This window comes from Streptosporangium sp. G12 (assembly GCF_052983175.1).
Genome location: NZ_JBRIQO010000009.1, coordinates 1 through 57671, shown reverse-complemented (window position 1 = coordinate 57671; position 57671 = coordinate 1). Strand labels below are relative to the sequence as shown.

The window sequence follows — 57671 nt, the reverse complement described above, 5'->3', positions numbered from 1 at the left end:
AGGATCTCGGTCAGGTCGGCGACCCTCAGGGGGGCGCCGCCCCGCCGGGCGACGGCGGCCGCGGCCAGCTCGGCGCGGGCGACGAGCTCGGGCTCGGTGGTCCGGCTCCACGGGGGAGAGGGCGGATCGGACAGCCACCGCTCCGCCTCGCGGGAGAAGCCCGCGGCCGACAGCAGCGCGGCCAGCTCGACCGCGGCCCGGTGGTGTCCCGCCTGTGCCGCCTGGCGGAACCAGTGCTGCCCGCCCTGCAGGTCGCTGTGCTCGGCGATGAGCAGCAGGCCGAAATTGAAGGCCGCCTCCGGGTCGCCTCCCGCCGCGGCCCGGCTGAACCAGTGGCCGGCCCCCCGCGCGTCGCTCATCTCCACGCACACGAACCCGGCCGTCCGCTGGTCGTCGATCCTGCCGGTGCAGGCCGCCCGCTCGAACCAGGCGCGCGCGGTGCGCAGGTCACCGAGGGACAGCGCGATCCCGCCGAGCTGGGACGCGGCGCCGGGGTGCTCGTTCCTGGCGGCCAGCCGGAAGAACGCCTCCGCCCCCTCGGGGTCGCGGTTGGCCTGCAGGAACAGCCCGAGGTGGTAGGCCGCGTCGGCATGGCCGCTCCGGGCGGCCAGCTCCCACCAGCGCAGCGTCTCGTCCTCCTCGCCGGAGGCGTAGGCGAGGAATCCGAGGTCGTGGGCCGAGGCCAGGTCGCCGTCCGTCGCGGCCCTGCGGTGCCACTCCCCGGCCGCCTTCACCTCGCCGCCGTCCTCGCAGAGCAGCGCGAGCCGCCGGGCCGCCGCGCGGGAGCCCGCCCTGGCCGCCGTCTCGAACCACCGCCGGGCGGCGGGGACGTCGCCGTGCTGCTCCAGCAGGAGGGTCGCCAGGTTCACCGCGGCCTCGACGTCTCCGGCGTTCGCCGCCAGTTCGTACCATCGCGCGGCCTCCGCGGGAGTGCCGTGCTTCTCGTGCCAGATCCCCAGGTTGTAGGCGCTGTCGAGGTTTCCCGCGGCCGCCGCGCGCTCCCACCAGTGCCGTGCCGCCGAGCGGTCGCCCCGCTGCGCGAAGTGGCGGCCCAGCTGGTGGGCGGCCTGCACGTCACCGCCGTGCGCGGCGAGCAACAGCGCCGTCTCGCCGTCCGTGTCGTTCTCGTGCTCGGTGCTCCGGGGGGTGGGTACCAGCCCCGCGGTCGCCTCCGGGTCGTCAGGCCACCACCCCATGTCACCCTCCTCGCCGACGTCGCGCAGCCGACAGGTCACAGGGTGACACGTAACCGATCGGTGGCGGAGGGTAATCGTGACTTCCGTCCACCGGCCCGCCGTCGATCCGATCGTCGCGCCCGGCCCGGTGAACCGGTGCCCGGATCCCGATGCTCAGACGAAGCGCACGAACCCCACGTACATGCCCATCGAGCAGACGTAGCGCAGGGAACCCGCCTCTCGCGCGCCCAGCCGTACCGTGGCGGGCAGTGCCACGTCGCGGCCGTCGATCGTGAGCGTCCGGGTGCAGCCGGGGACGCCCTCGAGACGGAAGACGAGGTCGGTGGGAACTCCCGCACGGACGGTCACCACGCCCGGCCGGTAGCCGTGGCCGGTGGCCCGGACCTCGACCCGCTGGACGCCGCCGGCGCGGACGGCCGCGGTATCGCCTCCCTGGTTGTCCGCCGCCCTCCCCGTCCTTCCCGCCGGGGCGCCCATCGGCCATGCCTGGCCGTCCGCCGCCATCGCCGGGCCGCCGGACCCGGGGAGCCACCCCCCGAGACTCAGTCCCGAGGAGATCGTCCACAGGCCCGCCGCCAGTGCGACGACCCCCGCCAGCGCCGCCAGCCTGGTCGTCGCGGCCCGCCGCAGGACCAGCCCGAGCAGGGCGAACGCGGGAGCCGTCCCCGTCACGAAGCCCGCCATCACCGCGGCCCCGCCCAGCGCCGACCCGCTGGAGACCGCCACCATCTCGGTGCTGAGCGTCACCCCGCACGGCAGCAGGATCGTCGCGGCACCGAGCGCCAGCGCCCTGGGCGCGGGGGCGGCGATCCCGGACACGCCGCCGCGCCGGGACGTACGCCCGCCCTGTGAGGTGTCCGGGCGGCATCCGTCCTGCGGTTCGCGGCCGAACATGCGGATTCCGAAGAACACGACCGCGATCCCGGCCGCGACGAGCAGCGCGGCCCTGGCCTGAGGACCCAGCCGCACCGCGGACCCGGCGAGGCCGAGCAGGGCTCCGGCCGCCGTGTGGGAGCCGAGGCGCCCGGCGAGGAACAGCGCGACGACCGTGGGACCCGAAGGACCCGTGGGATCCGCCCCGGCCCCGCCGCGCCCGCCGGAGCCGGCCGGGCGGCGGGAGGTGAGCCCGGTGAGCAGGCCGCCCTGCACGGCCGCGCACGAGGCCGTACCCGCGACCAGTCCCGCGGCGAGCCCCCCGGCGAACAGCGCGGCCGGTCCCGCGCTCAGCGGACATCCCCGGTGACCATCCAGATCCCCACGGACCAAACGTAATCTCCCCGGAGGGCGACCGACGGTGACATTTCCTTACCGAGCGCGCACGCTGTCCTTACCGGGCGTCCAGGTTTCCGGCCTTCTCATCGGAGGTCCGGTTCCCGGGCTCCTCACCGGGCATCCGGCCTTCCGGCGGCCGGGCGCGCACCCCGGGGCGCGCGCCACTTCGCGCGGCGAATCCCGTCGGCGGCGGGGCTCATCGGCCGGCGGCGTTCAGGTTGACGAGGACCTGCCTGCCCGGTCCCGACCGGAAGCGGAACATGCCCTCGTGCACGTACAGGGTGGGAGCAGCCTTGTCCCCCAGGCGCGTCGGAACCGGGAACAGCAGGCCGGTGCGGCCCGTGGCGACGTCGTGCAGGGAGCTCGCCCCCCCGCCGTCGCGGCCCTTCTGGTGGAGCAGGACGAAGCGGCCCGAGTAGAGAGACCCGCGGGCCGTCCCCGGCAGCCCATGCCGGTCCGTGCCGTCGCGTCGCCACGCCTCGGCGCCGTTGAGGCACCACGTCACCCCGCAGTCGCTCCAGGACGTCAGCCCCGCCGGCGGGGCCGCGTCCCTGGTCTCGCCGGTGAGCACGTTCTTCAGGAACTCCATCGGGCGAACGCTGGGACGCTCCGCCATCATGTCCCGCTCGGGCCGCCCGGCCCACGGCCAGTCGACCAGGTGGAAGCCTCTCGTGCCGTCGACCAGGGACGCCTTCCCGCCCGTCAGCGGAGCCCGGTGGACGCCGCCGCCGTCGAGCGGCGACCACACGGCCATGCCGCCGGCGATGGCCAGGTCGATCCCGCTGTAGGTATTGTCGACGAACACGGCCGTGACCGAGGCGATCCGCCGCGGGACGCCGCCCGTGACCGGCACCGCCCATATCTCCGTCAGACGGTCGCGGAGCGTGGACCACGCCAGGTGACCGTCGCCGAAGACCAGCGGCGCGTTCATCACGTTCAGGTCCTTGAGCGGCGCGATCCGGGTGAACCTCCGCCTGTCGACGTCGTACGACCAGATCCCGTCGAGCCGGTTCTCGGTGAGCCCCCGCCCGACCACGACCCGGTCGGTGACGAACACGTCCGGGGTGAACACCCGGCCGCCGGGCCCCTTCGCCGGGATCTCGTGCACCGCGCCCGGCCACACCTGCCTGAACGGCGGTGCGAGGGAGCCGGCGCGGGGCGTCGGCCGCACCGTCGGAACCGCCGGGACCGCCGGTGCGGGCGGCGTGACCGTACGCGTTCCCACGACGGTCGCGGCCACCACGGTCACGATGGCGGCCGCCACCGCGATCGGGGCCCACCACCTGGCGCCGGACGACGTCCCGCGTGCCACGGGCAGGGTCCGGGGCCGCCCGTCGTCCCGCACGCTCCCGGCCTTGGCGGCCATCGCGTCCCTGAGCCGGTCCTCGATCTCGGTCATGCCTTGCCTCCCAGTTCGCGTTCGAGCCGCTCCAGGGCCCTGAAGGCGGTGGACCGCACGGTGCTCTCCCTGAGGCGCGTCGCCTGGGCGATGTCGGCGTTGGACATATCGAGGTAGTAGCGCAGGACGAGGACCTCGCGCTGCCGCCTGGGCAGCCGGCTGAGCGCGGCCAGCATCTCCTGCCGCGACTCGCCCAGCAGCGCGGCCGTCTCCGCGGAGTCCACCGGCTCTTCCGGCCGTCCCAGCACCGCCCTGGCGGCGACGCCGCGCCTGCGCAGGACCGAGCGCGAGGCGTTCAGCACGCAGACGCGGATGTATGTCAGGGTGAGCGTCTCGGGACCCTTGCCGTGCAGCCTGGAGAAGACGTCCTGTACGACGTCCTCCGCGCACTCCCGGTCGCCGACGAGCAGCACGGCCAGGCGCACCAGGGCGAGCCAGTGCTCGCGGTAGAGGCCGGCCAGTACCGCCTCGGCGTCGGGTGGCACGGCGGGGAGAGCGACTATCTCGCCGTTCATGCCCTAAGAACGCGCACCGGCCCCGATTCGCTGCTTGGGACGGGCGTGAAGTGTTCGTTCGCCCGCCCGACCGGCCGGGGCCGCCGGGGACGCGCGAATCGGCCCGCCGTCCGGCCTCCTGCTTACGGCGTGGTCCGGGTGTCCGCGAAGATCGAGGTGTCGAGGGTGAAGTCGACCGGCTCGGGGAGGTGGAGGCGCGAGCCCATCTCGACCCGGGTGGAGGTCCGGTACTCGCCCTCCTTGGGGTCGCTGAGGACCGTCACGGTGGCGGGCGCGGCCACGGGGTCGACGAGGAGCATCACGGGGACGCCACCGGAGGCGTAAATGGCGGGCTTGCGGTCGCGGTCGTCGACGGTGCTCCCCGGAGACACGATCTCGGCGACCATGAGAAGCCCGGAGGAGAGCAGCTCGCGGGCGCCCCAGCGCGGGCAGTCGGCGGGCGCCAGGACGAAATCTGGCTCAACCGGATCACGTGGTCCTTCTATGCAGACGTCGACGTTCCCGCTGAAGCCGTCCCACTCCTTCTCCTCGATGAGCGGAAGGAGCGCGCGATACAGGCGCATCGCGATCCTGGCGTGTTCGGGGGTGCCCACCGGGCTCACTATCAGTCTCCCGTCGATGATTTCGGTCCGCAGCCCTGGAAGCTGCGGAAGCGCGTCGAAGAGCTCGCGCGCCGTTCCTGGCAAGGGCTGGGACGAGGTCTCGGGGGAGGGGCGCAGATTGGCGTGGCTCCGTCGCGATGTCATGACCATGACGATATGTCCCTTCGTGTTCTGGTGAACACGTTGAGTATCGCAAGTGGAGCGAGCGGGCGCGAGCCTTTACCGGGACGCGGGGCGTCAGATCCAGCCGGGGCGGACGAGGCCGGATTCGTAGGCGATGACGACCAGCTGGGCGCGGTCGCGGGCGTGGAGTTTCATCATGGTCCGGCTGACGTGGGTCTTGGCGGTGGCGGGGCTCATGAAGAGCTCGCCCGCGATCTCGTCGTTGGTCATGCCGGTGCCGACCAGGGCGAGGACCTCGCGCTCGCGGTCGGTGAGCAGGCCGAGGTCGCGGGTGTGGTGCGGCTCCTTGGCGCGGCTCGCGTACTCGGCGATGAGGCGGCGGGTCACGCCGGGGGAGAGCAGGGCGTCGCCTCCGGCCACCACCCGGACGGCCTGGATGAGCTCGGCCGGTTCCGTGTCCTTGACCAGGAAGCCGCTGGCGCCGCCGCGGAGGGCCTCGAAGACGTACTCGTCCAGCTCGAAGGTCGTCAGGATGACGATCCTCGGCCCGGCGGGCATCTCGCGGGTGGCGGTCAGCCCGTCCATGCCGGGCATGCGGATGTCCATCAGGACCACGTCCGGCTCGTGCTCGGCGACCAGCCGCAGGGCCTCCGCCCCGTCGGAGGCCTCGGCCACCACGGTCATCCCCGGCTGCGCGTCCAGCAGGGCACGGAACCCGGCCCTGACGAGGGCCTGGTCGTCGGCGAGCACGATTCTGATCATCGGGGTTCCTTCGGGATCGGCAGCCGGGCCTCGACGCGGAAGCCCCGGCCGTGGTGCGTGGCGGTCAGCGTTCCCCCAAGGGCCGAGGCCCGCTCCCGCATGCCGGGAACGCCGTTCCCGCTGCCCAGGCTCTCCCCGGGCGTGCCGCCGCCCGAGTCGGTGACCTGGACGGTCAGCACGCGGGGGTCGTAGCCGAGCACGACCGTGACCGACGCGCCGGGGGCGTGCCGGGTGACGTTGGTGAGGGCCTCCTGCACGATGCGGTACCCGGCCCGGTCGACGCCGGGAGGCAGCGGCCCGGCCTCGCCGACGATCTTCTTGGTGACCGGCAGCCCGCTGCGCTCGATGAGCTCGTCGAGCCGGTCCAGCCCGGCGGTGGGGGAGCGGGGCGCGCCGTCGCGCAGGACGTTGAGGACCGACCGCATCTCGGTCAGCACGTCCTTGGACGCCTGCTTGATCGTGGTGAGCGCGGTCCGGGCCTGCTCGGGATGCTCCTCGATGAGGTGCAGGGCGGTGGACGCCTGGACGTGGATGAGGGAGATGTTGTGCGCGAGCACGTCGTGCAGCTCCTGCGCCATGGTCAGCCGCTCCTCGCTGGCCCGCCGCCGCAGCTCCTCCTCCTCCACCCGCTCGCGCTCGGCCTGCCGTTCCCTCCTGGCCCGCGAGAACTCCGCCACCACCAGGACCAGGCCCATCAGCGCGCCCACCGTGAGGTCGTGGAACCAGCCGGCCGGGCGGACGGGGGCGAGCCAGGACGTGTAGACCACGAGGAACACGTAGGCCAGGCCCCACATCGACCAGGCCGCCCGGCGGTGACCGCGCGCCACGGCGGTGTGCAGCGCGACGATCGGGCTGAGGAAGACCGGGCCGTAGGGGTGGCCGAGGCCGATGAAGATCGCGGTCGAGCCCACCGCGACCGCCAGGCAGAGCACCGGGTGGCGGCGGCGTACGATCAGGGCCAGGGGTCCGGCCAGCACGAGCGCCCAGCCCAGCGGGTCGAGCGGGACCCTGAGCATGCCGGGGTCGTGGACCTGCCACCACTGCACGCCGCGGGTGGCCATGCCCTGGAAGACCCCCGCGAACAGCGGGAGCAGGAACTCGGCCCAGCGGGGTTTGGCGTGCACGTTCAGCACTGTACGTGCGCCCGCCCGAAGCTCGCGTCCACCTCGTGAGGCATGAGGTACTACATCCCCTGCGGTAGGGAAGGGGCTGACAAGGCTCACGGGCTGAGTCAAGCTGTCTGCGGGAGGTCTCATGATCAATCGTCGATTCGCCACCCCCCTGGCGGGGATCCTGGTGGGAAGTTCCTTACTGCTCGTCCAACCCGCCGCCGCCGCTCCACAGGCGTCGCAGGTGTGGCCGCAGGCGGAGAAGAAACCCGTCGCGGAGGGGTACGGGGGCGCGGTCTCGACCGTCGACCTCGACGCCAGCGAGGTCGCGCTGGGCGTGCTGCGCGGGGGCGGCAACGCCATGGACGCGGCGGTCGCCGCGGCGGCCACCCTGGGCGTGACCGAGCCCTACTCGGCCGGACTGGCCGGGGGCGGGTTCATCGTCTACTACGACGCGCGCCGCAAGAAGATCCACACGATCGACGGCCGGGAGACCGCGCCGAAGGCGATGGGGCCCGCCTCCCTGGAGGGCATCCCGTTCGACGAGGCCGTGACCAGCGGGCTGTCCGCGGGGGTGCCCGGCAGCGTCGCCCAGTGGGAGCTGGCGCTGCGCAGGTTCGGCACGCTCTCACTGCGCCAGGCCCTGAAGCCCGCGATCGAGGTCGCGTCCAAGGGCTTCAAGGTCGACCAGACCTTCTACGACCAGACCGCCGCCAACGCAGCCCGTTTCAAGGACTTCACCTCCACCGCCAAGCTCTACCTGCCGGGCGGTGCCCCGCCGCCGGTCGGCTCCACCTTCCGCAACCCCGAGCTGGCCGACACCTACCGCAGGCTCGGCAGGCAGGGCGGCGAGTGGCTGTACGGCGGCGGCCTGGGCGCCGAGATCGTGGCCACCGTCAAGAAGCCGCCGGTCACCCCGGGCTCCACCCGCAACGTGCGGCCGGGGCTGATGGAGCTGCCCGACCTGAGGGCCTACCGGGCGCTCGAACGGCCGCCCACGAAGGTGACGTACAAGGGCATGGACGTGTACGGCATGGCGCCGCCGTCCTCGGGGGGCTCGACGGTCGGCGAGGCGCTCAACATCCTCGAGGCCCTGCCGGAGGTCGGCGAGCACGAGTACCTGGAGGCGTCCAGGCTCTCCTTCGCCGACCGGGGCAGGTACGTGGGCGACATCCCGGGCGTCCCGCTCGAGGAGCTGCTGTCCGACGGGTTCGCCAAGGAGCGCGCCTGCCTGATCGGCGAGCGGGCCCTGACGAGCCCGGCCGCGCCGGGCAACCCCGACGGGACGTACGGGCCGTGCGCGCCCGCGCCCTCGGCGGAGGCCACCCCGTCGGCTCCCGAGGGGCCGGAGACCACGCACCTGGTGGTCACGGACCGGTGGGGCAACGTGGTCGCCTACAACATCACCATCGAGTCGACCGGCGGCAACGGCATCGTCGTCCCCGGCCGGGGCTTCCTGCTCAACAACGAGCTGACCGACTTCACCTTCGGGCCGGCCCCGGGCGACCCGAACCTGCCCGCGCCGGGCAAGCGGCCCCGTTCCTCGATGGCGCCGACGATCGTCCTGAAGGACGGCAGGCCGCTGATCGCGCTGGGTTCCCCCGGCGGCTCGACGATCATCACCACCGTGCTGCAGATCCTGGTCAACCGCTGGGACTTCGGCATGTCGCTCCCCGAGGCGCTCGCGGCGCCCCGGGCCACCCAGCGCAACACCGCCCAGACCCAGGCCGAGCAGGGCTTCATCGACCGCTACGGCGCCGAGCTCACCGGCCGGGGCCACAGCCTCGTGCTGAACCCCGAGATCGGCGCGGCCACGGCGGTCGAGTTCCTGCGGAACGGGAGGCTCCAGGCGGTGGCGGAGCCGACCCGTCGCGGCGGCGGCAGCGCGCTGGTGGTGAGCGGGCGCAGGTAGGGTTCCCGTCCGCCGCGGCAGGCGCGGCGGCAGGCGCTGACGGTACGAACGGATGCCGACCCCGGCGGCGCGGTCCTGACCGCGCCGTCGGGGCGCCGGGGGGTCAGGGGATCAGCTCGTAGGCCTCGCGTTTCGGCGTCCGGGTGCGCGCCCAGTACTCGAAGGTGAAGCCCGGCCAGAGGGTCCTGTTGACGCCGCGCTCGTCGAGATACCAGCTGTCGCAGCCGCCCCTGTTCCAGACGCGGCGGTTCAGGCGGTCCTGGAGGCGGTCGTTGTGGGCGCGCTGCGCCTCGGGGCGGACGTCGAGCGCCCTGGCCTTCGTCCTGGACAGCAGGCGCAGGCAGCCCAGGACGTACCGGACCTGCGATTCGATCATGAAGACGACCGAGTTGTGGCCCAGGCCGGTGTTGGGGCCGAGCAGGAGGAACAGGTTCGGGAACCCGGCGACGGTGATGCCGTAGTAGGCCTGCACGCCGTCCTGCCAGGCGTCCTGGATCTTCCTGCCGTTCCTGCCGACGATCCGCCGCTCGTTCAGCGCGGAGGTGACCTTGAAGCCGGTGCCGTAGACGAGCACGTCGACCTCGGTCTCCCTGCCGGTGGAGTCGACGATCGAGCCCTCCCTGATCTCCCGCACCTCGTCGGTGATCACCTCGACGTTGTCCCTGCCCAGCGCCGGGTAGTAGTCGCTGGAGATCAGGACGCGCTTGCAGCCGATCGTGTAGCCGGGGGTGAGCCTGGCGCGCAGCGCCGGGTCGGGGACCTGGTCGGCCAGGTGGCGCAGGGCCAGCTTCCGGTGGGCCCCCATCAGGCGCGGGTCGACGGTGAAGCCCAGCGCCCGGCTCTCCAGTGCCCAGTAGATCGCGGCGCGCAGCGCGCGGGCGGCACCGGGCAGGCCGAGGAGCCGTCTCGCCCGGGGGGAGAAGGGGAAGTCGGGCTTGGGGTGGATCCAGGGGGGCGTGCGCTGGAAGACGTGAAGGCGGGAGACCCGCCCGGCGATCCGCGGGACGAACTGGACCGCCGACGCTCCGGTGCCGATGACCGCGACCCGCTTCCCGCTCAGGTCCACCGAGTGGTCCCATTCGGCCGAGTGGAAGGACGGGCCCGCGAAGCTCTCGCGGCCGGGGATCGCGGGCAGCGACGGCACGTGCAGCGCGCCGGTGCCCGAGACCACCGCGTTGGTGGTGAAGGTCTCGCCCCCGGCGACGTCCACCCGCCAGCGGCGCGCCGCGTCGTCGTACTCCAGCCCGACGACCTCCGCGCCGAACCGCAGGTGGGGGCCGAGGCCGTACTTCTCGACGCAGGCCCGCAGGTAATCGCGGATCTCGGCCTGGGGGGAGAACATCCGCGACCAGCCGGGGCCGGGCTCGTACGAGAAGGAGTACAGGGGTGAGGGGACGTCGCAGGCGCAGCCGGGGTAGGTGTTGTCGCGCCAGGTCCCGCCCAGGTCGCCGGCCTTCTCCAGGATGACGAAGTCGTGGTATCCGGCTTCCTTGAGCTTGATCGCCATGCCCAGCCCGGCGAAGCCGGAGCCGATGATCGTGATTCCGGGGCGCGTGCTCATCGGGCCTCCTGGCTCCCCTTCGCTCTCCCCGGCTCCTCGCCGGTGACGGCTCCCGGGCGGCGCCGGCGGTCCGGCCGGTGCCGGCCGTGCGATGAGAGCGGTCCGTGCTCGCTTCTATTGGATTATTCGTCCAATGTAATGAGCGGGGAGCAGGTCGTCCACCCTCGTGGCACGGCGGGTCGTTCCAGACCGCCCGGTCGGTATGCTCCCGTCACCGGGAGCTGCCGGCCGTTCGGTAACACGAAAAGCGCCGAGGGCGATGCCGTCGGCGCTGTGGACCCCCCGGTCGTTAGAGCAGCAGGTACGCGGCCACGGCGACGACGACCAGCACCGCCACCACCACCGCCGCCGTGATCGGCAGGGCGAGCGACCGCTTCTCGGGAGCGGCCTCCGGGTCCTTGCGCTGGGCGAACGCACGGAACGCCTGGGTGTTGCCCGCGGGGTCAATCTGCTGAGGATCAGACATGAGGATGACTTTAGCGATACGGGATACCCTCCAACACGGATTTGTCCACTTTCACGGGAAGGATGTCCCGGCGCCCGGCCAAGGGCGGGTGCTGGGGGCCGGACCGCCGACCGGGGCGGATAGCGTGGTGCCATGCTCCGCATCCTGTTCTCCGCCCGCGTGGTGGCGCTCCACCTGCTCGCGGTCGGAGCCCTCGTCGTGTGCGGTCTGCTGGGCAGGTGGCAGCTCGGCGTCTTCGAGGAGTCCGGCAGGCCCCAGTCGCTGCTCGACCCCGCCCCCGTGGCGGTGGCCACGCTCACCGCGCCCGGAGAGCACCTGACGGCCGACAAGGTCAGCCGCCGGGTGACCGCCGAGGGCACCTTCGACGCCTCGAAGCAGCTCCTGGTGGCCGAGCGCGACGGAGGCCTGTGGCTGCTCGCGCCGCTCGACCTCGGCGACGGCACCTCCATCCCGGTCGTGCGCGGCTGGGTGGCCACGGCCGGGGACCCCGCCGTCACGGCTCCCTCCGAAGGGAGGGTGACCGTCAGCGGGCGCCTGCAGCCCTCGGAGGCCACCGACAGCGTCCAGCGCAGGGTTCGGCAGCTGCCGCCGGGACAGGTGCTGACCGTCTCGTCGGCCGAACTGATCAACGTCTGGCGGGGTACGAAGCTGCGCGACGGGTTCCTGGTCGCCGCCACCCAGTCACCGGCCCCCGAGGTCGCGGCCAGGCCGGTGAGCGTTCCCCCGCCGACCGAGCGGGGCGGGCTCACCTGGCGCAACCTCGCCTACGCCGCCCAGTGGTGGATCTTCGGGCTGTTCGCGGTCTTCATGTGGTGGCACTTCGTCCGCGACGCGCTGCGCGGCCGCACCCGGGAGCGCGACTCCGACGTCCCCTCCGCGTCCGGTTCCGAGCCTGACCCCGGCCCTGACCCCGGTCCCGGAGCCACTCCCGGGGACGCCGGTCCCGGGACCGGCGCCGAGTCCGGGGCCGCTCCGGGGGCCGAGCCGGAAGCCCCCGCCCTACCAGCCCGCACCGCCCCGTGAACCGAACCCCAAGACCGAGGTAACCGACCGTGGAATCCGCTCTCAAGCCCTTTCGCATCCTGGCCTACATCGTCGGCGTGATGCTGCTCGTCCTGGTCACCTGCATCGTGCTCAGGTACGGCTTCGGCATCGAGGAGCCCTCGAAGATCGTCTCTCCGATCCACGGCTTCCTCTACATGCTCTATCTCGTGGCCACGATGAACCTGGGCATGAAGGCGCGCTGGACGTGGCCGTACATCCTCGGGGTGATGCTCGCGGGCACCGTGCCGCTGCTCTCGTTCGTGTTCGAGCGCAAGGTCACCCGCCGGGTGGAATCGGAGCTCGCGGCCGCCGCCGCCTGACCGGCCCGGACCGGCCCGGAGACGCGGGTTCGCGTGGCCGGGCCGTGCCGTGGCGCGGCGGGCGGTCGGACGCCGGGTCAGCGGCCGAGACCCCGGCGGCGCGAGCGCTTGAGGCGCTCGCGCTGTGACGGGTCGAGCATCAGGTAGCCGACGACCGGGGCGGCGACGACGCCCAGGATGATCAGCAGCGTCACGAAACCTGGCAGGGGCAGCAGCCACGCCAGGAACACCACTGCTCCGGCGCCGATCGCGTACTTCTGGACGGGCGACATCCTCAACATCCTCCGAACGCGGGGCGGACGCCCCGTCTGTAGTTCATTGTGCGTCGCCGGTCCAACGTGTGGAGCTATCGAGGTGGTTCCAACCGAGATATATCGTGATTTTGCCCTCGGGTTTCGTTATCGGGCCAGAGCCCTGAGCGCCTTGAGCGTCGCCACGCCGCCGGGGTCGGCGTCCGTGCCGACCGGGACCAGGGCCACCTCGTCCACGCCCGCGTCGGCGTACGCGCGCAGGCGCTCGCGGGCCGCGTCCACGTCGCCGATCATGGCGACCGACTCCAGCAGGCCGTCGGGGACGGCGGCCAGCAGCTCGCGCGGGTGCGGGCGGGTCCTGGCGAACGCGACCACGTCCCCGAATCCGGCCTCGGCGAACATCTCGCCGTACCCGGGCGCGGCGAGATATCCCACGACGGCGCGCCGTATCCGGTCGACCGCCTCGCGCCCGGGGCCGACCGCGGCGGTCACCCAGGCCGCCACCCTCGGCGCCGGGGCCGCATCCTGCCCTCGCCCCTGTGCCGGTGCTGTCCGAACCGCCGCGCGGAGGTCGGCGGTCAGGCGGGCGGCGGAGGCGGGGGTGATCAGGTTGAGCACCATCCGGTCGGCCGTCGCGGCGGTCCGCACGGCGGAGGCGCCGAAGGCGGCCACGGTCAGCTCGGCGCGGGGCGCCGGGAGCCGGAGCCGATAGCCGCGACTCTTCACGCATTCACCTGAAAAATCGGATTTGTCGCCATCGAGCAATGGTCTGAGCGCCCGTACCGCCTCCCGCAGCACGGCGGCCGACCGCGCCCGTGACCTGCCGTGCCACTCCTCGACGACGAGCGGGCTCGACGTGCCGACCGCCACGCTCACCGGCCTCCCGACGAGGTCCGCCACCGACGCCACCCCCATCGCGATCATCATGGGGTCCCGTACGGCCACCGCCAGCGGTCCGACGGTGAGCCCGATCCGGCCGGTGGACAGCCCGATCGCGGTGGTCAGCGCGAAGGCGTCGTAGGTGGCCATCTCGCCCACCCACAGCTCGTCGTAGCCCAGCTCGTCGGCGGCCCTCGCGGTCAGCAGGGCCTCCTCGGCCGGCCGGTCCTGCCAGAGTCCCAGGGAGACGCCCAGCCTCACGCGACACGCTCCAGCAGCACGGCGGAACCGCTGCCCGCGGCCCCGCTGACCGCGGCGACGCCGTACCGGGCCCCGCGGCGTTCGAGCTCGTCCGCGCAGGCGGCGACGAGGATGGCCCCGGTGGCGCCGAAGGCGTGGCCCATCGCGATGGTGCCGCCGTTGACGTTGAAGCGGTCCTCGCCGACCTTCAGGTCCCGCTGGAACTTCAGGCACAGCGCGGCGAACGCCTCGGCGAACTCGTAGACCTCGACGTCGTCGGGGGTGAGCCCGGCCCTGGCGATGACCCGCTCGACCGCGAGCTGGCCCGCGGTGAGCATGGTGACCGGGTCGACGGAGGCGGTCGCGGTGCCCACGATCCTGGCCCTGGGCCGCAGGCCGAGCTCCGCGCCGGCCGTCCCGGAACCGACCAGGAGCAGGCCCGCCGCGTCGCACAGGCCGGGGGAGGTGCCCCGGGTGTGCAGGTGGCGCAGCTCGCCGACCTCGGGGCGGTGCCTGCGGACGAGGGCGTCCTGGTCGTCCTGGCCGGCGAAGGCGGGTTCCATCGCGGCGAGCGCCTCCAGGGTCACGCCCGGCCGCACGTGCTCGTCGCGCCGCAGGTCGTTGACCGGTACCAGGGAGCGGTCGTGGCGCCCGGCGGCCCACGCCTCGGCGGCCAGGGTCTGGGTGCGCAGGCCGTACGCGTCGAGTTCCTCGCGTTCGAAGCCCTCGACCGTCGCGACCAGGTCCGCCGCGACGCCCATGTGGATCGATCCGACCCGGTCCATCACCGCGGGATCGGTCCACAGCGGCCCGCCGTCGGAGAACATCGGCACCTGGGAGACCGACTCGACCCCTCCGGCGACCACGGTGCGGCTCTGCCCGGACTGCACGAGCGCGAAGGCCGTGCGGACCGCGTCGATGCCCGAGGTGCAGTAGCGGTTGACGGTCATGCCGGGCGCGTCGAAGCCCGAGGTCAGCGCCGCGGTCCTGGCCAGGTTGCCGCCCTGGCCGGCGTTCTGCGAGGCGCAGCCGACGATCATGTCGTCCGCCCGCTCGACACCGGTCCGCTCGCGCAGGGCGTCCACGAGCCTCTCCAGCATGGTCAGCGGCGTCACGTCCGCCAGCCCTCCGCCGGGCCTCGCCTTGCCCCGAGGGGTTCTGACGGTCTCGTAGATGTATGTCGCCATCTGTTCCGGCTCCCGTCGGAGGTCGTACGCGGGCTTCACGTGGTCGAGTCCCTCAGCTGGTCGGCGCGTACCCAGGTGGCGTGGAAGCCGAGCGGCACCCGCTGGGGCAGGATGATCCGGGCGATCGGCCCGGCGCCCAGGTTCGCCGCGTGCAGGACCTGCACCTCGGAGGTGCCCTCGCGCTCGTCGGTGACGAAGCTGACGAGGTAGCCGTCCTCCTCGTCCGTCGCGCCGTCGCGCGGCGCGAACGGGGCCTCGCTGCCGTAGCGGTGCTCGCCGTAGTGGTACGTCTCCTTGGCGCCGCTCACGTTGTCGTAGCGGACCAGGCCGTCGAAGAGGTTGGTCGCGGCGTCCTTGACCGACACGTTGTAGGCGTAGCGCGACCGCAGACCCGTCAGCCTGGCGTCCACCGAGGGGAACTCGGTGTTGTGGTCCGGGTCCACGAACCCCTCGGAGGTGCGGCCGGTGCGCAGGTCGAAGCGATAGCGGTACATCCGCGCGTCGAGCTTGAGGTAGGAGATCATGCGGGCCAGCGGGCTGCCGCCCCCGGCGGGCGCGGGCCGGCTCACCCGGCAGACGTCCAGGACGATCTCCCCGTCCTCCTCCCAGGAGTTGACGACGTGGTAGATGTAGCAGGGTTTCGCGTCGAACCAGCGGATCTCGTGCGCCTGCCCGCGCCGGGGGATGACGCCGAAGCGCGAGGGCAGCTCCCGGTCGAACGTCAGCTTGTAGCGGCCCTGGCGGGCGGCGTCCATGTCCTGGTAGAGCGGCAGGTCCATGAGGATCGCGTGGTTCTCGGTGATCGCCATGTCGTGCGGCAGCCGCGCCCCCGGCAGCTCCAGCTCCACGCAGTGCTCGACCTGCCCGCCCGCGCCGACCACCCCGTAGCGCAGATAGGGCCTGCGGGGCCCGTAGTCGAACCAGAACAACTCCCCGGTCCGCTCGTCGACCTTGGGGTGGGCCATGAAGTCGCCGGTGAGCGTGTCGAGGAAGGTCTCGACGCCGAGCGTCTCCAGGCTGAGGGGGTCCATGCCGTACGGGGAGCCGCACAGGTACCAGGTGGTGAGGACCTGGCCGCGATGGAAGATCACGTCGGTGTTGGCGGAGTCCTTGAGGCCGAGCCCGCGGGTGTTGCCGAACGGGTTGCCCTTCGGGTTCTCCATCACGCCGGTCCACAGGGACCGACCGGCCGCCGACTCGGCCTCGAACGCCCTGGTCCTGACGTAGCGGTTGCGGTAACGGGCCCTGCCGTTCTCGAAGTGCATCGCGTGCACCATGCCGTCGCCGTCGAACCAGTGGTAGCGCCCCTTCATCGGGAACCGCGCGTTGGGCCCGTTGCGCAGGTAGACGCCGTTGAGATCCTTCGGGATCTCGCCGATGACCTTGAGGTTCTCGGCCGTGATCTCGTCCTGGACCGGGGCGTAGACGCCCAGCAGGTACGGATTCGGCTCGCCCGACTCGTCCATGACCACCATAGGTTGCGCCATCCTTTGACGCTACGATAAAAGAAGTCAGCTCGTCAATGACCGTTCTCCGCCGACGCGTGGCCAGGAGGGGCACCGAGCCGTCCGGGCGGCGCCGGGTTGGTAGTTTGGCGGTTTCGCCGGAAGCGGGAACGACCGTGCTCGCCGGAAACGGGCACGATCATGCTTGATGACGACGAGCATCACCGTGTTCGTCGAAAACGGGTGGCCCCGTCCCCCGGCGACGGGCACGACCACGACCACGCGACCATCGGGAGGACAGGCTGTGAACGGCACTGAGCGGGAGCCGCGAGCCGAGCTCAGTGCGATCGGGCAGGCGCTGGTGATCCTGGGAGACCGGTGGGTGCTGCTGATCCTGCAACGGGCGTTCCTGCTGCGGATCAGGACCTTCGCCGGCTGGCGCGACGCGCTGGGCATCTCCGAGTCGGTTCTCGCCACCAGGCTCAGGGAGCTGGTCGACCACGGCATCTTCGAGCTGTCGGCGTACCGCGACGGACGCACCCGCTACGAGTACCGGCTGACGGAGCGCGGGCTCCAGCTGTGGGCCCTGCTGGTGGCCATCCAGGCGTGGGAGCGCGACTGGGTCGATCCGGGGCGGCTCCCGCCGCTGCTGCACGAGCAGTGCGGCCAGGACGCCAAACCGTACCTCGGGTGCGGTTCCTGCCTGGAGCCGATGAGCGCGCGCGACACCCGGACCGAGCCCGGCCCGCTGGCCACGTTCTCCAGGATCGGCCCGCCGCGGCGGCACCGCCGCACGGTCCGCTCCGACGCCCCGGCCGACCTGATCGGCTACTGCCCGGCGTCGATGGAGATCCTCGGCGACCGGTGGAGCACCAGCGTGCTGGCCGGGGCGTTCCTGGGCATCCGCCGTTTCGTCGACTTCCAGTCCGGTCTCGGCATCGCGCCCTCGGTGCTCACCGACCGGCTGCGCCGCTTCGTCGAGCTGCGCGTCTTCGACGCCCGGCCCGACGGCTCGTACCGGCTCACCGACAAGGGGCTGGCCTTCTTCGAGGTCTTCGCCTTCCTGGTCGACTGGGCCCAGCGCGAGTTCCCCGCCCCCGAGGGCTCGGCCCTGTCGATCACCCACGCGCTCTGCGGCGCCACCTTCCAGCCGGTCCTGCTGTGCCGGGCGTGCGGCCGGCCGCTCCAGCGGCGCGAGGTCCGTTTCGTCCTACCGGGGTGACGGTGGTCCGGGGCGCGTCCCCGATCGCGCTCATCTTCGGCCGCGCAGCGACTCGACCGCCCAGCGGGCCGCCCGGAGCGCTCCGGCGTATCCCCTGCCGCCGGCGTCCGGAACGGTGAACCGGTGGTACTGCAGGGCCGTCACGACGTTTCCCGCCCGCAGGACGACCACCGAGTTGACGCTCGAATGGCCGTTGCTGAGCTGGTAGACGTAGGCCTCGTCACCGAGACCGGGCACGTCGGCCGGAGCGCTCACGATCCGCGTGTCCTTCACGTCCCTTGAGCGGAGGCGAAGGTAGGTGGCGTGCGCGAGCGCCGCTTTCGGTTCGCGGACGACGGTGATCTCCAGTGTGTTCCGGAGGCTGTCGGGCGCGGTCGGGTCCGCCGCCGTCCAGTGGCACGCCGCGTCCTTTCTCGAGGGGGAGGGCGCGAGGTAGAGACGTCCGGCGTGTTCCCCCGAGATCAGGGAGCACGGGTCCGGAGCCTTCGCGAAGAAGGTGGGCAGCGGCGCCGGAGCCGCGATCCGCGGCTGGGCCGCGGGGCGGGGCCAGAGCCAGAACGCCGTACCGCCGACGGCCAGGAGGGCGAGCGCGGCGGCCACGAGAAGCAGGCGGTCGGGGCGGGACCTCGCGGGGCGGGAGGTGAGTCCCAGCAGGACCGTGCGGGTCGTGGTGGCGTCCGGGCGGTGGGCGGGGTCGGCCGCCAGCAGGCCCTCCAGCAGCGGAGCCAGCGGGCCGGAGTCCGCCGCGCCGGTGTCCCCCGCCGCGGGGCCGGGTCCGCCCCCGAAGGCGGGGGCGGTGCCGTCCGCCGGACGCGGGCCGGTGTGCGGCCCGGTGTGCGGGGCCTGTCCCTCGACCGCGGTGAACAGGACGGCGCCCAGGTCACGCAGCTCGTCGGTGGCATTGAAGATGGCGAAATCGGTGACCACGACCCTGTCGTCCGGGGTGAGAAGCACGTTCTCCGGGCCGGCCAGGAGATGAACGCCTCGCCCGTGAGCGGCGGTCTGCGCGTCCAGTACGCGCAGCCCGACCTCGGCCGCCCGCTCGGAGGTGAGCGGTCCTTCGGCCCGGACGGTCCGCAGCACCGAGCGGCCTTCGACCGACTCCAGGATCAACCACACCTGATCGGGGAAGGAGACGACGTCGTGCAGGGTGATGACGTTCGGATGCCTGAAGTCGGCCGCGGCGCGGATGCGGCCGAGAAGCCGGTCGCGGTGCGGGCCGGGTGGCGGGAGCGATATCCCGGTGATCGTGACGTCGCGCTGGAGCAGTTCGTCGCGGGAGCGCCAGCTGGTCCCGGTCCGGTCGCGGCGCTCCAGCAGCCGGTAGCGACCGGCCAGCAGGTTCGGATCGGTCATGTCGGTCGTCCCGGGGAGGTGGGGGCGAGCGGTGCCTGTCGTTCGGGCGCGGCGCCGAGCCGTGTGGGTCGTTCGGGTGTGGCGGCGCCGAGCGCGGGCCGGGGGTGCTCAGTCACGGCTGTTCAGCCTCTCGGCGACCTGGCGGGCGACGCGGAGGGCCTGCCCGCGCAGCTTGGCGTCCGAACGCTCGCCCTTCCGCGACACGTCGACCTCGACCAGCAGGTTGCTGATCCGGAAACGAACCGTGGAATGGATCCGGTCCAGCGCGATCACGTCGTAGGTGAAGGCTTCCGCGCCGAGCCGGGTGACGTTCCGGAGGGCGCCGGTCGCGCCTAGGAGGCCTTCCCCCCGATCGGCGACGACCCTGGTGCGTTCGGAGGCGAAGAACTCGCGGGCCACCTCCGGGGCGGTCTTCGCCCTCACGGGCGCCTTGTAGGCCAGCGAGAGCTGTAACCAGCGCGCCTCCGACGGATCACCCCAGTCACAGTAGGACTCCCCTTCTTCCAGTTTCATCGAGCTCGGCGCGGGTTCCGGGGTCGAGCCGGGCGCCACGGCCCGGCTCTGGGCGGTGGACAGCAGCGAGCAGGCGTCGGGCACGGTGGCGAACCGCCCGGCAGCGGTCGCGGACGGCGAGGGCCGGGACGACGCCTCGGGGTCGTCCGCGGTCGTCGTCAGCAGTACCGTCCCGGTCGCCAGCACCGCCACCGTGGCCAGTGCGGCCCCGGCGATCAGGCCGGTACGACGGCGCGAGGCCACCCGCCTCCCGGGCACGGTCTCCTGCGTGGAGAGGGGCGGGACGGGCGGGGCGGGCGCGAGCTGGAAGAGCGGCTCCGCGGGCAGTCCCTGGGAGATCTGCCGCAGGGCGGCGCGCAGCCCTGCCTCTCCCGGGCGCTGCCGAGGATCCTTGGCCAGCGCCGCGACGAGCACCGGAGCCAGGTCCCCCGCCCGGCGGGGCGGGGGCGCCTCCTGGGTGAGGATCGCGCCGATGGTCGCGGCCGAGGTGTCGCGACGGAAGGGGCTGCGGCCCTCGACGGCCGTGTACAGGGTCGCTCCCAGGGACCACAGGTCGGTGGCCGGGCCGTCGCCGCCGCGCAGCCGTTCGGGGGCCATGTACGCGGGGGAGCCGACCAGGGCGTCCGGGGAGGTGAGCTGGACGTCCCCCTCCACGGTGGCGATGCCGAAGTCGGTCAGCAGCACCCCGCCGTTCCTGGCGAGCATGATGTTGGCCGGCTTCACGTCGCGGTGCACGATGCCCCGGCTGTGCGCGAGGGCCAGCGCGTCCAGCACGGCCAGGCCGATCATGGCCACCCGCCGGGGCGGTAGCGGTCCCTCGGCCTGGACCGCCTGTTCCAGCGAACGGCCGTCGACCAGGTCCATCACGATCCACGGGCGGCCGTCCTGCGCCACGACGTCGTGTACGGCCACGATGGACGGGTGCCCCAGCCTGGCCGCGGCGCGCGCCTCGCGCAGGGTGCGCTCCCGCGCCTCGGCGCGCTGCGCCTCGGGCAGGTTCGGGTCGAGCTTGACCTCCTTGATCGCCACTTCGCGGTGGAGCAGCTCGTCGCGAGCCCGCCACACCACGCCCATCCCTCCCGCGCCGAGCCTCGCGATCGCCCGGTAGCGGCCCGCCAGCACGGGCAGCGGGCCCGCCATCCGATCAGTCATCGGTCTTCAGGGACTCGGTGAGCCAGCGGGCCACCTTCACCGCGCCTTCGGAGATCTTGCCGTCGGGGTCCTCCTTGACGCCGCCCCGCTCGTACTCGACCTCGGCGATCAGGTTGCTGATCCGGAAGACCACGGTCGTCTTGTAGGAGCCGCCGTACAGGTTGATGGAGTTGGACGTCCCATGGCTGAACGCCTCCTCGCCGATGCCCCGCAGGTCCTTGGGCGGCAGGGGCTTGGGAGTGGTGAACTGGCCCTTGTCGACGAGATCCTTCTTCTTGCCCGCCAGATACTCCCTGGCCCTCGCGACCTCCGACCCGTCCTGCTTCTGGGCGATCAGCCGGACCCGCAGGTCGTACTTCTCCACGTTGGGCTTGCGCCAGTCGTGCTGGTTGAGCCAGTTGCAGACGGAGCGCTCGACCTCGGAGCTCTTGAAGCCCGGCACGACCTCGTTCGCCTGCTTGTCGTCGAGCAGGCTGCAGGCCCGGGGAGCCGTGGCGAAGCGGCCCTTGGCGCCGGAGGGTTCGGCGGCGAAGCTGTCGCCGGGATTCGTGACCACCGAGGTGAGAAGGACGCCGATGGTGACCGCCATGCCGAAGAGCAGCACACCGGTCAGCGCCACGACGGGCCGGGGTACGAGCACCCCCGTCGTCCGCGTCGGAGGTCCGGCGGGCGCGTCCTCCGGTGCCGGGAAGGGGAGGGGGGCCAGTTCGTGTGAGGTGGGGGCGTCCTGCGGGTTCGGGCGAGGCGGCGTGGGGCCGGGAGGGAAGGGCGTGCCGGGGTGGGGCTGTCCTTGCTGGGGCGGTTCCTGCCGGGGAGCGCCGGGGTGGGGCGGGCCCTGGTGGGGGGCGTCCTGCCGTGGCGGGGCCGGGGGCGGGGCCTGCCAGACGATCGACATGCCCGGAGAGGAGGAGAGCGTGGCCTGCAGGGGTACGGGGATGTCCTGCTGGGGGAGTCTCGCCGTGATGTCGGACATGTGGTCGGCCAGGGTCTTCCTGAAGGGCGCGGTCACGTCCCCCTCGGAGGCCGGGGCGACCCCGCCGTCCTCCTGTCCTCCGGAGGTCCCGGCGGCTCCGAGAGCTCCGGCGGTGCCGGGAGCTCCGAGCGGCGGGATCGTGTCGCGACCCTGAGGTCCGGCGGCCGTTCCCGGCCCTGCCGCCCCCGGTCCTGTCGCGGTGGGGCCGGTCGTTCCCGGTCCGGTCGAGGTATGCGGTCCCGGCGTTCCAGGCGCGTCGGCTCCCTGGCCGGCCCCCGGGAAGGGGACCTGCCCGAAGGCCGCCGGGTTCCCGGGCGCGAAGGGAGGAAAGGGAACGGAGGGGGCGGACGCTCCCGGATCGGGGACTCCCGGAACCTGGGGAAGCGAGCCCCCCGGGGGTGGCGGGAACGCACCCGAGAGGGGTGGCGCGGCCGGAGGTTCGGGACGGTACTGGGAGACGTCGATCAGGGCGCCGCGCAGGACGCCCGGGTCGGGCCGCTGGGCGGGGTCGCCCGCGAGCAGGTGGAACAGGACGGGCGCGATCGGGCCCGCGTTGTCCAGGGAGCCGCCGGGCGACGGCGGACGGCCCTCGACGGCGGTGTAGAGGGTCGCGCCGAGCGACCACAGGTCGGCGGCCGGGCTGGTCACCCCCTCGGGAGAGGTGAAGAGCGAGGAGGGCAGGGACGGCGCGGCGAGGACGATCTGCTCGTACGGGCCGAGCAGCACCGAACTCGGCCGCACGTCGCCGTGCAGCATGCCCTGCCTGTGCATCGCCACGAGCTGGTCCAGCACGGCCACCCCGACCACCGCGGCCTGCTGCGGGGACATCGGCCCGAACCGGGCGATCACCTGTTCCAGGGAGCTCTGCTCAAGCATCGGCGGGCCCTCGGCTCCGGCGATCCCGGGCCCCGGCGCGGGGGGAGCGGTGTGCCCGCCCGCGTGCCTGCCCTGCGATCGAGGGACGTCTGGATGGTTCATCCGCTCGCTTTCTGCTTGTTCAACGCGTTCGCGATCCACGTCGCGGTGGTGTGGGCGCCCGCCTGGATCGCCGGGCCGTCCTTGCTGCCGTCCACCACGGTGTAACCGACGTCGAGGACGAGGTTGTCCACGCGTACGACCACGTAGCTCTGCTCCAGCCTGCCGGTCTTGCGGTTCTCGTAGACGTCGTAGCCGAACGCCTCGTCCCCGACGGGTTTCACCGTCGTCGGCGCCGTGGAGCGGGAGGAGCGGATACCGGCCTGGATCTCCGGCCAGCTCCAGGCGTTCTCCCCGCTCGGTATGACGCTCTGGCGCCGATTCACGAACAGCTCGTGGGCCTGCTGGGGGCTCTTGCCCCACTGGTCGGGGCCGGAGAGACGCACCTCCAGCCCCATGCCCGGTGCCGGCCACTGGCAGCCGCCGTCGTTGGTCGGCTTGCCCTCGCCCGCCAGCGCGGGCAGCAGCTGCCTGGCCATGGCGCCGGGAACGAGCTTGCACACGTCCACCGGCGTGGCGAAGGCGCCGGGACTCTCGCTGAGCCTGACCCGCTTCTCGGCGGCCGTGGGGTTCGAGGTCAGCAGGAACGTCACCCCGAAGGTGACCCCGATGACCACCGCGATCCCGGCCGTCTCGGCGGCGGCCCACAGCGCCGTGCGGCTCCGGCGCGGCTCGGGGGGCCGGGCGGAGACGGGGGCCGGGGACGGCGAGGGGACGGAAGGCGCGGCCGGGATCCCGGTGACCGTACGACCGGCGGCCAGCTCTCCCAGCGAGCGGGCGACGGCCTCGAAGGACGGCCGGGCCTCGGGGACCGGGTCGAGCATGCGCGTCAGCAGCGGGCCCAGCTCGCCGGCGCGCTCCGGCGGCCTCGGCGGCTCGGTGAGCACCCGGCTGATCGCCGCGATGGGGGTCTCCGCCGGGTGCGGGGGCACCCCCTCGACGGCGAAGTAGAGCGTGGCGCCGAGGGACCACAGGTCGGAGGCGGGGCCGCCGCGCTCGCCGCGCAGCCGTTCGGGCGCGATGTAGTTGGGCGAGCCGACCAGGTGACCGGTCCGGTCGGAGGTGGCCTCGCCGTCGGCGACCGCGAAGCCGAAGTCGGTGAGGACGGCCTTGCCGGTCCTGGTGAGGAAGACGTTGCCCGGCTTGACGTCGCGGTGGACCACCCCGGCGGCGTGGGCGGCGCCGAGCGCGCTGAGGATGCCCACGCCGATCCTGGCCGCCTGGTGCGCGGGAAGCGGACTCCGGTCGCGGACGGTCTGCTCCAGGGACGAGCCCGACAGCAGCTCCATGACGAGCCAGGGCCGTTCCTGGTCGATGACCACGTCGTGGACGGTCACGATCGAGGGGTGTTTGAGCCGGGCGGCGAGGTTGGCCTCGCGGATCGCCGAGGCGAAGACCTCCTGCCGTCTGACGGGGTCGAGGTCAGGCGGGAGCCGTACCTCTTTCACCGCCACGTCGCGGCCGAGCGTCTCGTCGGTGGCGAGCCAGACCGTGCCCGCCCCGCCCTCGGCGAGAGGGTTGAGCAGCCGGTAACGGCCTGCCAGCACTCGAGTGTCGATCCCGCTCACCCCGTTCGCTTATCCCATCGCGGACAGCAACATAGTCACTTACCGCCACATGGACCAATGAACGATGATTCCGCCTCATCCATTGACCCCTGGCTTCTGTTTTCGTAGTGTCACGAGCACCCCCACGACGCCCCTGGAGCCGCGATGAAGCGCCTGCACACGCAAGAGCGGATCGACCTCTACACCGCCGGCGGCTGGTGGACCGGAGACACGATCGACCAGCTGCTCCGTGCCCAGGTGAGCGCCCGCCCCGGCGCTCTCGCGATTGCCGACCCGCCCGACAAGGCCGGCCTGCTGCCCGGCGGGGTCAAGAGGCTCACCTGGTCCGAGCTGGACGCCGAGGTCGACCGGGTGGCGGGGGTGCTGCGCGGCCGGGGCGCCGGACCCGGGGACGTGGTCGCCGTCCAGCTGCCCAACAGCGTGGAGCTCGCGGTCACCTTCCTGGCCGTGATCAGGGTGGGCGCGGTGGTCACCCCGTTCCCCGTGCAGTACCGCGAGTACGAGCTGAACCAGCTCTGCGCCCTCGCCGGGGCCATGGTCTTCGTCACCTCGACGACCGCCGCCGCCCGCGTGCCTACGATCATCCCGGCCCTCACCTGGGGCGCCGACCTCGACGCGGCCTCCCCTCCGGGCGCCCCCTCCGGCGGGCCCGATCCCTCCTCGCACGAGCCGCGGTCGCAGTCGCACGAGGGGCCGGGCATCCCGTACGAGGCCCACCCCGCCGACCCCGTCACGATCTGCTGGACCTCCGGTACCGAGGCCACTCCCAAAGGTGTGCCGAGGTGCCACTACGACTGGCTCGCGGTCGCGTCCATCTGCGCCGCGGCTCCCGGGCTCACCGAGGACGACGTCATCCTCAACCCCTTCCCCATGGTCAACATGGCGGGGATCGGCGGGGTCCTCCTGCCCTGGCTGAAGACCGGTGCCGTGCTCGTCCAGCACCACCCGTTCGACCTGCCGACCTACCTCGGGCAGATCGCGGCCGAGGGCGTCACCTACACCCTGGCCCCGCCCGCGCTGCTGACGATGCTGCTCCAGCAGGAGGCGATCCTCGCCAGGACCGACCTCACCACGCTGACCCGGATCGGGTCGGGCTCGGCGCCGCTGCCACCGCCGATGGTGAAGGGCTGGCAGGACAGGTACGGCATCGCGATCATCAATTTCTTCGGTTCCAACGAGGGCGTCGCGCTCCTCTCGGACCCGGTGCACATGCCCGATCCCGAGGACAGGGCCCGCTTCTTCCCCCGGCCCGACGCCCCGGGTACCAGCCGGCCCGGCACCCTCGGCGCGACCAGGACCAGGCTGGTCGACCCCCTCGGCGAGGAGATCGTCGAGGCCGGGATCCCCGGTGAGCTCCGTCTGTCGGGACCGACCGTCTTCTCCGGCTACCTGCCGGGGACGGCCGCCGCCGACCCGTTCGACGGGGACGGCTACCTGATGACCGGAGACGTGTTCGAGATCGCCGGGGACCGGGGGCAGTACCTGCGCTACGTCGACCGGGCCAAGGACCTGGTCATCCGGGGCGGCATGAACATCGCCCCGGCCGAGCTGGAGGCGCTGGTCTCCGGGCACCCGGCGGTGGCCGAGGTGGCGGTGGTCGGCTACGCCGACGAGGTCCTCGGGGAGCGGGTCTGCGTCGTGCTCGTCCCCAAGCCCGATCAGACCGTGGACCTCGCCTCGGTCGTGGAACACCTGCGGGGCAAGGGCATCGCCTCGTACAAGCTCCCCGAACGCCTGGAGATCGTCGAGGCGCTGCCCCGCAACCCGCTGGGCAAGATCCTCAAGCGGGAGCTGAAGGAGTCGCTGGCGGCGGACGGCTGAGCCCCGCGACCCCCACCCCGGCGGCCGTGGCCCTCCGCGACCGGGCCGCCGGGAGGACCGGCTCGCGCGGGCCGTGCGGAGGTGGGCTCCCACGACCAGGAAGGGCGGGGACCGTGCCGTGTCCGATGAGTCAGTACGAGTCGGACCACTCCTCGTGGGCGGTCCACAGGCGCTGCCACAGTTTGGCGCGTTCTACGGGGGTGACGTCGGGCAGGGACAGGCCGAAGACGTCGGCCAGGATCTCGAAGTACTCGCGTTCGGTCCGCGCGGTCAGGGTGTGCTCGCGGTCGCCGAGACGGGTCAGGACCAGACCCCGCATGATGTCGACACCGTTCGCGTCGCGCCGCTGGACCGTGGCCACGCGGACGAAGCCCGACTCGGGCGAGGTGGAGAGGAACCGGTGCATCGCGGCGAACTCCGGCATCCCGGCGGGTCCGGCGCGGAAGTCCATGCCGAGGAAGTCGCCGCGCGGGTCGTGGTCGAACCGCCACCCGCCGGGCGCCACCTCGGAGGGACGCAGGCCGTAGGTGAAGGGCCCCTGCCGGTACGTGCCCTCGACGAGCGGGAGCGGGTCGTGGATCGCGTCGCCCAGACCCTGGTCGACCAGCCACTCCCCGCCGGGGTTGCCCGGACAGGGAAGTCCCGAGACCGTGAGCACGAGGTGGCCGCCGTCCACGTTCGCCGGACCCCCGGCGCGGCACTGGACCCCGCCGAGGTGCCGGGTCACCCGGTAGCCGAGCGCCTTCAGCAGCAGGGAGAAGGCCCCGTTCAGGTGGTAGCAGTAGCCGCCCCGGCCCCGCACGATCCGCGCGGCCGACTCCACCGGGTCGACGGTCGTCGGGCGGCCCAGCCAGATCTCCAGGCATTCGTAGGGCACACGCTCCACGTGTGCCCGGTGCAGCACATGCAGCGACTCCGCGCTCGGAGGTCCGTCGACCTTCACACCGATCCTGCGCAGGTACGCGGTGACATCGATCACTCCGTCACGGTAACGCCGAGGTGGGCGCGGCCCGGTGTGGGACATGCGCTTTCCCGGGAACGGTCGCGAACCTCCGCCGCGCCTCACTCGCGACGCCGAGGTGTCGCCCCGCCCGCCGCGTCCGGGCGTCACCCGTCGGCGACGCCCGGCCGGGACCACCCTCCGCGACGCCCCGGCGGTACACCGGGACGCGGCGCGTCGGGTGAGGTCAGGCCCGCTCAGGCATGGTCAGGCGCGGCCGGGCACGGCCGGGCACGGTCAGGCGCGGTCAGGCGCGGCGCATGGCCCGGGTGCCGACGAGCAGGCCCAGCGCCGCCACGACCACGGCCGCGACCACGCCGCCGCCGGCGGCCGCCGAGACGATCTCGCCGTTGAACAGGGCGCGCTCGGCCTCCACGACGTACGTCAGCGGGTTGAGCCGTGAGAGCACGAGCAGCCAGTCCGGGCCGCCGCTGACGGGCAGCAGCATCCCGGCGAGCAGCATCAGCGGGAAGAGCAGGGTCTGCTGGACTCCCCAGAACATCCACTCGCTGTCCTTGGACGCCAGCGCCAGCGTGTAGGACAGCGCGCCGAGGCCCACGCAGAAGACGGCGAGGATCAGCAGGCCGAGGAGGGCTCCCGCGAGGTGCGGGCGGAACCCGAACGGGACGGTGACGGCGACGACGAGCACCGTCTGGGCGAGCATCGGCACGATCTCCTTCAGGGACCGCCCGACGATCAGGGCGGGCCTGCGCAGCGGGGAGACGAGCATCCGCTCGTGCGATCCGGTCTGGATCTCGAACAGCAGGTTCGCCCCGGTCGAGGAGGCGCCGAACAGGCAGGACATCACCACGATGCCGGGGACGAACCACTGCAGCGCGGACCCGCCCTCCACGGCCGGGAGCAGGGGCGCGAACAGCGCCAGGAAGAACAGCGGCTGCACCATCGTGAAGATCACGGAGAACGGGTTGCGCAGCACGGGCCGCAGCTCGCGGTCGAAGACGGTGACGGTGTCGGTGATCATGGTGGTGCCGCTCATGCCGCGCTCTCCTCGATGGTGGTGACGCCGGACCCGGCGGTGTGCTTCGTGGTCGCGGATCTCGCGGTCCCGGTCTCCGTGGTGCCGGGTTCCGCGGTCCCGGGTCCGGCGGTGCCGTCCTCGCGGAGGCTGCGGCCGGTGAGGTTGAGGAAGACGTCGTCGAGGGTGGGACGGGTGACCTCGACGCCGGTCACCTCGACACCCGCGTCGTCCAGGCCGCGCAGCAGCTTCGGCGCGAGCCGGACGCCGCCGGCCACCTCGATCACGACCCGCGCGCCGGTGCGCTCGACCCGCGCGCCCGCCACGACGCCCAGCGACTCGGTGACGGCCCGCAGGGCGCCCCGCTCGTCGCCGAACGTCAGGGTGACGCGGTCGCCCGCGTGGTCGGCCTTGAGCCGCGCCGGGGTGTCGTCGGCGATGACCCGCCCGTGGTCGATCACGATGACCCGTTCGGCCAGCTGGTCGGCCTCGTCGAGGTAGTGGGTGGTCAGGACGATCGTGGTGCCGTGCTCGGCGCGCAGCGCGCGGATGTGCTCCTGGAGGTTGGCCCGGTTCTGCGGGTCCAGCCCGGTGGAGGGCTCGTCCAGGAACAGCAGGTCGGGGGCGTGGATCAGGCCCATCGCGATGTCCAGCCGCCGTCGCTGGCCGCCGGACAGCGACGACACGATCCGGTCGGCGACGCCCTCCAGGTCCAGGGAGGCGATCAGCTCGGCCGCCCGGTCGCGTGACGCGCGGGCGCCGAGCCCGTACGCGCGGCCCTGGCTGATCAGCTCGTCACGGCCCCGCTGGCTGTGCGCGGCCCCGTTGCCCTGGCCGATGTAGCCGATCCGGCCGCGCACGCCGCGCTGCCCGGTCGTCACGTCGTGTCCGGCGACCTCCGCGTTGCCCGAGGTCGGGGGGAGCAGCGTGGTGAGCATCCGCAGGGTGGTCGACTTTCCCGCCCCGTTCGGTCCCAGCAGTGCCACCATCTCGCCGGAGGCGACGTGCAGGTCGAGGCCGCGTACCGCCTCGACCGTCTCTCTCCTGACGGTGAAGTGCCTGGTCAGCCCGCTCGTGCGGATCATCGTGCTGTTCATGGGGACAACGCTAAAATTCATTCAGGTCACTTTCTGACCGGAATCAAAGGGAAGCTGGACTCATGGCGAACACGAGTGCGCGGATGCTGAGGTTGCTGTCCCTGCTGCAGACCCATCGGTACTGGCCGGGCGGAGAGCTCGCCGACCGGCTGAACGTGAGCGAGCGGACGCTGCGGCGCGACGTCGACAGGTTGCGCGAGCTGGGTTACCCGGTCGACGCCAACCGGGGTGTCGCGGGCGGCTACCAGCTCCAGACCGGCGCGACCATGCCGCCCCTGCTGCTCGACGACGAGGAGGCGGTGGCCATCGCCGTCGGGTTGCGGACGGCGGCCGGCGGCGCCGTGGCCGGTATCGAGGAGACGTCGGTACGGGCGCTGACCAAGGTCATCCAGGTGATGCCGCCCCGGTTGCGGCGGAGGGTCGACGCGCTGCGGGCCTACACCGTGCCCGCCGTCGTCGGCGGGGGGCCGACGGTCGACTCTCTCGCCCTGACGGTGATCGCCCAGGCGTGCCGGGACGACGAGCGGCTGCGGTTCGAGTACACGGTGCGCGACGGCGACCGGACGACCCGGCTGGTCGAGCCGCACCGGCTCGTGTCGCTGGGACGCCGCTGGTATCTCGTCGCCTGGGACGTCGAGCGCCACGGCTGGCGCACCTTCCGCGTCGACCGGCTGGCCGCCGCGGAGTCGACCGGTGCCCGGTTCCGCCCGCGCGAGCTGCCCGGCGGCGACGCCGGGGCGTTCGTCCGCGACAGCATCACGTCGATGCCGGCGCAGTACCAGATCGTGGTCGTCGTACAGGCGGCGGCCGCCGACGTCGAGCGGGTCGCGTCACCCCTGGGCGGGGTGGTCGAGGCCGTCGACGACCGGTCGTGCCGGCTGCTGATGAACGCCGACGGGATGGAGTGGCCGGTCCTGGTCCTCGCCGCGCTGGGCGCCGACGTCGAGGTGGTCCGGCCGGCGGAGTTCCGGGACTACCTGCGCGCGACCGGCGAACGGTTCACCCGCGCGGCGAGCGGAAGTCCGGTTTATTCGGTTGAGCCCGAGCCGGACACGCCGGTAGCCTGACCGCCCCTTCGAGTGTGAGGAGGTGAGGAGCAGATGTTCGCCAACCTGGTCACGCGCTCCCGCCTCGGGCGACAGGCCGCCTGAGCCCGGGAAGCGCACCCGCTTTCTGGAGTTTCGCTTGTCTGAGCTGTCCCTGTCCGACCGGTCCATGTCCGATCTGCGGTTCCGTCCGCTCGAAGCGGGCGAGTTCGACCTGTTCCACCGCTACGGCCCGCTCCCCGCCTCCGGCGTCGGCGCCCGCCACCTGCCCTTCGACGAACTCGGCTACCGGCCGGAATGGGTCTGGGTCGCGCTGCGCGGCGACGAGGTCGTCGCCAGGGCCGCCTTCTGGGGTCCGCCGGGCTCCGAGCACCCCTTCAGCCTCGACTGGTTCGACCCCGGGTCCGGCCCCGACCGGATCGAGGTGGGGGCCGCCCTGCTGCGAGCCGCGTACGCCACCCTGGTCACGCCCGGGTACGCCACGCCGTCCGGGGCGCGGCCCGACTACCACCTGTTCCTGCCCGCCGACTGGCGAGAGCGCCCCGACGCGTTCGCGGACGCCTCCGACCGGATCGCCGCCGCCGAGAAGGCCGGGCTGCGGCGGTCCGTCGAACGGCTCAACCTGCACTGGCTTCCCGAGTACGGCCTGCCGCCCAGGTCGGCCCGGCTCACCTTCGCCCCGGCCGACGACGACGAGGTGGTGGTGAACCTGCTGGCCCGCGTCGCCGAGGGCAGCCTCGACGACTGGGACCGGCGCAACCTCGCGGACAGCGGCGCGAGGGCGACGGCCGAGAAGACCGTGGCCGAGGTCGCGGACATGCCCGGCGGGCGCCGGCGGTGGCGGCTCGCCCGCGACGCGTCGGGGGAGCTCGTCGGCATCGTGATGGCGACGCGCAACTCCAGGAACGCCACGATCGGCTACCTCGGGGTCGACCCGGCCCACCGGGGCCACGGTTACGCCGACGACCTGGTCACCGAGGCGCTGCACATCTTCGTCGCCGAGGGCGAGCCCGAGGTGAAGGACAACACCGACGTGGGCAACGCGCCCATGGCGGCCTCGTTCGCCAGGATCGGCTACCGGATCACCGGCCGCCGCCTGATCCTCACCTGATTCCCGTCCGATCCCGGCCCTCCGGCCCGGCCGGGCAGGGCCCTCGCCCGCGCGAGGGACCTGCCCGGTGGGCCCGCCTCCGCCACCGAGTGCGCAGAACCTTCACAATTCACCACAGGTCTTCTGCACGGCTCCGGTCTACGCTGCCGGACATGGCAACCCCTCAACAACGACGTGTCCTCGTGGTCGAGGACGACGAGACGATCGCGCGGGCCGTACGCCACAGGCTGGCCGCCGAGGGTTTCGACGTGCAGGTCGTCGGGGACGGGCAGGCGGCGCTGGCCGCCTACGCGAGGACGGGGCCCGACGTGGTGGTGCTCGACCGGCTGCTGCCCGGCCTCGACGGGCTGGAGGTGTGCCGGCGCATGCAGGCGGCCAGGCCGGTGCCGGTCCTCATGCTCACCGCGCTGGGCGAGGAGACCGACCTGCTCGTGGGACTCGGGGTCGGGGCCGACGACTACATGGCCAAACCGTTCAGCATGCGCGAGCTGGTCGCCCGGGTGCACGCCCTGCTGCGCAGGGTCGAGCGGGCCTCCCAGCTGGCCGTGGCCGACACGGTCATCCGCCTCGCCGACGTCGAGATCGACACCGCGGAGCGCCGCGTCTACGTGCGGGGCACCGAGGCCCAGCTCACCAGGACCGAGTTCGACCTGCTCTGCCGCCTCGCCGAGCGCCCCGGCCAGGTCTTCGAGCGCGAGCGGCTGCTCGCCGACATCTGGGGCTTCTCCGAGGCCGCGGCCACCCGCACGGTCGACAGCCACGTGCGGGCCCTGCGCCGCAAGCTCGGCCCCGGCGTCGTCCGTACCGTCCACGGCGTCGGTTACGCCCTCGTCAAACCGTGAGCGGGCATTCCGGCGCGGCCGGTGGACGCGCGCCCGGGTACGGCCGCGAGGAGGCGTGCCGGCACGCCCCGGAAACGGCGCTCGCGTCCGGACGAGAACCGATCGCCCTCTCCGTCACTCAGACACTCATGTGCCCTTCAACTCCGACACCGGGACGCGCCGACCATTGAGACCTCTCGACTTCCTGGGCCGGATCAAGATAAAGCTCGGCATGGTGATCCTGCTGGCCGTGGTGGCGGCGTTCGTCGTCAACGAGGTCGGCATCAACGCCGGATACTCGCGCAACGTGCGCGTCGCGGTGGCCGCGGTGTTCGCACTGATCATGGTGCAGCTGCTCGCGCGGGGGATGACCAAACCGCTGCGCGAGATGGCCGCCGCCGCGCAGACCATCGCCAAGGGCCGGTACGGCCTGCGGGTCACCGCGTCCTCCCGTGACGAGGTCGGCGAGCTCGCCCGCGCCTTCAACGCGATGGCCGCCGACCTGGGCGAGGTGGACCGGCAGCGCCGGGAGCTGGTGGCCAACGTCAGCCACGAGCTCCGTACGCCGATCACCGCGCTCCGGGCGGTGCTGGAAAACGTGGTCGACGGGGTCTCCGACCCCGATCCCGTCACCCTCGGCACCGCGCTCGCCCAGACCGAGCGGCTGGGCCGGCTGGTCGCGCAGCTGCTCGACCTGTCCCGCCTGGAGTCCGGGGCCCGGCTGATCGAGCGTGAGGACGTCGAGCTGCGCCAGCTGTGCGAGCAGGCCCTGCGGGAGGCCGTCATGGCCAGGGAGGGGGTGGTGGCGCGCTGCGAGGTCCCGGAGGGGCTGAGCGTGCGCGCCGATCCCGACCTGCTCGCGCAGGTCCTCGCCAACCTGCTGGACAACGCGGTGCGGCACAGCCCCGCCGGAGGGCTGGTGGTGCTGACGGCCACGGCCAGGGGAGAGGGCGTCCGGCTGCGGGTGAGCGACCAGGGGCCGGGGATCGCGGCCGAGGACCGGGCGCGGGCGTTCGAGCGCTTCTCGCGCCTGGACGCGGGCCGGGCCGCCGACGACGGCGGCGCCGGGCTGGGCCTGGCCATCACCAAGGAGATCGTCGAGCTCCACGGCGGCTCCATTCACGTCGACGACGGTGTCGGCTGCCACGTCGTGGCCGACCTTCCGGAAAGGATCGAGATGAACCCCCCGTCTCTCCCCGCCAAGGGCTCCCTCCCCGCGGAGGCGGACGCCGTCGCCCCGGGCGAGGCCCCTCCCGGCGAAGCCCCCACGGGGCCGGCGGCTCCCGCGCCCTTCGTCCCGCCCGCGGCCGGTACGCCGTCCGGACGTCGCGAGGCCACCGGGGTCTCCGGGGGTTCCGGATCCGGCGAACCGGTGGAAGCCGGTCGGGTGTCCGGATCCGTTCAGGGCTCCGGATCCGTTCAGGGCTCCGGATCCGTCGAATCGGATGAACCGCTGGAAACCGGCCGGGAGTACGGGGTCCGCGAGACGGCCGGAGCCGGGCAGGCGTCCCGGTCGCGAGAGGTCGCGGCGACCGCTTCCGCGTCCGGATCGGTGACCGGTCCGGTGACCGCTTCCGTGACCGCTTCCGTGGCCGACACGGCGGCCGGTCCGGTGACCGGTCCGGTGGCCGACTCGGTGACCGGTTCGGGGTCCGGCCCCGGCGAACCGGCCGGAGCCGTTCAGGCCGCCGGACCCGTTCGGGTGCCCGAGCCTCGGGAGACCGGCGAGGCGCCCGGTGTCTCCGGCCCGGTCACGGCCACGGGCGAATCCGGGCACGGCGTGACGTCCGGGCCGGTGCCCGCCGCTCCGGACCCCGGAGCGACCCCTGGAACGGCCCCCGGAGCCGCCGTCCCCGACATCGCCGCCACCCCCTCTCCTTCCGTACGGCCTTCCCCGCAGCCGTACCCCCCGCGGCCCGTTCTCGCCCAGCGGGGGAGCGCGCGTCAGAAGCCGGTCGTGATGCGGAACTGGGCGGGAGCGTTCATCGGGGTGTTCGTCGGCGGCGTCGGCGGGCTGGTGTGCGCCGTGATCGTGGGCATCGGCCTCGCGAACATCGACCCCCTGCTGGCCGCGTTCGCCGGGGCCGCCATCTTCACCATCGGTGCTTTCATCGGTACGGTCATCGGCGCCACCACGCCCACCGACGACATCCTGGCCCCCGCCGAGCAGCCCCCGCCCCGGCCTCCGGCGCGGGGACCCGTCGCGCAGCGCGTCACCGTGGCGGGTCCGGAAGCTCCGCGGCGGGAAGGCGGGGCACCGCCGGTAGGCGTCCGGGAAGGGGCGACGGGCTCATCGGCGGTCTCCCGGCCGGGCGGGGGGCGGGGCCCGGGGGATCCCGGCGGATACGAGGCACCGCCGATCTTCCCCCGGCCCGAGCTGCCGGACACGCCCCGCTGGGTGCTGCCGGTCTCGGCCGCCGTCGGGGCGCTCGCCGCGGTCGCGGTGCCGTACAGCAGGGCGGGACTGGGGCTCGTGCTGGTGGCCGCGGCGATGGGGGTGGCGGCGATCCCCGCGGCGCGCAGGAGGATCAACCCCTGGTCGGCCGGGATGGGGGCGATCGCCTACGGGCTGGTCGCGACGGTGATGTTCAGGGACGCGGACTGGCTGGTCGGGATCCTTCTGCTGGCCGGGTTCCTGACGGCCGCGCTCGCTCTGTCGGGGGCCGGGCGCGGCTGGCTCGGGGTGATCAGGGGCGCCGCGTCGGTGGTCCTGGGCCTGCTGCCGGTGCCGTGGTTCCTCGGCGCGAGGTTGAAGGGCCTCGCGTCCCGCCGCCGCGTGATGCCGCTGCTGCTGGGGGGCGGGCTCACCGTCGTGCTGCTGGTGGTGTTCGGGGCGCTGTTCGCCTCGGCGGACGCGGTCTTCGCCGAGGCCGTCGAGCGGGTGTTCAGCGCGCAGGAGTGGGCGGAGTCGATGCCGCTGCGGATCCTCCTCTTCGTCGTCTTCGCGGTCGTGGTCGCCTCCGCCGTACTGGTGGGGCTGCGGCCCGTGGCCGAGCCGAAGGCCCCCGACCTGAAGGTCACGGTCGGGCGCGGCCTCTGGGTGACCCCGCTGACGGCGCTCAACCTGCTGTTCGCCACGTTCGTGGGGATGCAGCTGACCGTGCTGTTCGGCGGTACCCGGTGGGTGCTGTCCGCGACCGGGCTGACCTACGCCGAGTACGCGCGCTCCGGGTTCTTCCAGCTCGTCGTCGTCAGCGTGTTCGTGCTGGCCATCGTGGCGGTCGCCTCGGGGACGCTGGAGCTCAGGGGGGCCGACCGCTGGCTGATGGCCGGGCTGCTCGGCGTGCTCTGCGTGCTGACCCTGGTGATCCTGTTCTCCGCGCTGCACCGCCTGGACCTGTACGCCGACGCCTACGGCCTGTCCCGGCTGCGGGCCTCGGTGTCGGCGACGGTGCTGTGGCTGGGCGGGATCTTCGCGCTGGTCCTCGTCGCGGGCGCGGCCCGGCTCACCGGACGCGGGCACGCGCGCTGGCTGCCCAGGACCGTCGTCATCATGACGAGCGCCTCCCTGCTGGCGTTCGCGGTCTGGAACCCCGACCTGCGGGTCGCGGAGACCCAGATCGCCGTACGGGGTGTGGATCGGGTCGACCTCGAATACCTCGGCGACCTCGGCGCGGAGGCCGTGCCCGCCCTGGACAGGCTGCCGGAGCCGGCCCGCAGCTGCGTCCTGCGAGACGTGATCGCGGCCAACGAGCTCGCCGGGCCCGACCCGTGGAACGGCTGGAACCTGGCCCGTCGTGAGGCGAGGGAACTGCTGGAACGGCGTCCGGTCGACAGGGGCGCCTCATGCCCGCGGACGCTCTCCCGCCTGGAGATCCCCGACCAGGACTGAGCGGTCTGCGAGGACCGATCTGACGGTGCTTCCTCGCCCGGCCACGCGACGCGGCGTCTGACCAGGTGTCCAGCCCTGGTGAGGCGCCGTGGGGCGTCACCGGGACGGGGGGCTGAGCGTCACCCTGAGCCGGTGTCCGCGGTTCGGCTCGGTGAACCGCTCTCCGGCCTCGGCCTTCTCCTTTCGCGGAGGAATCCCCCGCCACCAGCGGGCTCCAAGCCGTCGACAAGACGCCCCCGGGAGGCTGGGCGGCGAACGTCGTCCCATTCACGGGGGCGACGTGAACGGCCGCCACCACGGGCCCGGTCTCCGCCTGGATCCCGGCCTGTCACCGGGAAACGAGGAACACATGAACAACATCCTGTCCAGGGCCGGCACTCTGGCCGCCGGGCTGGCGCTCGTCGCCGCCCTCGCGTCTCCGGCCCGGGCCGCCGAGCCCTCCGTTCCCGGCGCCGGCACGGCCGCCGCCGGACCCCTCCTCGAGATCGTGTTCGGCTCGCTTCAGGCCTTCGACTTGGAGGAGAGCGGCGAGGACGAGATCCGGGTGCGGATCATAGGTCAGAACGGCACCCAGTACATCGGCTGGCCCACCGACGGCGACGAGGCCGACACCAAGGCCGGAACCTGCTGGGTATGGGAGTACTCGGTATGCACCGCCGGCTCCACGGAGCGCGCCGCCGGATCGTACAAGACCCAGACCACCGTCGCCGGAGGCTCGTTCACGATCGAGGTGTGGGAGGACGACCTCATCGGTGACGACCTGCTGCTGCGCATCCCGATGACCGCCACGGGCGGCTACCAGGAGATCGACGCGTACTCCCCCGCCGGCAAGGGATTCTCCTACCGGTTCATGGGACACCTGCGGTCCACGTGACGTCGCCGAGGCTTTCGGTCCGGCCCCGCGCGACCACGTGCTCGGTTTCGTGTCCGCCGGCCTCGTCCGGCAGGCCGAGGCCGTCCAGGAGGTGACCCCTTCCGGCCGGGGACGGCCGCGCGCGACGCCGGGCCTTCGTCCTCGGTGAGGAGAGCGCGGCCCCCGCGCGAGGGCGGGGGCCACGCCGGTCCGGGTGAGGGTCAGGGCACCCAGTGGTTGCCGGTCACGGTGATCATGACCTGGAGCTGGATGCTGGTGGAGTAGTAGTCGCTCGCCGTGAACGGGGTGTTGAGCATCTTGTTCCACAGGGCGTCCAGCCAGGCCTGGCTGCCGGAGTCGGTCATCGCCGCCACCGCGAACGGGGCGAAGTAGGCCGGTTCGCTGCCGCTGGAGATCTGGGTGCCGTTGAGGGAGTAGCCGACCGCGATGTTGTTCGGGTTGCCGCCGGCCTTGCCCTTGATCCAGGTGTTGAGCTTGCGCGCGGCGGCGAGCGACCTGGCGTCGCCGCTGGTCACCGCGTCGTTGCCGATCCGCCACGGGTCGCGGCAGGCGTTCCACCAGAATTTGCCGTCGTTGGCGTCCTCCAGCACCTGGTTCGGTGCGGGCTTCGGGGTGGTGTTGGTGTCGACGACGAAGTCGGCGAGCAGGCCCGTGTTCGGGGCGTAGGCGGACTGCTGGGAGGCGATCAGGTTCTGGTGGTTGGTGCGGACGGTGTCCCAGGTCGTGTCGCCGGTGGCCTTACGGAACGCCCTGAAGTGGTCGATCATCCAGTCGGAGGAGCGGCTGATCCAGTAGTACTGGTCGCCCGCGCTGCTCCAGTCGCCGAGCTTCATGAGTTTGGTGGTCGCGTTGACCTCACCGGCCTTGATGGCGTTGATGTGGTTGATCGCGAGCTGCCGGTAGTTGTAGGTGCCCGAGCTGCCCCACTGCCGGTCGGCGAGCAGCAGCCCGTAGGCCACGTCCAGGTCGCCGTCGGTGGCGGAGTCGCCGCCGTTGACGCTCTGGCAGGAGGTGTTCTGCTCGGCGGCGAGCAGGCCGGGGGTGATCGACGACGGGTGGGCCAGGACGTACTTCACCAGGCCGTCGAAGATCTTCTTCGCGTCGGGGTCGGCCCCGGCCATCGTGGCGGTGATGACCATGCCGTAGCCCTGCGCCTCGGCCACGTACGGGTGGTCGGCGTCGGGGGAGATGATCTGGTACCAGCCGTTGCCGCAGTTCTGCTTGACGAACGCGGCCTTCCAGCGCTGGTAGTAGTCGACCACCTTCTGGTCGAGCGTGGCCTGGGCGCCGGTCGGGCGCAGCATCCCGGCCGCGTAGGGGATCTTGTGGGAGCCGAACGGCACGCCGGGGCCGCCGGGGGGCGGGGTGATCGTCGGAGTGGGCGTCGGGGTCGTGCCCCCCGTGCTGCCGTAGACCTCCATCTCGTACAGCGAGTAGCCGTAGGAGGTGCCCCGCGCGGTCCCGTACATCCGCACGTAGCGGCCGGTGCCCGACAGGGCCAGGTCGTCGACGCCGCCGTCGCCGGTGGTGGTCGAGTAGGCGGGGGTCCAGGTGGAGCCGTCGGGCGAGACCTCGACGCGGTACGACTTCCCGTACGCCGCCTCCCAGGTCAGCTTGACCCGGGAGATCGTGGCGGAGGCGCCGAGGTCGACGCGGATCCACTCGGGGTCGTGGCCCTCGGCGGAGGCCCAGCGGGTGGCGGTGTCGCCGTCGAAGGCGGCGGCGGGGAGCAGCGTGGCGTCCTCGTCGGAGGACGAGGTGGCCGGGCGGCCCTGGGAGAGCAGGGAGTCCGCTGCGAAGCCGGGCGGCGCCGCCAGCACGAACACCGATGCGATCAGTGCCGACGCCAGTGTCAGGACGAGGGCGGTCGAGGGGCGTGGGGGGCGCTGGAGGCGTTGGAGGCGCGGTCTCGCATGCACAGGGGGTGCCCTCTCTGCGATCATCTAGTTAGGAAAGGTTCCTAACTAGGGAAAGATGGCACCATCCCTGACACGTTACGGTCAAGGGGGTGGGGGGCCCAAATTCCCCCACTCCGTGATCGAGGGGAAATCCAGGACATGGGCAGGGAGAACGAAGGCGAGCGCTGGAGGTGGCGAACACCTTCCGGGTGATTGAATCCCGGCATGTCGTTCGATGTATTGATCAGGGATGGCTGGGTGCTCGACGGCACCGGAGCCCCCGCCTGCCGCGCCGACATCGGTGTCGACGGTGACCGGATCACCGCCGTGGGCCGGCTCGACGGCGCGGACGCCACGACCGTCGTCGAGGCCGCCGGGCGCCACGTCATGCCCGGCCTCGTCGACTGCCACGCCCACGGCGACGCCCTCGTCCTCGACAAGGAGGTGCAGCTCGCCGCGCTCCGGCAGGGCGTGACCACGTTCGTCCTCGGCCAGGACGGGCTCTCCTTCGCCCCCTCCACCACCCCGGAGACCTTCGCCTACGCCACCCGCTACTTCGCGGCCGTCAACGGTGTCCATCCCTCGGCCGACGGGCCGATCGGCGTCGGGGAACTGCTCGCGGGCTACGACCGGGCGACCGCCCTGAACACCGCGTACCTGCTGCCGCACGGCACGATCCGCCACGACGTGATGGGCGCCGCCGAGCGGGCCGCCACCGCCGGCGAGCTGGCCGCGATGCTGGCCCGCGTCGAGCGCGGCCTGTCGGAGGGGGCCTGCGGTCTCTCCACCGGCCTCGAGTACGCCCCGGGCCGCTACGCCGACGCCGCCGAGATCGCCGCGCTCTGCGCGCCGCTGGACCACCTGCCCTACGTGACGCACATGCGCGGGTACGGCGCCGCGGCCCCCGCGGGGATGGCCGAGGTGACGGACATCGCCCGGCGCTCGGGCGCCGCCGTGCACGTCTCGCACTACCACGGCCCGGCCGCCACGCTCCTGCCGCTGGTCGACGAGGCCCGGCTCATGGGGATCGACATCACCTTCGACACCTACCCCTACCTGCGGGGCAGCACGATCCTCGCGATGGTCGCGCTGCCTTCCTGGGTCCCGGCCGCCGACACCGACCGCGCGCTGGAGGTCCTGGAGTCCGAGCCGATCGAGTGGGACGAGACGCTCTGGCCGAGGATCACCTTCTCCCACGTGCCCGGCGCCGAGTGGGCCGAGGGGATGACGCTGCCCGACGCCGCCGCCGAGGCGGGGCTGGAGCCGGGAGAGTTCTGCCGCAGGATCCTGATCGACACCCGGCTGGAGGCCGGATGCGTGTCGGCCCGCCCCGACGAGGGCCCCGAGGGCGAGGCGTCGGTCCGCGCGATCCTGCGCCACCCGGCCCACACCGGCGGCTCCGACGGCATCTACGTGGGCGGCCACCCCCACCCCCGGGGCTACGGGGCGTTCGCCAGGATGCTCGGCCACCACGTCCGCGAGACCGGCGACTGGACCCTGGAGCAGGCCGTCGTCCACCTCGCCTCGCACCCGGCCCGCCGCTTCGGCCTCGAAGGGCGGGGCCTCGTCCGCTCCGGGCAGGTCGCCGACCTCGTCGTCCTCGACGCCACCGCGGTCGCCGACCTGGCCACGTACGCCGTCCCGCGCACCCCGGCCACCGGGATCGGCGACGTCCTGGTCTCCGGGGTCCCGGTCCTCGCCGGAGGAGAGCTCACCGGCGCCACCCCCGGCAGGGCGCTGCGCCCCTGAGCCCTCAGGAAGCCACGAGGGCACGGCCCTGGAGAGGGCGCCGTGAGGATCGTGAGGATAGGGTCCTCAGGGCGGCCGGCGGGGACGCGATCTCCCACGCCCGGATCCGGCGGCCGGCGAGCCGGCGGACCCGCCGAGGCGACCAGAGGGGGGACGGGACGTGAAGGGGATCGTGGATCCCGGGGCGGCGCTGGGGGCCTCGCTGTTCGGCGGGGCGTTCACCTTCCCCGTGATGGTGGCCCACCGCGCCGCGCTGGAGCACAACATCGCGACCCTCGCGGCCTTCACCCGGGAGTACGGGCTCACCTTCGCCCCGCACGCCAAGACCACCATGTCGCCCGAACTGGTCGGGGCGCAGCTCGACGCGGGCGCGTGGGGGCTCACGGTCGCCACCCCCAGCCAGGCGCTCACCCTGCGCGAGTTCGGTGTCTCCCGGATCGTCCTCGCCAACCAGGTCTTCGACCCGGCCGGGCTGTCCGCCCTCGCCGCCCAGCTGGCCGAGGATCCCGCGTTCGAGTTCCTCTGCTTCGTCGACTCGGTGGCCGGGGTCGAGGCGCTCTCCCGGCACGCCGGGGCCAGGCCGTTCCGCGTGCTGGCCGAGCTCGGCCACGAGGGCGGGCGGGGCGGCTGCCGTACCCTCGCCCAGCTGCTGGAGGTCGCCTCGGCGGCGCAGGCGGCCGAGGGGGTGGAGCCGGCGGGCGTCGCCGGGTACGAGGGGTCGCTGGGCTCGGCGGAGGAGGTGCGGGCCTACCTGCACCGGCTGCTGGAGGCACTGGAGCACCTGCGGGTGCGCGACCCGATCCTGTCGGTGGGCGGCAGCCAGTGGTTCGACGTGATCGGCCGCGAGCTCGCCGCCTGCCAGGCCAGGGTGATGCTGCGCAGCGGCGCCTACGTCTCCCACGACGACGGCTACTACCGCGAGCGCACCCCGTACACCCGGATCGACGGGGAGCTGCGCGCGGCGCTGGAGATCTGGGCGCACGTGCTGAGCGTCCCCGAGCCCGGTCTGGCCGTGGTCGGGTTCGGCAAGCGCGACGCCCCCTTCGACGAGGGGCCGCCGATCCCGCGCGGAGCCGTCGCGGACGCGACGGTGCTCAAGGTCCAGGACCAGCACACCGTCCTGAGGCTGGCGCCGGGCTCGCCGGTGAAACCGGGGGACCTGGTGTCGTTCGGCATCTCCCACCCGTGCACCGCCTTCGACAAGTGGCGGACCATGCCGGTGGTCGACGAGGAGTACGTCGTCGTCGATCTGATAAACACCTTTTTCTAATGTCGTGTTTCCGTTGTGAGGAATGCTGAGATGAGCGACAAGCAGGAGCTGAGGACCGACGAGGGCGCGGCGCCCGTCGGGGCGTACTCGCAGGGCCTCGTGGTCGGCGACTTCGTCTACACCTCGGGCATGGGGCCGCTCAGCCCCGAGACCGGCGAGGTCGTCGGGACCGACGTGGCCGAGCAGACCCACCAGGTGATGCGCAACCTCGGCGCGATCCTCGCGGCGCACGGGCTCGGCTTCGACGACGTGGTGAAGTCGACCGTGCACCTGGAGCACCTCAAGCGTGACTTCGCCGCCTACAACGAGGTGTACAAGTCGTATTTCACCCGCCCGTACCCGGTCCGCACGACCGTCGGCTCCGACCTGATGGACATCCTCGTCGAGATCGACTTCGTGGCCTACAAGCCGCGTTAGAGTCTGACCGACTTCGTGGGAGGGCGGTGGCTTGGACAGCTCGCTATACGTCTACGTCGAGGACGTGCGCGGGGAGGGCCTCGACGCGGTCCTCGACCGGATCACCGGATACGGCGTGACGGGCGTGACCGTGGCCGCGGCCTACCACCGTGCCCGTGACGTCACCCCGCACGGCCGTTCCCGGGTGACGCTCCGCAGGGACGGCGCGCACTTCACGCCGCCCGCCGACCTGTTCGGCGGGCTGCGGCTGGTCCCGCCCGTCCAGGACGGGGCCGGGGACGAGCCGCTGGCCGCTCTGCGCCGGGCCACCGCCGAGCGCGGGCTCGCGCTGCACGGCTGGACCGTCTTCCTGCAGAACACCACGCTCGGTCTGGCCGACCCGGACGTGACCGTACGCAACTGCTTCGGCGACCGCGGCTCGCCCGCCGACCTGTGCCCCTCCCACCCCGACGTGCGCCTGTACGCGGTCGCGATGGGGCGGGCGGTGGCCAGGCAGGGCGTCGACAGCGTGGTGGCCGAGGCGCTGCACTTCGGCACCTTCGGCCACGGCTACCACCACGAGCGCAGCTTCGTCCCGCTCGGGCCGATGGACGCGTTCCTGCTCGGCCTGTGCTTCTGCGGCTTCTGCATGCGCCGCGCCGCCGACCTGGGCGTCAACGCGGAGGTGGCGCGCGAGGAGTGCTCCAGGATCGTGGGCGCCGTGTTCGACGGCGACCCTCCCGCCCAGGGCGAGGTGACCCGCGCCGCGCTGACCGCGTACGCGGGGCCCGAGGTGGTCGCCTACGCGCGGGCCCGTTCCGAGGTGGTGACCTCGCTGGTCTCCGAGGTCTCCACCGCCGTCACCGCCGAGGGCTCGCGCCTCGTCTTCCTCGACGCCACCGGCGCCGTCAAGGGCTACACCGACGGCCTGCCCTCACCCGGGCTCGCCGCGCACGACTCCTGGCAGCTCGGCGTCGACCTGGTCGCCCTCGGCGACCTGGTGCCCTCGCTCGGCGTGCTCGCCTACGCCCGCGACGCGGCCAGGGTGGCCGACGACGTGGTCGCCTACCGCCGCTCGACGGGCAAGGACAAGGAGCTGCGGGTCGTCCTGCGGCCGGGCCTGCCGGACACCGACTCGGCCGACCGCCTCGCCGCCAAGGTCCGCGCCGTGCGGGCCTCGGGAGCCGACGCGGTCGACTTCTACGCGTACGGGCTCATGCCCTACCCGATCCTGGACCGCATCCCGGGCGCGCTCTCCGCCTGACGCCGTCCCGGCGTTCAGACGGAGCGGCCGGAGAGCGCGGTCGCGACGCCGAGACCCAGGTAGACGACCCCGCTCAACTGGCCGATCAGCGGTGCCCTGGTCCTCAGCCGCCCGCCGACGGCGCCCGCCGCCATGGCGTAGATCATGTCGGAGAGCAGGCCCAGGAACAGCAGGGTTCCCCCCAGGACGGCGATCTGCAGCGGCACCGCGCCCGCCTCGGGCTCCACGAACTGGGGCAGGAACGCGAGGAAGAAGAGGATCACCTTGGGGTTGAGCACGTTGACGACCACCCCCTCGAGGAAGATCGCCCGAAGCGGCTGCGGTGCGGCCTCCCGGCTCGCGAACTCCTGCCTGCTCGTCAGCGCCCGGACGCCCAGGTAGACCAGGTAGGCCACGCCCGCCCACTTGATCACGTTGAACAGGGTCGCCGACCGCGCGATCACGTACGAGAGACCGGCCGCCGCCGCGGCGATGTGCACCAGCGTGCCCACCTCGACGCCGAACGCGCTCGCCACACCGGCGGCCCGGCCCTGGGAGACGGCGCGGGTGATGATGTAGATGTGGTTCGGGCCCGGTACCAGGACCAGGGCCAGCGAGGCGAGCGAGAAGATCAGTAATGTGGACGGCGAGATCATGCCCCGACCCTAAGGTCGTCCCGGTCCTCGCCGTCAGGGCCAATGCCCGGACCCTTTGGTGTACCAATCGGTCCATGTTCGTCCCCTGCCGGGGTCCAATGGGCCCCGCAGCCGGAATGTCGATTCCGTCGGTACCGCGTGCGATACTCGCCGACGTGGGGTGGCAAAGCACGCGGGGTGTTCTGATCGGGCGGTCGGTCGAGCTCGATCGCCTCACCGCCGTGCTCGACACCGCGGCCACGGGGCAGGCGGGGGTGGCCCTCGTGGGAGGTGACGCGGGCATCGGCAAGACCCGTCTGATCACCGAGCTGGCCGAGCGTGCCGAGGCCGCCGGATTCGCCGTGCTCATCGGCCAGTGCGCCGAACTCGGCGACGCCCTCCCCTACCTCCCGCTCGCCGACGCCCTGCGTTCGGCGCGCGGGGAGCTGCGCGCGGCGATCGACGCGCGGCCGGTCCTCGGCAGGCTGTTGCCCGGCGGCACCGACTCCGGCAGGGATAGCACGTCGGGCCTGACGCAGCAGCAGCTCTTCGGCTCGGTGCTCGGCTTCCTGTCCACGCGGCCCGTGCTGCTCGTCCTCGAGGACCTGCACTGGGCCGACCAGTCCACCCGCGACCTGCTGGTCTTCCTCAGCCGGATGCTGCAGACCGAGCGCGTCTGCCTCGTCGGCACCTACCGCACCGACGACCTCCACCGCCGTCACCCGCTGCGCCGGGTCCTCGCCGAGCTCAAGCGCCTCCCCTCGGTGACGCCGGTGGAGCTGGAGCCTCTCGACCGCCACGAGATGACCGACTACCTGGCCGCGCTCGGCGGCACCGACGCCGGGGTGATGCGGAAGGTCGTCGACCGGGCCGAGGGCAATCCCTTCTACGCCCAGGAGTTGCTGGAGGCCGCCTCCAAGGGCTCCTCGATGCCCGACGGCCTGGCCGGCCTGCTGCTCTCCCGGGCGGAGCTGCTCTCCGACCCCGCGCAGCGAGTGCTCGGCGGCGCGGCCGTAGCGGGCCGCCGAGCCGACCACGACCTGCTCCAGCAGGCCTCCGGCCTCGACGACCTGGCCTTCGAGGAGGGCATGCGGGAGATCGTCTCGCGCGGCCTGCTCCGCCCCGACGGGGAGTACGGCTACGCCTTCCGGCACGCGCTTCTCCAGGAGGTCGTCTACAACGACCTGCTGCCCGGCGAGCGGACCAGGATGCACGCCGAGTTCGCCCGCCTGCTGACCGCCCGAGGGGGGTCGGCGGCCGAGCTCGCCCACCACTACCTGGCCGGTCACGACCTGCCGGGGGCGCTGGCCGCGTCCGTGGAGGCCGGGCGGAGGGCCGAGCGGCTGGGGGCTCCCGCCGAGGCGCACCGCCACTTCGACCGGGCGCTCGGGCTCTGGGACCGGGTTCCCGACGCCGAGCGGCTGGCCGGGATCGACCACGTCGCCCTCGCCGCGCGCAGCGCCGCCGCGGCGGCCGACAGCGGCGACAACCACCGGGCGATCTCCCAGCTCCGGCGCCTCCCGCCCTCCGCCGAGATCAACGAGCGGCTGTCGTACTACCTCATCGACACCGAGGACGTCGAGGGCTCGATCGCCGCCGCGTACGCGGCCGTCGAGGCGGCGCCGGAGGGGCCGGTGCTCGCCCGTGCGCTCGCGACCTACGCCCGCTCGCTCTACTGGACCGAGCGGCACGACGAGGTCGAGGCCCTGGCCCGCCGCGCCCTGGAGACGGCTCGCGCGAGCGGCGCCGCCGACGCGGAGACCAGCGCGCTGATCACCCTCGCGGCCCTCGCCGCGCTCGCCGACGACATCTCCCGGGCCAAGGAACTGCTCGCCTGCGCGAGCGCCGAGAGCTCGGGCAACCTCGCCATCGACCTGCGGGCCATGTTCACCTACGCCCGGGTCCAGTACGAGAGCGGCGACCTCGCCGAGGCGGCGACCACCACCGACCGGGGGCTGCGGCTCGCACGCGAGAGCGGCCTCAACTGGAGCACCTACGGCACCGACCTGCGCTTTCTTCGCCTTCTGATCCACTACGTCGCGGGGGAGTGGGACCTGGCGGAGAAGGTCGCCTCCGGGTTCGCCGTCCGCGTCGGCACCCCGCCGGAGGCGCTCCTGTCGTCCTTCGCGCTCTTCGTCGAGGTGGCCAGGGGCCTTCCCGTCGTCGAGGACCGCCTGTCGTGGCTGGAGTCCTTCTGGCCCGATGAGGTGACGGTCACCACCATGAGCCGTGGCCTGGCCGCCGAGCACGCCCTGTGGCGCGGCGACCCGGAGGCGGCGCTCGAACACGCCCGCGCGGGGCTCGACGTCGTCCTTCCCAACGACCCCGCCGTGATCCGGCTCAGCAGCACCGCCCTGTGGGCGCTGACGGACCTGGGACGCACGGAGGAGGCCGACGCCTTCCTGGAGCGGGCCAGGGTGCCCGCCGCCGTCGGCCCCGGCTCCGTGCGGCGCGGCCCGCTCGGCCCCGAGGGACTGGCCTGGCTGGCCAGGGCCGAGGCCGAATGGCACCGCGCGCACGGCCGTCCCGCCGTCGCGGCGTGGCGCGCGGTGGTCGAGGCCTTCGACTTCGGATTCGTCTACGAGGTCGCGCGCTCACGGTGGCGGCTGGCGGAGGCGCTGCTCGTCGAGGGCGACCGTGCCGCCGCCCTGAAGGAATGGAAGCTCGCCGTCGAGGCCGCCGAGTCACTGGGCGCCCGGCCGCTCGGCGCGGCTCTGGCGGAGCTGGGCCGCAGGGCGCGCTTCACCTCCGCGCCGCCGACCGTGCTCACCTCCCGTGAGCGGGAGGTGCTCGCCCTGGTGGCCGAGGGCCTGCCCAACCGCGAGATCGGCGAGCGGTTGTTCATCGCGCAGAAGACGGTGAGCGTGCACGTCTCCAACATCCTGGGCAAGCTGGGCGTCTCCTCCCGCACCCAGGCGGCCGCCGTGGCCCACCGGGACGGCCTGCTCTGACCCGCGTGGATCGCGTGGACCCCGTGGATCACGTGGCCTTGTGAGGGCCGGTCGGCGTGGCCTCGTGAAGGCCGGCCGGCATGGCTTCGTAAGGGCCGGCCGATGACGCGGCCCGCGACGACATGCCCCGTAAGGTCAGGCCTTGCCCTGGCCGCTGCGCGCGGTCAGGGCCAGCTCGCGGACGACCTGGATCAGCTCCGCCGGGTCGAAGGGTTTCGTGAGGTAGGCGTCGACCCCGATTCCCAAGCCGCGCCGCTTGTCGTCCTCCTGCGCCCGCGCGGTGATCAGGACCACCTTGATATGGCTGGTCCCCTCGTCGTTGCGCAGCCTGGTGGCGGTCATCCAGCCGTCCAGTCTGGGCATCATGACGTCCAGCGTGATGACGTCGGGCATCACGTCCAGCACCCGGTCCAGGCAATCCTGCCCGTCGGAGGCCGTATCCACCTGGAACCCCTCCAGGGTCAGGTTGACCGCGATGAGCTGCCGGATGACGTCGTCGTCATCCACTACCAAGACCCTGCCCAGAACCTCTCCCACGGCGTGAGGCTAACTCCTCTCCCTCGCCACCGCGCGGGTTTCCGAGGATGTGTACGCACAGCTATCCACAGGCGACAGGTGTTTCCCGCTTTTTCCCCGAGAACTCTGGGTGCGGCGGACACGTCGCGGGAGAGGTGGGAAGGCGGTCGGAGAGGGCCGGAGGGGCGAAAAGGCGAGGGAGGCGGGAGGTCCCGGACACCGGCCGTGGCGGGCGGTGCCCGGTGATCATCGGCCTTCCTCCCCGGTGAGCCGCGCCAGCAGGGCGAACCCGTGGCGGTCCACCGAGACCGAGGTCGCGGACATGACGATCACACCGGTGCCCGCCGCACGGTCGATTCCGAGCCACGTACGGAACCCGCCGGTGCCACCGTTGTGCCAGGTGATGGGACGCTTCTTCACTTCGACGGTGATCCACGCGGCGCCGATGCGCACCGCCGGCCCGGAGAGGTTCGCCACGGGGTCGAGAGCCGCGACACCGGGGGCCGTGCCGTCGAGCAGGGCGGACGTCAGGCGCGCCATGTCCTCGATCGACGCCCGGATGCCACCCGCCGGTCCAAGCGCCTCACCTGTCCACGGCTGCCGTACCCGTCCCGACCTGCTCCTGCCGATGACCGCGCCGGGCAGCAGCTCGTCCGGGCTTGAAGGCGTGTAGAACACGCCGAGCCCCAAAGGCTCGGCGACCCGCTCGTGGACGAGATCGCGGTAGTTCGTCCCGGCCGCGTGCGCGATCGCGTGGCCGAGCAATTCGAACCCGAAGTTGGAGTATCGGGCCCGTGGCCTTCCGATTTTCACTCCCTGGGCCTGGGCGAGGAGCTGTTCGAGGTTCTCACCGTAGGGATTCGTCCCGTGCCGCCACAGCGCGAGGGTCCGTCGCCACGGTTCCGCCGCCCTGGGCAGCCCCGGCAGCCCCGAACGGTGCGTGCTGACCGATGCCAGTGTCACCCCCGCCGCCGGTGTCCCGTCGAGCCGTAGGAACTCGCCGAGGGTCGACGTCGTACGGATCTCTCCGCGCGCGAGCGCGTCGGCGTAGAGCAGGCCCGTCACCCCCTTCGAGATCGAGCCGATCTCGAAATCCGCGCTCAGGGGCGCGCCCGCACTCGCCGCCGTCGTTCCCTTGGGCGAGACCGTCGCGACCGCGATCACAGGGTGCCGGTCACCCACGAGCTCACGGAGCCGCGCCGCGAGTTTTTCGTCACCGTACGAGTCTGCCGGCCGCCTGTCGTCCATGCGTCAACCATAGTTGACGCGCATCTCGGCGGCAATCATGACCTGAACAACAGGTTGTTCCATGGGACGAGCCTGTGCGGGTGCGGGACGGTCCCCCGCTGGACGTGGGTACTCGCGGTTGTCCACAGGGAGGTGTCGTTCCACGGGGTTATTCACAGAACCCTGTTCGGCTCATTGGTGATCACCTCCTCCCGCCGATCCTGAGGCCTCGATCCTTCATCGAGCCCAAGGAGGGCGTGCGTGATCACGGCACTCGTCACCGTCACCATCCTCTCGGCGGCCCTCGCGGGAAGCTCCCCGTTCCCCGTGCCCCGCCTCTCCCCGGAAGCCTGCGACGCCTGGGACCGCCTCCTCTCCCTCTCCCCGGCAGCCCCGCCGGACGGCACTCCCCACTGGCTGCCGGAAGAGATCCACGCCGCGCTCGCCGCCGCCTGCGAGCCACGGTCCCCGTTCTCTCCGGACGCGGGCGGCGGCCGATCGATGTCCTCGCAAGGCTCCTTCTCGGCCCCGGCCCCCGTCTTGGCCCCGGCTCCGGTCGGTGAACGGCCGCCGGGGCTTCCGGGAGCGGGTGCCGGGTGGGCGTTCGACTCTTCCGGTCCGGAACCGGGAGGGCCGGTGGAGCCCTCGGACACCCCGGGTGTGTGGGCCGGCGCGTCCTCTTCAGCGGAACCGAGAGATCTCCCGGCCTCCTCCGGGCCGGTGTCCTCACAGGCGGGCGCCAAGCGGCCGCAGCGTCCCTCTGAGGGGCGGAAAGCGCGCTCCAGCCGAGGGGCGGCGTCCTCTCCGGGGAAGCCCCTCCCCGGTGGGCGGTCGGCACCCTCACGAGGGAGGGCGGTGCCCTCGCGCGAAGGCGCCCTGGTCCTGCGGGGCCGGATCGCGGCCGCCGCGGCACTCCGCCAGGTCGGCAGGCCATACGTATGGGGCGGCGGCTCGAGCGCGGGCCCGACCGGTGGGGGCTTCGACTGTTCGGGGCTCGCCCTGCACGCCTGGGCCAAGGCGGGGGCCAGGCTCACCCACTACACCGGCACCCAGTTCAGGCAGGGCAGCCGGGTGCCCTTCTCCCGGCTGCGTCCGGGAGATCTCGTCTTCTTCGGCGGAGGCAGCGGAGACCCCACCCACGTGGGCGTCTACGTCAAAGACGGTGTCATGGTCCATGCCCCCAAGACCGGCGACATCGTCAGGACGGCCGACTTCGCCGCCTCGCCCTACTATCTCTCCCGCTACCGAGGCGCCGTCCGTCCTACCCCGCGCTGATTCGCCCTGTCCTTGCCGGCCCGCCCTGTCCTCGCTGCCCCCACCCCTCGTGACCCGCCTTGCCCGTGCTGACAGCCTCACCTGGCGCCGTCTCGACCCCGTCCGGCGGCGCCCCGTCCCGCGTGGCGCGGCCTCGCGCCCTCCCGCCAACGCCCGGCTGTCCCGATGACCTCTCACCCTCGGCTCTCTCCCCGTCCCCGGGCACGCTCCGGAGATCACTCGCTTCCCTAACCGAGTGTCGGTTTCCCTCAGGATGCTGGTAATGTAATCACGCGTTGGCCCCCTTAGCTCAGGGGATAGAGCACCGGCCTCCGGAGCCGGGAGCGCAAGTTCGAATCTTGCAGGGGGCACACAAGCCAGGCCAGCCCGAATATGAGCTGACCTGCAGGTAGAACGCCGAAACGGGCGGGACTCCAGTCTCACGGAGTCCCGCCCGTTCTCATTGGCGCTCACTGGTTGTGGACCAGCTGTGGACCAGATCTCACGGGGTCAGCACGGCGTCTATGCGGCGGTTGTTCTGATCTTGGCGGCCATCCAGACACTTGGCGTAGCGCTTGAGGAGGACTTCCACACTGTTGCCCGCGCGGGCGGCTACCTCGGTGGCGTCCACCCCCGCGTTGAGCCAGGTGGACAGGGCCGCATGCCGTAGCCCTACGGCCTCGGCAGGTCGGACACCCGCGAAGTAGAGCGTGGCATAGAAGGCCACCAGCCGGCGCCCTCGGGCACGGTGCCAACTCCCGACATAGGACACAGCGGCGAGCAGTTCCCGCGCCTGCTCGGGGTTGACGACGGCGCGCCTGTCTACGGCATCATCCTTGGCGATCTTCTTTTGCTTGATCCGCTTGAGTGGATTCTCCTTGAGTTCGTCGAGGTCAATGCCGTACTCCAGCGCCGTGTTCAACCCCCGGCGACGGCGGGCCGTGGTGTCGGCGGCGGCAGCTCGCTGGTCCAGGGTGAGGTCGAGAGCCTCACTCACGCGGCGCGCAACGATGGGGCTGGCCATGTCAGCGAGGGGGAGCGTGGACTTCTGGAGAATCCGCACGGTCGATACCAGCTCAACGGGCGTCGCCTTGCTCTCCTCGCGGGGAATCAGCGCCCATTGCATGGCGGCGCGGATCTCTTTACGAGGCAGGTCGAGCGCCTCGCCGTCGAGCATCGCGAGCGTGGCCACGGTCAAGCTGTCCACGATGCTCTCGCGAGTCTTCGCCGCGGCGCCGGGCCAGCGCATGGCGGTGTACTTGGCGGCGAAGTCGTACCAGCTCATAGGCGGCTCTTCGACTTCCGGCGCCAGCATGAAGGCGGGCAGGCCGGTCTCGGTGTCAAACAGTTCCCCCTTCTTCGCGGCGTTGAGCAGGTCGGCACGGAAGCTATCGGCCAGTGCCTTGGTCAAGAACGCCTTGGACTTCGGCTCTGTACCGACCTTCCATCGAAGCTGGCAGGGCTTGGCGCGCCCCTTCCGGTTGCGGATGCTCCACACCACCACGTCATGGGTCAACATGAATGCCCTTCCTTACGCCGCGGTGCTCTCGAAAGTGCTGAGCCAGGTGTCCAGGTCGGCACGCCGGATCTTGCGCTTGCCGTTCGGGAGCTTGAGGGACTTCGGGCCACGGCCGGTGTGCAACCAGCGGTAGAAGGTGGATCTGGGCACGTCGATCTCGTCAAGAACCTCTGCGATGGTGAGCATGCTCTTGGCTCGCGTCGCCATGGTCGTGGTTGCCTTTCGGGCGTTGTGATCGGTGAGGTGTGAAGTCTTCGGTGGCTGTGTTGGACGGCTTGCCGTTGGGGCGGGCACGGTTTGGGGGGTAGCCGTCCCAGCCTCATTTGTGCTGGTCAGGCTGGGACGGCTTTTTTGCTGGGACGGCTAAGCCGTCCCACGAACAGAAGCCGTCCCGCGCTGACCTGCGATGACGAGGCTGGGACGGCTGGGACGGCCGCCCCCCTCAAACAGCGGGATCTCGCTGCCCCGCGGGGCGTCGGGAGGGCTCGGCAAGGGGCAGTAGCGCGCCCAGGCGTCGAGGAAATCGGTGCGCTGGTACCCCTTGGCCTGGGTGCCGTCCAGGAAGCGGATGTTGGCCGAACGAATCTCGTACTCACGCAAGATCACGCCCAGCTTCATCGCGCTCAGACCAGCGGGGCCGTAGTCAGCCCACGGCGTCGGCTAGCTCTGTACACCAAAGGACGTCTTCGCCCGGCAAATCCCCGTCGAGCAGGTGGCTGCGGGGGACGTCATCGCGTTCGGGATGGCCGGCGCCTACGCCTGGAACATCTCGCACCACGACTTCCTGATGCACCCGAAACCTGGATTCCACTACCTGAACGCGTGAACGCGGATGGGGCGAGGCGCAAGTCTCGCCCTTTTCGCGCACTCTATGCGGCTCGCGTACAGGCGTCGATCCATTTGTCCAGCCACTCACGACGGATGCGGACCGGTCCGTGGTCGCCAAGCTGCGCCGACCTGGGCCCTAAACCGCTGGCACGCCATCTTTCCCCGGTTCGTCGGGAGATGCGAAGCTCTGTGCAAACCTCATCTACCGTCAGCCACTTCTAGCTGAACTGACCATCACCCGCCCACGTGGACGACTACGTCGCTCACGCTCGACTTCCTTGGGCCTCATTAAAACTTGACACAAACATCCAGAAGCCCACGACCAAAGATCGCTAGCCGCTGGCCGACTCACCCGCTGCCAGACGCGAGCCCACAGCAGCGAGAAGCTCATCGGAGACGTCGATCTTGTCGCGTTCGGCAATGGCGACGATAAGGGCGATGGGATCAACTTCAGTTGAGTGCGCGTACTGAATCACCTTCGTCAAGTTTGACGAATGAAACTGCGCGAATCCGCTGACAGCGTCATAGCGCCCAGGGAGCATCGTGACGATGGGATCCAACAGGTCCGCTGCCGCATTGACCAGCATGCTCAGATCTGGCAGCGGGTCCGCCCCGAGCCGGCACATTATCGCGACGACCTGTTCCGCGATGGCGTTGCCACTCGCCCGGCCCACGCCGCGCAAAGTTACGTCGATGAATGAGGCACCGACTTGCCATGCGGCCAGGCAGTTGGCATTCGCGAGGCCAAGGTTGTTGTGCGCGTGGAAGCCGATCCGGCAGTCGAGTCGTGATCGGAGGGCCGCCACATATGCCATAACATCGTGTGGCAGCATGCCGCCGGCTGAATCCACCAGATAGATGGCGTCAGCGCCGGATGCTCGGCATTGGGCCGCCCTTTCGGCCAGTTCCTCCGCCGACAGCACATAAGACTTCATCAGATTCACGAAGGTGAGCAGCCCGAGATCCTTCGCACAACTGATCGCCGACGTCGCGACATCGGTTTCCGTGACGTTGACACCGATCCGGATGAAGCCCATCCCATAATCCGCGGCCAACCTCACATCGGCGGCCGAAGAGAAGCTGGGCTGGAAAAACATCCCCCACGATGCGCGTTTCGCCACTGAGGCGGCCGCCCGCATGTAACTCTCGTCAGACACACCCTCAGGGCTATCGGATGGTCTTCCCGACCCCATGCCCAATCCATGGCCAACCTCAATGAACGATATTCCGGCTGCCTGGAGCGCACTAAATATACGACAGGTCTGTTCTTGCGTGAATCCGCCCTTGACCTGGTAGTTACCGTCACGAAGCGTGCAGTCCAGGAGGGTCGTGCCCGCTGGTACGGACCCGTGCCCAAGGACCGTCATGATTTTTCCCCTCCGCACCATGAGACGCCCGATGTGTCGCTCCGTTCGCAATCACCCAGCCAGGCGAATGCTCAACAGGCTTATATACCCCGGCTAGTTGACGACCAAGCGACACTCAGACGATACCAGTGCGCATCGTGAATTGACAGAACTCGTCAATCTCCAAGAGGAGGTCACGTGCGATGCTCGTGTTGTCGAACTCTGGCCGCCTTAGCATGCCATGCAGACGCTGCAGCGACGTCCGGATTGCTTCCGCACGCCGAGCCGGCGGAAGATCGAATACGGGTTGGAGCGCATCTCGCGCCCCTTCTATCTCGCGCAGACCAACGCGGGCAATTGCCAGATCAACTTGACAGGCGGCCTCCGGAATATAGGAGCGCTCGGCCGCCGGCGCTGAACTGTAGACCTGAAGTGCTTCAAGAGCGCTCTGTTCGGCCTGCTCCGCATGGCCCGACATCCATGTCAGGGCGTTCGCGGTGTGATACAACTGCCGCGCGAGGGGATAAGCGACATGCCCGCCGATTTCATCGATATCGTCGATCGCGGCGCGATCGCGGGCTTCAGTAGCCCGATTGAGAGCGGCCTGCGCGGCGACGGAATTTCCCAGCGCCGCCCACGCTCGTGCTTCCAGCGCGTGGACGCGCGCGCCGCCCGAACCCGCGACACGTGATGCCAGATCGGCCGACACCCGCGCATGACGTATCGCTTCCTGTGGCGACCCCCCCCAATATGCCGTGCTCATCTGCTGGAACAGAGCCCATGCTCGAAGCGAGTCATGGCTCGCGTTCTCCGCGCAGAGGAAGGCGGTCCGTCCATGGATGCGCGACGCGTGGAACTTGCCTAGGTCCTCGTTCGCTTCGGCGAGCAGTCCGGAAACTATTCCGGCGTAGAGGTAGAGGTCTCGCTTCTGTTGCGGATTAGCGTTGCTCTCGATCAGTGAGAAGGTGACACCTTGCAACTCTACTAGATCGCCGATAATCGTAATCGTAGATTCGCGCGTGTAGGCATCCGCTATACGGCGAGTTTCGTCGTGTATCTGAGCCAGCACTTCTGCCCCAGCTGTGGATGTGCCCGCGTAGGCGCTGAATCGGATCGCTCTTTGGAGTGCCATGCTTATCCTCCTCTCGATGTCCTGATCAAGTGGTGGTTCGGGCGGGGCAGTATACGGCGCGCAGGTCAAGACCTCAGGGTTGGTCGGCTCACCTTCTCGGTCGGTGGCGTCACGAGGCATCGGTAGCCTGAATCCGAGAGCTGACTCGGACATTCCATACGTCGCACAGTAGAGATCTTGGTAATGCTGACTAGGATAAACCCTTCCGGTCTCGTGCTTCCAGATCATCGCAGACGTGATCCCTGGCTCGGCCAGACCCATCTGCCGAGCGGCATCGTGCATCTGACGGCATGCCTTGGCAAGGGATAGGCCGTATTGCTCCCTCGCCTGACGTAGTCTTTCTGGCTGCCAGCCAATCCGGGGTCGCGAGCGCGGTCCCTGAGTCATGCGCACCTCACTGTCTCAATCGATCTAATCATCGGGCGGGTGGGCTGTCCATGGTCATGTGCGTAGTCATGCTCGTCGTCACGAAGTGATTCATCGCTCGACCCACGCACTCCGATCGAGTCACTTTCTCGCAACATACTGGTCGAATAGATACAAAGCCGAGGTGAATCCAGCCAAGGCGTTGAGTAATGCTTCTGGTGCCGATTTTCCTGCCGCGAGCGAGAGCCAGCCCACACCGACCAGCGTGAGGCAGCTCAGGGCTAAGGCGACGCAGATCTCTTTGCTGGATGCGGATTTCGATGCCGGGCTATTTGAACCGTCAGACGTGGCAGGTCGCGTGGGTTTGGTCATGGCTTGCGTATCCCTTCATGTCGTCACCCCTCTGATCTATGCAGAGTGGGTCGCTGACCATCACTAGGGATTTAAATCGATCCGCCTGCCCAGCTGTATGCGTGCGTCAGTCCTGAAGATGAACTTGTAGGCGCACACTCGCCAATGTCGTCATAACTGCCTTCTTGTCTGTGCCCTCCTGATGACGTCCATAGCTACAAGAATGACGCCCTTATCCCATCCGCGTCTACGACAGGTGGGGGACAGGCTTGATGGGAAAGATGGGGCCAGCGCGGCGACCGTGACGTGCTGATATCGGACGACATGGGTGCGGACCTAACAATGATCGAGGCGACCTCATTCTTGATCGCTTGGAACACCCTCCTCCATCCTGCGTTCAGGTCGTGGATCCGGGTTTGGGCGCATCAGGAAGTCGCGGGTCGGCACATCGTGTTCGCAGAGATCACGGCCAACTGCGCCGGGAATTCGCCTAGTCACACCACATCTGCAACCCGATAGCAGGTGTAAGTGGACACAGTTCAATGAGAACGGACGTGGTTGCGTTCGCACCATGGACGCATAGCTCAAGCCCACGCGGAGTGTATGCCCAGGTCAAAGCCGGGATCTTGTGCGGCCTCCGGAGCCGGGAGCGCAAGTTCGAATCTTGCAGGGGGCACACTCGATCGGCATCGCGAGATGCGCTGGGACCCGCGGAAACGCGGGTCCTTCTGCGTTCCAGGGGTGCCACCCCGTGCCACCGATGATGGCAAGGATGTGCCTTCGCGATATGGCATCCGACAACCCGCCGTTTCTCCGTGCGCTGATGGCCGCCACTCTCATCCCTCCGGTCCCTCCGGTGGCCTTCGACACCTTCCGACGGTTCCAGGAGATGCGGGGTCTCAGGATCGGCCGCAGGTCGCGGGGCAGAACGTGACCTCCGGGTAGCGTGACGACGGCCCCTCCAGGAGGGGCTGCCGCTGTGATTTCAGGTGCCGGTCGAGGAAGGCCGCCACGTAGGTGCGGGTGAGCTCCGCGCCACGGGCCGCTGGCAGCATGCCGGGGAGGGGTTCGAGGCCGAGGACGTCCGCCACCAGCGGGATGTCGGTGAAGGACTGGTGTTCGGCGTCCGACAGCACGAGCCAGCGCTTCCATCCGGTCAGCAGCTTCCAGTCGCGGTCCCAGGAGGTGTCGCGGCCGCCCGGGACATGCTCTCGCGAACCCAGGAACATGAACGGCCGGGAGAGGCCGCTTCTGGGGATACGGGCATAGCCGGTGCCGTCCATGTCGATCCCGGCGCGCACCCGGGGGTCCTTCACCATGGTCGCCAGGGCGGCGGCCCCGCCGATCGACTGGCCCACCATCGCGATCCTTCCGCCGTCGATCAGATAGGAACGCTTCCATTCGGAGGTCAACTGGTCGAGGACGAAGGAGACGTCGGCGGCCCGGCCCTGGACGAGCCCGGCGCCGAAGCCGGGGTCGGTGTTGCTGTCGCAGGCGAGGCATTCGGCGATCCGCCCGTCGGACAGGGTGGTGGCGTAGCTCTCGTGGGTGTGGTCGATGCCGGCCACGACGTACCCGCGGCTGGCGAGGTCCTCGGCCAGGGAGGTGAGGGTGCTCATCGGTTTGGTGAAGCCGGGGGAGAGCACCACCAGCGGGAGCCCGCGCCCGGAGGGGGCGGCGTCCTTGACGGCGTTGGTTCGTGTGTTGCTCAGCGTGTCGTACGGCGCGGTCGAGATCCCGGAGCCCTTCAGCAGGAGTTCCGCTTCCTTGGCCGTCATGTAGGGCGCCCGCTGCCCGTCGCGCCGCTTGGCCGGGTACCACAGGGTGACCTTGAGCTGCCTGGCGTCGGCGTCGGGGTCCCAGGGATCGGGGCGGGAGGTGTCGGTCAGATGCAGGGCGGTGGTGCCGACCGGGTGGGTGCCGGTGGGGGCGGGCAGGGTGGCGGGGCCGGGCGTTCTGACCTGCGGGGCATCGGCTCTGGGCGGCGCGGGGGCGGAGCAGGCGGATGTGGCGAGGACGGTCACTCCCACGGCGAGGATCAGGAGTCTTCTCATGGGGGTCCCTTCACTTGTGCAGCAGGGCCAGGGCCTTGGCCAGGGCGGGGTCGCGTCCGGCGGCGGCGTCGGTGGGGGTCAGGGGTAGGTAGTGGTCGGGCGGCACGCCGATCTTGTCGATCACCTCGCGGTCGGGGCCCAGGTGGTGCCTGGTGGGGAAGCTCAGGAGGGTGTTGTTGGCGAGCAGGTACGGTTGCGCCGGGCCGGAGATGACGCCGGCGGTCCTGGTGCCGGCCAGTTGTCCGAGGCGCAGGTCCTTGACCGCGGAGCTGAAGTGCTCACACGCCGAGGCGCAGCCGCGGTCGGTGAGCACCAC

Annotated in this window: 48 protein-coding genes, 2 tRNA genes and 1 pseudogene (1 of these 51 running past the window's edge); 18 read left to right on the top strand and 33 right to left on the bottom strand. The window is 71.6% G+C overall.

Translation table 11 applies throughout. The features are described 5' to 3' along the window. From ACVCAG_RS15445 to ACVCAG_RS15415, 7 genes are all read right to left on the bottom strand, one after another. A protein-coding gene (locus ACVCAG_RS15445) for an SEL1-like repeat protein (protein ID WP_440084035.1) crosses the window boundary here: on the bottom strand, positions 1–1196 show its 5' portion. It extends 217 nt beyond the left edge of the window; only the first 1196 of its 1413 coding nucleotides appear in the window; it begins with the start codon at positions 1194–1196; its stop codon lies beyond the left edge, outside the window. A gap of 153 nt (positions 1197–1349) precedes the next feature. Beyond that, positions 1350–2462, bottom strand: coding sequence for an urease accessory protein UreH domain-containing protein (locus ACVCAG_RS15440; RefSeq protein ID WP_440084034.1), 1113 nt, complete (start codon positions 2460–2462; stop codon positions 1350–1352). 202 nt (positions 2463–2664) lie between these two features. Beyond that, a complete protein-coding gene (locus ACVCAG_RS15435) occupies positions 2665–3867 on the bottom strand; it encodes a hypothetical protein (protein WP_440084033.1) in 1203 nt (400 codons plus the stop codon). Beyond that, the gene (locus ACVCAG_RS15430) at positions 3864–4382 is read right to left on the bottom strand and encodes a sigma-70 family RNA polymerase sigma factor (protein ID WP_440084032.1); all 519 of its coding nucleotides are present in this window, start codon (positions 4380–4382) and stop codon (positions 3864–3866) included. The genes ACVCAG_RS15435 and ACVCAG_RS15430 overlap by 4 nt, the downstream gene beginning before the upstream one ends. Before the next feature lie 122 nt (positions 4383–4504). Then, positions 4505–5128, bottom strand: a complete 624-nt coding sequence (locus ACVCAG_RS15425; protein ID WP_440084031.1) for a Uma2 family endonuclease — start codon at positions 5126–5128, stop codon at positions 4505–4507. 93 nt (positions 5129–5221) lie between these two features. Beyond that, on the bottom strand, positions 5222–5869 hold the full coding sequence (locus ACVCAG_RS15420; RefSeq protein ID WP_440084030.1) for a response regulator: 648 nt from the start codon (positions 5867–5869) through the stop codon (positions 5222–5224). Next, positions 5866–6993: a histidine kinase gene (locus tag ACVCAG_RS15415; RefSeq protein ID WP_440084029.1), complete on the bottom strand. Its 1128-nt coding sequence runs from the start codon at positions 6991–6993 to the stop codon at positions 5866–5868. Before ACVCAG_RS15415 ends, ACVCAG_RS15420 begins: the two co-directional genes overlap by 4 nt. A 130-nt stretch (positions 6994–7123) precedes the next feature. On the opposite strand from ACVCAG_RS15415, the gene ACVCAG_RS15410 reads away from it, so the two are divergent. After that, positions 7124–8890: a gamma-glutamyltransferase family protein gene (locus ACVCAG_RS15410; protein WP_447189963.1), complete on the top strand. Its 1767-nt coding sequence runs from the start codon at positions 7124–7126 to the stop codon at positions 8888–8890. Between the two features lie 103 nt (positions 8891–8993). Here ACVCAG_RS15410 and ACVCAG_RS15405 read toward each other — a convergent pair whose 3' ends face one another. Then, on the bottom strand, positions 8994–10451 hold the full coding sequence (locus tag ACVCAG_RS15405; RefSeq protein ID WP_447189962.1) for a flavin-containing monooxygenase: 1458 nt from the start codon (positions 10449–10451) through the stop codon (positions 8994–8996). 289 nt (positions 10452–10740) lie between these two features. Then, the gene (locus tag ACVCAG_RS15400; RefSeq protein ID WP_329425724.1) at positions 10741–10917 is read right to left on the bottom strand and encodes a hypothetical protein; all 177 of its coding nucleotides are present in this window, start codon (positions 10915–10917) and stop codon (positions 10741–10743) included. A 132-nt stretch (positions 10918–11049) separates the two neighbouring features. Between ACVCAG_RS15400 and ACVCAG_RS15395 the strand changes: the two genes are divergently transcribed. Together ACVCAG_RS15395 and ACVCAG_RS15390 are read left to right on the top strand one after the other, a co-directional pair. Beyond that, a complete protein-coding gene (locus ACVCAG_RS15395) occupies positions 11050–11940 on the top strand; it encodes an SURF1 family protein (protein ID WP_447189961.1) in 891 nt (296 codons plus the stop codon). 29 nt (positions 11941–11969) lie between these two features. Continuing rightward, complete coding sequence (locus ACVCAG_RS15390; protein ID WP_447189960.1) at positions 11970–12281, top strand: DUF3817 domain-containing protein; 312 nt, start codon at positions 11970–11972, stop codon at positions 12279–12281. 77 nt (positions 12282–12358) lie between these two features. On the opposite strand, the gene ACVCAG_RS15385 is transcribed toward ACVCAG_RS15390, so the two are convergent. From ACVCAG_RS15385 to ACVCAG_RS15370, 4 genes are all read right to left on the bottom strand, one after another. After that, on the bottom strand, positions 12359–12553 hold the full coding sequence (locus ACVCAG_RS15385; RefSeq protein ID WP_440084024.1) for a hypothetical protein: 195 nt from the start codon (positions 12551–12553) through the stop codon (positions 12359–12361). Positions 12554–12679: 126 nt separating this feature from the next. Continuing rightward, a complete protein-coding gene (locus ACVCAG_RS15380) occupies positions 12680–13672 on the bottom strand; it encodes an LLM class F420-dependent oxidoreductase (RefSeq protein WP_447189959.1) in 993 nt (330 codons plus the stop codon). Continuing rightward, entirely contained in the window at positions 13669–14838 is a 1170-nt protein-coding gene (locus ACVCAG_RS15375) for an acetyl-CoA C-acyltransferase (protein WP_447189958.1), read from the bottom strand. The genes ACVCAG_RS15380 and ACVCAG_RS15375 overlap by 4 nt, the downstream gene beginning before the upstream one ends. 35 nt (positions 14839–14873) lie before the next feature. Further along, a complete protein-coding gene (locus tag ACVCAG_RS15370; RefSeq protein WP_440084021.1) occupies positions 14874–16325 on the bottom strand; it encodes a carotenoid oxygenase family protein in 1452 nt (483 codons plus the stop codon). 262 nt (positions 16326–16587) lie between these two features. Here ACVCAG_RS15370 and ACVCAG_RS15365 point away from each other — a divergent pair, with 262 nt between their 5' ends. Further along, the gene (locus tag ACVCAG_RS15365; RefSeq protein ID WP_440084020.1) at positions 16588–17505 is read left to right on the top strand and encodes a winged helix-turn-helix transcriptional regulator; all 918 of its coding nucleotides are present in this window, start codon (positions 16588–16590) and stop codon (positions 17503–17505) included. Positions 17506–17535: 30 nt separating this feature from the next. Here ACVCAG_RS15365 and ACVCAG_RS15360 read toward each other — a convergent pair whose 3' ends face one another. From ACVCAG_RS15360 to ACVCAG_RS15345, 4 genes are all read right to left on the bottom strand, one after another. Further along, positions 17536–18861 (bottom strand): protein kinase domain-containing protein, encoded by a 1326-nt coding sequence (locus tag ACVCAG_RS15360; protein ID WP_440084019.1) that lies wholly within the window; start codon positions 18859–18861, stop codon positions 17536–17538. A gap of 108 nt (positions 18862–18969) precedes the next feature. Continuing rightward, positions 18970–20526 (bottom strand): serine/threonine-protein kinase, encoded by a 1557-nt coding sequence (locus ACVCAG_RS15355; protein ID WP_447189957.1) that lies wholly within the window; start codon positions 20524–20526, stop codon positions 18970–18972. After that, positions 20519–22477: a hypothetical protein gene (locus ACVCAG_RS15350; protein WP_447189956.1), complete on the bottom strand. Its 1959-nt coding sequence runs from the start codon at positions 22475–22477 to the stop codon at positions 20519–20521. The genes ACVCAG_RS15355 and ACVCAG_RS15350 overlap by 8 nt, the downstream gene beginning before the upstream one ends. After that, positions 22474–24042 carry a protein kinase domain-containing protein gene (locus ACVCAG_RS15345; protein WP_440084016.1) on the bottom strand — a complete coding sequence of 523 codons (1569 nt, stop codon included), beginning with the start codon at positions 24040–24042 and terminating at the stop codon, positions 22474–22476. Before ACVCAG_RS15345 ends, ACVCAG_RS15350 begins: the two co-directional genes overlap by 4 nt. Before the next feature lie 144 nt (positions 24043–24186). Between ACVCAG_RS15345 and ACVCAG_RS15340 the strand changes: the two genes are divergently transcribed. Beyond that, positions 24187–25863, top strand: coding sequence for an AMP-binding protein (locus ACVCAG_RS15340; RefSeq protein ID WP_440084015.1), 1677 nt, complete (start codon positions 24187–24189; stop codon positions 25861–25863). A gap of 130 nt (positions 25864–25993) precedes the next feature. Here ACVCAG_RS15340 and ACVCAG_RS15335 read toward each other — a convergent pair whose 3' ends face one another. From ACVCAG_RS15335 to ACVCAG_RS15325, 3 genes are all read right to left on the bottom strand, one after another. Next, positions 25994–26842 (bottom strand): arylamine N-acetyltransferase family protein, encoded by an 849-nt coding sequence (locus tag ACVCAG_RS15335; protein WP_447189955.1) that lies wholly within the window; start codon positions 26840–26842, stop codon positions 25994–25996. Between the two features lie 268 nt (positions 26843–27110). Continuing rightward, positions 27111–27860 carry an ABC transporter permease gene (locus ACVCAG_RS15330; RefSeq protein WP_440084013.1) on the bottom strand — a complete coding sequence of 250 codons (750 nt, stop codon included), beginning with the start codon at positions 27858–27860 and terminating at the stop codon, positions 27111–27113. Next, positions 27857–28924 (bottom strand): ATP-binding cassette domain-containing protein, encoded by a 1068-nt coding sequence (locus tag ACVCAG_RS15325; protein WP_440084206.1) that lies wholly within the window; start codon positions 28922–28924, stop codon positions 27857–27859. The genes ACVCAG_RS15330 and ACVCAG_RS15325 overlap by 4 nt, the downstream gene beginning before the upstream one ends. Positions 28925–28998: 74 nt before the next feature. Between ACVCAG_RS15325 and ACVCAG_RS15320 the strand changes: the two genes are divergently transcribed. From ACVCAG_RS15320 to ACVCAG_RS15300, 5 genes are all read left to right on the top strand, one after another. Next, the gene (locus ACVCAG_RS15320; protein WP_440084012.1) at positions 28999–30003 is read left to right on the top strand and encodes a WYL domain-containing protein; all 1005 of its coding nucleotides are present in this window, start codon (positions 28999–29001) and stop codon (positions 30001–30003) included. A 118-nt stretch (positions 30004–30121) separates the two neighbouring features. After that, a complete protein-coding gene (locus tag ACVCAG_RS15315) occupies positions 30122–31093 on the top strand; it encodes a GNAT family N-acetyltransferase (protein ID WP_440084011.1) in 972 nt (323 codons plus the stop codon). 152 nt (positions 31094–31245) lie between these two features. Further along, the gene (locus ACVCAG_RS15310; protein WP_362679567.1) at positions 31246–31935 is read left to right on the top strand and encodes a response regulator transcription factor; all 690 of its coding nucleotides are present in this window, start codon (positions 31246–31248) and stop codon (positions 31933–31935) included. A gap of 166 nt (positions 31936–32101) precedes the next feature. After that, positions 32102–35746 carry a DUF4153 domain-containing protein gene (locus ACVCAG_RS15305; protein ID WP_440084010.1) on the top strand — a complete coding sequence of 1215 codons (3645 nt, stop codon included), beginning with the start codon at positions 32102–32104 and terminating at the stop codon, positions 35744–35746. A 349-nt stretch (positions 35747–36095) separates the two neighbouring features. Continuing rightward, entirely contained in the window at positions 36096–36620 is a 525-nt protein-coding gene (locus tag ACVCAG_RS15300; protein WP_440084009.1) for a hypothetical protein, read from the top strand. A gap of 200 nt (positions 36621–36820) precedes the next feature. Here ACVCAG_RS15300 and ACVCAG_RS15295 read toward each other — a convergent pair whose 3' ends face one another. Then, complete coding sequence (locus tag ACVCAG_RS15295) at positions 36821–38446, bottom strand: glycosyl hydrolase family 8 (RefSeq protein ID WP_447189954.1); 1626 nt, start codon at positions 38444–38446, stop codon at positions 36821–36823. Positions 38447–38743: 297 nt separating this feature from the next. Here ACVCAG_RS15295 and ACVCAG_RS15290 point away from each other — a divergent pair, with 297 nt between their 5' ends. The 4 genes from ACVCAG_RS15290 (at position 38744) to ACVCAG_RS15275 (ending at position 43197) form a co-directional block, all read left to right on the top strand. After that, complete coding sequence (locus ACVCAG_RS15290; protein WP_440084007.1) at positions 38744–40267, top strand: amidohydrolase family protein; 1524 nt, start codon at positions 38744–38746, stop codon at positions 40265–40267. Between the two features lie 160 nt (positions 40268–40427). Continuing rightward, positions 40428–41537, top strand: coding sequence for an alanine racemase (locus tag ACVCAG_RS15285; protein ID WP_440084006.1), 1110 nt, complete (start codon positions 40428–40430; stop codon positions 41535–41537). 30 nt (positions 41538–41567) lie between these two features. Continuing rightward, positions 41568–41954, top strand: coding sequence for a Rid family detoxifying hydrolase (locus ACVCAG_RS15280; protein ID WP_362679598.1), 387 nt, complete (start codon positions 41568–41570; stop codon positions 41952–41954). Positions 41955–41985: 31 nt separating this feature from the next. Then, positions 41986–43197 carry a hypothetical protein gene (locus ACVCAG_RS15275; protein WP_447189953.1) on the top strand — a complete coding sequence of 404 codons (1212 nt, stop codon included), beginning with the start codon at positions 41986–41988 and terminating at the stop codon, positions 43195–43197. Positions 43198–43211: 14 nt separating this feature from the next. Here ACVCAG_RS15275 and ACVCAG_RS15270 read toward each other — a convergent pair whose 3' ends face one another. Then, the gene (locus ACVCAG_RS15270; protein WP_440084004.1) at positions 43212–43832 is read right to left on the bottom strand and encodes a LysE family transporter; all 621 of its coding nucleotides are present in this window, start codon (positions 43830–43832) and stop codon (positions 43212–43214) included. Between the two features lie 155 nt (positions 43833–43987). Between ACVCAG_RS15270 and ACVCAG_RS15265 the strand changes: the two genes are divergently transcribed. Continuing rightward, positions 43988–46762, top strand: a complete 2775-nt coding sequence (locus ACVCAG_RS15265) for an AAA family ATPase (protein ID WP_440084003.1) — start codon at positions 43988–43990, stop codon at positions 46760–46762. Between the two features lie 135 nt (positions 46763–46897). On the opposite strand, the gene ACVCAG_RS15260 is transcribed toward ACVCAG_RS15265, so the two are convergent. After that, the gene (locus ACVCAG_RS15260; RefSeq protein ID WP_440084205.1) at positions 46898–47287 is read right to left on the bottom strand and encodes a response regulator; all 390 of its coding nucleotides are present in this window, start codon (positions 47285–47287) and stop codon (positions 46898–46900) included. A 237-nt stretch (positions 47288–47524) separates the two neighbouring features. After that, the gene (locus ACVCAG_RS15255; protein WP_440084002.1) at positions 47525–48526 is read right to left on the bottom strand and encodes a serine hydrolase; all 1002 of its coding nucleotides are present in this window, start codon (positions 48524–48526) and stop codon (positions 47525–47527) included. Between the two features lie 834 nt (positions 48527–49360). Here ACVCAG_RS15255 and ACVCAG_RS15250 point away from each other — a divergent pair. Both ACVCAG_RS15250 and ACVCAG_RS15245 read left to right on the top strand, forming a co-directional pair. Then, positions 49361–49780, top strand: a complete 420-nt coding sequence (locus tag ACVCAG_RS15250) for an NlpC/P60 family protein (RefSeq protein ID WP_440084001.1) — start codon at positions 49361–49363, stop codon at positions 49778–49780. Between the two features lie 278 nt (positions 49781–50058). Then, a tRNA-Arg gene (locus ACVCAG_RS15245) sits at positions 50059–50130 on the top strand. Positions 50131–50261: 131 nt separating this feature from the next. Here the strand turns inward: ACVCAG_RS15245 and ACVCAG_RS15240 are convergent. The 7 genes and pseudogenes from ACVCAG_RS15240 to ACVCAG_RS15210 all read right to left on the bottom strand — a co-directional run bounded on the left by ACVCAG_RS15240 (position 50262) and on the right by ACVCAG_RS15210 (position 55322). Next, complete coding sequence (locus tag ACVCAG_RS15240; protein ID WP_440084000.1) at positions 50262–51278, bottom strand: hypothetical protein; 1017 nt, start codon at positions 51276–51278, stop codon at positions 50262–50264. 12 nt (positions 51279–51290) lie between these two features. Further along, a complete protein-coding gene (locus ACVCAG_RS15235; RefSeq protein WP_440083999.1) occupies positions 51291–51485 on the bottom strand; it encodes a helix-turn-helix domain-containing protein in 195 nt (64 codons plus the stop codon). Between the two features lie 156 nt (positions 51486–51641). Further along, a pseudogene (locus ACVCAG_RS15230) lies at positions 51642–51923 on the bottom strand (DUF3631 domain-containing protein); the annotation flags it as partial. A gap of 224 nt (positions 51924–52147) precedes the next feature. Beyond that, positions 52148–52318 carry a helix-turn-helix domain-containing protein gene (locus ACVCAG_RS15225; RefSeq protein ID WP_440084204.1) on the bottom strand — a complete coding sequence of 57 codons (171 nt, stop codon included), beginning with the start codon at positions 52316–52318 and terminating at the stop codon, positions 52148–52150. A 120-nt stretch (positions 52319–52438) separates the two neighbouring features. Beyond that, positions 52439–53473, bottom strand: a complete 1035-nt coding sequence (locus ACVCAG_RS15220) for a hypothetical protein (protein WP_440083998.1) — start codon at positions 53471–53473, stop codon at positions 52439–52441. A 115-nt stretch (positions 53474–53588) separates the two neighbouring features. Next, positions 53589–54584: a hypothetical protein gene (locus ACVCAG_RS15215; RefSeq protein WP_440083997.1), complete on the bottom strand. Its 996-nt coding sequence runs from the start codon at positions 54582–54584 to the stop codon at positions 53589–53591. A 507-nt stretch (positions 54585–55091) separates the two neighbouring features. Then, positions 55092–55322: a hypothetical protein gene (locus ACVCAG_RS15210; RefSeq protein WP_440083996.1), complete on the bottom strand. Its 231-nt coding sequence runs from the start codon at positions 55320–55322 to the stop codon at positions 55092–55094. Positions 55323–55906: 584 nt separating this feature from the next. Between ACVCAG_RS15210 and ACVCAG_RS15205 the strand changes: the two genes are divergently transcribed. Then, a tRNA-Ser gene (locus ACVCAG_RS15205) sits at positions 55907–55977 on the top strand. Between the two features lie 223 nt (positions 55978–56200). Here ACVCAG_RS15205 and ACVCAG_RS15200 read toward each other — a convergent pair. Together ACVCAG_RS15200 and ACVCAG_RS15195 are read right to left on the bottom strand one after the other, a co-directional pair. Continuing rightward, entirely contained in the window at positions 56201–57355 is a 1155-nt protein-coding gene (locus ACVCAG_RS15200) for an alpha/beta hydrolase (RefSeq protein ID WP_440083995.1), read from the bottom strand. 10 nt (positions 57356–57365) lie between these two features. Next, positions 57366–57671, bottom strand: a 306-nt coding sequence (locus tag ACVCAG_RS15195; RefSeq protein WP_447189952.1) for a S41 family peptidase, incomplete at its 5' end; no start/stop codon positions are given.

Bases quoted from the DNA above. Each gene is read 5' to 3' on its own strand.
- ACVCAG_RS15435 (WP_440084033.1), bottom strand. From the start codon at position 3,867: ATGACCGAGATCGAGGACCGGCTCAGGGACGCGATGGCCGCCAAGGCC.
- ACVCAG_RS15430 (WP_440084032.1), bottom strand. From the start codon at position 4,382: ATGAACGGCGAGATAGTCGCTCTCCCCGCCGTGCCACCCGACGCCGAG.
- ACVCAG_RS15425 (WP_440084031.1), bottom strand. From the start codon at position 5,128: ATGACATCGCGACGGAGCCACGCCAATCTGCGCCCCTCCCCCGAGACC.
- ACVCAG_RS15420 (WP_440084030.1), bottom strand. From the start codon at position 5,869: ATGATCAGAATCGTGCTCGCCGACGACCAGGCCCTCGTCAGGGCCGGG.
- ACVCAG_RS15410 (WP_447189963.1), top strand. From the start codon at position 7,124: ATGATCAATCGTCGATTCGCCACCCCCCTGGCGGGGATCCTGGTGGGA.
- ACVCAG_RS15405 (WP_447189962.1), bottom strand. From the start codon at position 10,451: ATGAGCACGCGCCCCGGAATCACGATCATCGGCTCCGGCTTCGCCGGG.
- ACVCAG_RS15400 (WP_329425724.1), bottom strand. From the start codon at position 10,917: ATGTCTGATCCTCAGCAGATTGACCCCGCGGGCAACACCCAGGCGTTC.
- ACVCAG_RS15395 (WP_447189961.1), top strand. From the start codon at position 11,050: ATGCTCCGCATCCTGTTCTCCGCCCGCGTGGTGGCGCTCCACCTGCTC.
- ACVCAG_RS15385 (WP_440084024.1), bottom strand. From the start codon at position 12,553: ATGTCGCCCGTCCAGAAGTACGCGATCGGCGCCGGAGCAGTGGTGTTC.
- ACVCAG_RS15375 (WP_447189958.1), bottom strand. From the start codon at position 14,838: ATGGCGACATACATCTACGAGACCGTCAGAACCCCTCGGGGCAAGGCG.
- ACVCAG_RS15370 (WP_440084021.1), bottom strand. From the start codon at position 16,325: ATGGCGCAACCTATGGTGGTCATGGACGAGTCGGGCGAGCCGAATCCG.
- ACVCAG_RS15360 (WP_440084019.1), bottom strand. From the start codon at position 18,861: ATGACCGATCCGAACCTGCTGGCCGGTCGCTACCGGCTGCTGGAGCGC.
- ACVCAG_RS15355 (WP_447189957.1), bottom strand. From the start codon at position 20,526: ATGACTGATCGGATGGCGGGCCCGCTGCCCGTGCTGGCGGGCCGCTAC.
- ACVCAG_RS15350 (WP_447189956.1), bottom strand. From the start codon at position 22,477: ATGAACCATCCAGACGTCCCTCGATCGCAGGGCAGGCACGCGGGCGGG.
- ACVCAG_RS15340 (WP_440084015.1), top strand. From the start codon at position 24,187: ATGAAGCGCCTGCACACGCAAGAGCGGATCGACCTCTACACCGCCGGC.
- ACVCAG_RS15330 (WP_440084013.1), bottom strand. From the start codon at position 27,860: ATGAGCGGCACCACCATGATCACCGACACCGTCACCGTCTTCGACCGC.
- ACVCAG_RS15325 (WP_440084206.1), bottom strand. From the start codon at position 28,924: ATGATCCGCACGAGCGGGCTGACCAGGCACTTCACCGTCAGGAGAGAG.
- ACVCAG_RS15320 (WP_440084012.1), top strand. From the start codon at position 28,999: ATGGCGAACACGAGTGCGCGGATGCTGAGGTTGCTGTCCCTGCTGCAG.
- ACVCAG_RS15310 (WP_362679567.1), top strand. From the start codon at position 31,246: ATGGCAACCCCTCAACAACGACGTGTCCTCGTGGTCGAGGACGACGAG.
- ACVCAG_RS15300 (WP_440084009.1), top strand. From the start codon at position 36,096: ATGAACAACATCCTGTCCAGGGCCGGCACTCTGGCCGCCGGGCTGGCG.
- ACVCAG_RS15290 (WP_440084007.1), top strand. From the start codon at position 38,744: ATGTCGTTCGATGTATTGATCAGGGATGGCTGGGTGCTCGACGGCACC.
- ACVCAG_RS15280 (WP_362679598.1), top strand. From the start codon at position 41,568: ATGAGCGACAAGCAGGAGCTGAGGACCGACGAGGGCGCGGCGCCCGTC.
- ACVCAG_RS15270 (WP_440084004.1), bottom strand. From the start codon at position 43,832: ATGATCTCGCCGTCCACATTACTGATCTTCTCGCTCGCCTCGCTGGCC.
- ACVCAG_RS15255 (WP_440084002.1), bottom strand. From the start codon at position 48,526: ATGGACGACAGGCGGCCGGCAGACTCGTACGGTGACGAAAAACTCGCG.
- ACVCAG_RS15240 (WP_440084000.1), bottom strand. From the start codon at position 51,278: ATGTTGACCCATGACGTGGTGGTGTGGAGCATCCGCAACCGGAAGGGG.
- ACVCAG_RS15235 (WP_440083999.1), bottom strand. From the start codon at position 51,485: ATGGCGACGCGAGCCAAGAGCATGCTCACCATCGCAGAGGTTCTTGAC.
- ACVCAG_RS15220 (WP_440083998.1), bottom strand. From the start codon at position 53,473: ATGACGGTCCTTGGGCACGGGTCCGTACCAGCGGGCACGACCCTCCTG.
- ACVCAG_RS15215 (WP_440083997.1), bottom strand. From the start codon at position 54,584: ATGGCACTCCAAAGAGCGATCCGATTCAGCGCCTACGCGGGCACATCC.
- ACVCAG_RS15210 (WP_440083996.1), bottom strand. From the start codon at position 55,322: ATGACCAAACCCACGCGACCTGCCACGTCTGACGGTTCAAATAGCCCG.
- ACVCAG_RS15200 (WP_440083995.1), bottom strand. From the start codon at position 57,355: ATGAGAAGACTCCTGATCCTCGCCGTGGGAGTGACCGTCCTCGCCACA.